We start from the raw sequence: 43083 nt of genomic DNA, 5'->3' as shown, positions 1-43083 counted from the left end.
GGGCTTTATAAAACCCTCTTAGATAACCCCCCCCCCCCCGGGGGGGGGGGCGCGCCCCCGGGGGGGGGGGGGGTGTGGGCGGGGGGGGGGGGGGGGGGGCCCCCCCCCCCAAACCCACCCCCGCGAGTACTCAGTGCGCCAGCGTGAACTCCTGGCCCGCGCCTTCCTTCTTCGCGCGCAGCTTCTCGTCCCGCGCCCGCTGAAGGCTTCCGAATGTCTCCGACCCCTGCTTCTTGAGAAGGTGCGGAATTCGATTCGCCGGGATTCCGACGAGCGGGGAATCGCTCAGGACCGACAGAAGATCCGACTCCGTCTGGTCGGTATAGTCGGCGGCGATCAGCGCCTCGACGTCTGGGAAGACATCCGCGTGCCTCTCGGTGCTCACATCGATCAGGTGATCTTCTTTCCCCCCGAGGCTGTAGCACCAGAGGAAATTATCAGGAGCATCGTTCACGACAAGCCGCTTGAAACGGCTGATTTCCTTGGTGTAGCAGTAAAAGCGAACCCCTGGTGAGCTGCGCATGATGCGCATCCAGGTGAGAAGGTACTCGTCGGAAAAAAACTCACCTGAATCATGTACACGAATCCACTTGCCGACGTACCGCTTATGCCTGAGTTCCTCCGTCATCTGCCTCTCGAACTCCTCCGGATTGTCCCGGCAGAGGAGAAGATTCCGAATGTGTGCTGCGCGAACATTCCTGAACCGGTACGTGCCGACCCGGGCATAACACAACTGGGCACACACGCCAGCCTGAGGGCAGACGTTGAAATGGCTGCCGTCAGGCATTTCGATCACAAAAGCTGGCAGAGTCCAATTGAATACGCCGATCCTCCTCAGGTCCGAGTTCTGGGTGAGGAGCCGCTTGGGGGCGGTGCGGCCAGTCGATTTCGTGCTCTCAGACATCTCGTTCCTCGTGTTTCGAAGGGGAGGGGCGGGCGGGTGAGGTGCCGGGGCATCCGACGTGCGGGCGCATGCACGCGTGGATCCCGAGCGCGGTCACGCCGCCGTCGGCTCTCGCGAGCACGGCAAGTCCCTGGGCGATGGCGGTGCGCGCGCTGCGCTGGTTGTGGCCGCCGTACTGGGCGTCGTCGCCGTGGCTGGCGATCAGGTCGGCGGCCCGCGTCGAAAGGCGCTCGATGTCGGGTCCTGAGAGGTCCCGCAATTCGGCGATGCACAGCGGGACCATGAACAGCAGCTACGTCACCCACGTCGAAGACGCCGGCGTCGGGCTGTCTTCGGGGGCGGTGACCACCCGGCCGAAGGGGCCGTGCGTGTCAGGGGTGGGCTGCACCGGCTCTTTGCCGGCATCGGAGGGGGGAGTGGCTGTCGTCATGGTGAGGTGTCGCTCCATGCAGGGCGCCCCCGGCTGTAGTCAGCCGGGGGCGCCCGTTGGGGGAGGGGGGAAGCGCGATCAGTCGCCGCGCGCGGGGCAGTCGGCGGCGTGCGCGGGGGAAGTGCGCTGGCGGGGGGACCCACCGAGCCCACGGGACTGGAGGAGGTAGTCGCCCAGGTCTCCCAGGGAATTGATCTCCTCAGTGGGCACCGGCTTGCCGCAGAGGGCGCACGGGGCGAGGAGGTCGAAGATGAGGCGACGGCGGTCGTCATAGGTCGCCAGGAAGTCCAGCGTCCTGTCCGCGAAGGAGATGGACAGCGCCACCGCGGGGAAGTGCACACCGTCTGCTACCAGCGGGTGGGTGTCGTCGTCCCTGGTGCGGATACCGATCGGGCGGCCAAGGGAGTGGAGCGAGAGGCGGTGGCGGAGTACCGCCTCCACCCAGCGGAGCTCGGCGTCATGGCTGTGGAGGGCCGGGTCCGGGCCGATCTGGCTGGCCTGACCGGTCTGTGCGCGCTCCACCGCGGCCTGGACGGCTGCGGCCTCGATGGGGTTGAAGGGCTTCCTCATGGTGCTCGGCATGGCGTCTCCGAGAAGAAGGACCGGGCCCGTGATCGGCACGCTGGCGCGCGTCATGGTCACCTGGGCTGAATTCGGAGGCCGCGAACAGCGGCTCCGGTCGGCGGAAACTCCCGCCCGACGCTGATCACACTACATATTGGAAAAGAAATACGCAACATGCGAAGTGAGGGGGTGGCCGACCAGCCACTGCTCTCCCTGGGAAGACGTACAGGAAGAGGAGCGGCCGGCCGGCTTGCCGCGGGTCTACGCCGGCGCGGCGGTGAGCTGTCCGACCTTGTCGAGCAAGAGCTGGGCCCGAGCGAAGGCGGCCGCCTTGTGACCGTACGACGGAACAACCAGGTGCATGGCCTCGTGCGCCAGGGCGCGATCGGCCTCCTCGCGCGTAGTCACCAGCTCGAGGTTGATGGCCATCAACGGCACCCGCAGCCGTGCGGTCTTCGGGCCCAGATACACCTGGGCGGCATAGTGCGAGAGGTAGGGCATGCCGCTGATCGAGGCGTATGCCGCTAGATCGGTGACGAGGTGGAAGTCGCGCCCGGACACGGTCGCGAACAGCTTGGCGCGCCGGCGCAGCCAGTTCACATCGACGGGAAGGTCACGCTCGTGTTCCAGGAGCGGGCTCCGCAGGTCAGCGTGCCGCTGTTCGGTCACCGGGTGGGCTCGGTCTGCCATGGGACTCCTCCTCTCGAGTGCGGGCCGGCTCTTCGGCCGGGTCGTTCAGCCGGCCGTCCCCGCGCGGGGGCCAGCCAGTGGTCTCCTCGGCCGTCGGCCGCGGGGACATCATGCCAACACGCCCCGCCGTCGCCCTTCGGCACCGGCGACGGGCCCGTTCACGCATAGCGTCCGTGCCAGGAGTCGGCGTCCAGCCGCCCCAGTGCGGCGTCCTCCTCCGGGGAGAGACGGTTGGTGAAGTCGTCCCAGCGGGTGAGCTGCTCGAGCTCGGGGCCGTCGGCCGGCTCGATCCGTGCCTTCTGCCCTGTGGTCAGGTCTATCTCCACGCCGTCGTCCACGACGTCAGCACGCGCCACCGGAAGGGATCGCCGCCGGGCCAGGCCGAGGTTGAACAGGTAGCCGCTCCCGGTGTCCTGGCCGCCGACCAAAGGCCTGATCCATATGACCTGGTTGCCGTCGTCCTCGAAGCGGTAATGCCGGGCGAGGGCGGCGCGGAAGACCTCCGTCCCGTCGGGGTCCGACACGACCAGGCGTGCGCCGGCGTCCACCGGGTCGCCGGTCGGGCTGTGGTTGCCCGCGACGAGGTCCGAGAAACGCTGTTGCCACTGCTGCTGTGTTGCTGTCATCGAATCGCTCCTGGTCAGATCTAGTAGTCGGCTTCCGTGCACAGGACATCCTCGACGGGTTTCCCGCCGAGCTGGGTGATGCCCCGCGAGGTGAGGGAAGCGAGGATGCTGCTGCGCTCCGCGGCGGTGTGGCACACGATTCGGCTGGGCGCCTCCGCCCCGAGCAGATCGATCCCGTTGCGGAACATGATTTCGTTGCTGCTGCCGGAGAACTTGGCGATCTTCATCGGGTCCCGCGTGATCGCCCCGGCGTTGTAGTTGTGGTGCGCGGGGTTGATGGCGCCGTAGTGGTCACCGTTGTAGGCGTAGTAGTCGCTGCGCTGCATGAGCACGCTCGGGTCGTCCCAGATCAGCCGGCCTCCACCCGGGGAGCTGGGCGTCTTCTTCACCCGCAGGAACACCGAGTTGGCGCCACCGGTCATCTTGTCGGACTGCTCGCTCATGCCGAGCCCGCCACCTATGCCCATCACTGCACGCTTCTCAGTGGAGGCCAGGACGCCCGTTCCGAGGAGACTGGCGAGATCGCCGCCGTTGAGGTTGTGGGTCAGCGACCGGCCCTTGAACGCGCCCTGGACCTCCGCCTTCTTTCCGGTCACGTCGAAGCGGGACCAGGTCAGCCACTTGCCGCCGGTCGACGGCGTCGGCTCGTAGCCCGGGCTGGCCGCGAGTTCGGCGCCGCTGGCGAATCCGGAGGCCTTCGCGACGGCGTCTCGGACGACTTCGACCTTCATCGGCAGCACCTTGTGGGATGCCTCCAGGTGGATCCTCTTCATCGCCGTCTGCAGGGCGTCGCTGTCGAGACCCATGAGGGACTCCATGCGCTGGTGAACGATCTCCTGGACCTGAAGATCCTGGAGACCCTGGGCCGTCTCCATGGCGCCCTTCATGCCGGCCGAGCCCTCCAACCCCTGGGCCCGGATGTTGTTCGCCAGGTAGGTCCACTCACCCTCTGCCGCGGTCATCGGCTTGTTCATCAGGTGCAGCTGTTCCAGCCGCTCCACGAGGTCCTTACCGTGGCCGGCGCCCGCAGGGGCGTGGACCTCGAGCTGTCCCCGCAGCGAGAACTCCGTGTTCGCCGGGTCGTTGTCCTTGTACGGGCGGTAGACGGCCTTCCAGCCGTCGCCCATGTCGATCTCGTACTCCGTGCCGTTGGCGGAAGAGCGGGTGACACCGTCCCATGACGTCTGCCCGGTCTCCGGGTCGAGGGTGGCCTTGATCCGGCTCGCCTTGCGGACCGTCGCGGCGAGCGTGCCGGGCTCCGGATCCCCGTCGGGCACCGGGATCTGCTTGGTGACCATCTTGGTCGAGGTCACTTCGTAGGCGTCCATCCACGGCATGGGCGCCCCGCCGTTGTCGATCTTGTCTTTCACGACGTTCAGCTGGTGCAGGTAGTGCAGGGCCATGGCTTTCTCGTCGTCGCTGATCGACGGGTTGTGAAGGACGTCGGCGACTGCGTCGTAGGCTGCCTGGTGCTTGGCGATCGATGCTTCCGACATCTCGGAGCCGGTCTTCAGCTTGTGCTGCACTGAGCTGATGGCGGTCTTGGTCAGCTCGGCCAGCTTCTTCTGCTTGTCGAGGTCAAGGCGCTCCTTGACCTCCTCCTCGACCTGGATCTCCTCCATGTGCGTGCCGGGGATGCTGAGCGCATCAAGCAGCTTCTCCTCTGCCTCCTCGGATATGTGCGTGAGCAGCACCTCCCGTGGACCGTCCGATGAGTCGTAGGCGACCAGGGTTGCTTCGGAGTTGATGAAGTCGTCCCCGCCCACCAGGATCGGTGTACCAGTGGGCTCGCCCACCGGAGGCGCCGCCGGCACCGGCGTCAGCGGCGGGTCCGTCTCCTCCTCCTCTTCCTCCTGGACCTCCTCGATGTCCTCGGCCTGGAGCAGCACGGCTTCCTCCGCAGACGGCTCCTCACCGCCGCTTTGCAGCTCTCCATCGGCTACGACGCCTTCGGCCTCAGCAGATACCTCCGGGGTTGTCTCCTCCGGCGGTGCGGCGGACACGACAGGCTCGGGTTCCGGTTCGGGTTCGGTGCCCACGAGCGTGTCCAGCTCCGCCAGCGGGTCGTCGCCGGCCGGAGGTTCCGCAGGGGGAGCCGGCTCGACAAGCGGCTCGGGCAGTTCCGGCACCTCGAACGCGGGGTCCCCCGCAGGTCCCACGGCCGCGCCCGCAAGGTCTGCCGCCTCGGCCGTTGCCGGCGCGCCGGTGATGTCCAACGGGGCAGCGGGGGCCTCGGCGAGCGCGGTGGGGCTGACCGCGTAGCTCTGGTGGCTCGACTTGGATCCGGTTCCCATCAGTTACCACCGCCGTGCTTGAGGGAGGCGCCGGAGGGCAGACCCAGCTGCTTGACGAAGAAGTCGGAGAAGTTCTGGCGCAAGTTGTTCTTCCTCTCTACGGCGTGGTCCAGGAACGCGGTCGCGATCTGGTCGTTGCTGACCTGGGACTGCGGGATCTTCAGTGCCTTCGCTGCCCGGCTGCGCATCTGCGGCACCCACGCCACGCCACTCTTGGCGCCCTCGTGCGCGGTGGAGTGCAGGATGGAGCGCAGTTGTGCGTCCGGCATGGACTCGAACTTCTTGATCACCGGGTGCGCGGCGGCAGGGTTGATCTTGACCCCGCTGGCGAGACCACTGCCCAGGGCCGCTTGGTAGAGCTTCTGGTGGACGGGAGTGAACCCGCCCCCGCCGCTGGGGGCGTAGTCCACCGACAGCTTGTCCGCGCCGAAGTGCTTGAAGGCCTGGCCGCGGTCGATCTGCACGAGGCCGCCGGAGGGCGTGCTCAGCCAGTTGTCCTGGTGACCGTCGTGTTCGCCGACGAGCCACGACCCCACGTGCGACCGGACGATCGCGTCGACCTGGGACTGTGTCCACTGACTCGGGCTGGACGTGAACGGCTTGGCGTCCTTGAGCAGCGGCTGGATGGAGCCGACCGTTCCGTCGGCCTTCTTGTGGTGGTACACCGGCACAGCCGGCACGCCACCCAGCGACAGGACGTGGGACGCGGCGGCTTCGGTGTGCCCCAGGGCACCGCCGTGGTTGTGGTCGGCCTTGAACATCCACTGTGAGCCGTCGGGCGCAGCGTGGATGGTCTTGGCGTACGTTCCGCCGAGGTTCGACGCTGTGGTGCCGGGGCCGAAGGCCCAGCTGGCGACCTCTTTGGCGTCCACGCGGGCCGGCATGTCCTGGTGGGTCGCCTTGGCGTGCTGGACTGCTGCCATCATGGCCTGGACGTTGGCGTTGAACGAGCCCGGCTTCGGCGCCTTCAGCGGCTTCGCCGCAGGAGTGGCCGGCTTCGCTCCGGAGCCGGTGGCATTCGCAGGCAGCTTGCTCGCCAGGGCCTGGACCGCCTCGTCCGAGGCCAAGCCGCCGTCGGGCTTCATCGAAGGCGCCGCCGCGGCCGCCGCCTTGGCGGCCTTGGCCGCCTCCTTCTTGGCGACGTCCGCAGTGACCTTGTCCTTGATCGCCTGCTGGTCGTACTTCTCGTTGAAGCTCGCGGCAATGTAGTTCTGGACCTGGGCACGCGTGGCCTTGGCGTTGTTGTCCATCCCCAGCTCGGCCGCGACGCCGCGCAGGTCGGAGAGCTTCTGCGTCGCGGCCCACGCCTTGAAGTCGTTCGTCAGATCGCCGGGGTGGAGGTACTTCCCTGGCCCGAGGGCCGGATGCTCGGCGTACGGGGTGTCGCTGGCGCCCCCTTGCTGGGTGTAGGCGTACCAGCCCTTCACGGCCATCTGCATGTCTTGGACGTCGCCGGCGTTCTTCGCCCAGGCGGCGATCGTCTGCGGTGCGCCCGGGTCGCCGGCCGACGGGAGGTTCAGGGGCTGCCCGGCCTCGGGTGCCACCGCAACGTGCGCGGCGTACCCGGCGTCGAGGTTCGACAGCTGCTCCTGTCGCTTGGCCGCCACGGCCTTCAGCGACTCCACTTCACTCTCGGGTGTGTTCGGCCGCATGAGTGTCACGAGCTGCTGGCCACTGAGGTGCGTCGCCTCGGTCTCGCTCAGCTGGCCAGTAGCGAGAGCTTCCTGCACCGAGGGCTGGACCACCTTCGGGTGCATGTACTTATGGGTGAGGACCTCGTCAACTGCCAACTTGGCCTCGGCCTTGGTCTTGGCCAGGTCCTCGCCGAGCTCAGGACAGTCGGCCGAGGCCAGCTTCTGCTCGGCCGCGAGCATCGTTTGCAGGGCCTCGGCCTGCTTTCCCTGCCACTGGGGCCCGTAGGTCTTCGACGCGTCGGTCCAGGCGTCGATCGACGCGGTTACTGCCTGGGCGGAGGCCGTGACCTCGTCCGGCGTGGCCTTCCACGCGCCGCCACTGAGGGGCGGGTCGGTGCCCTCGATCTCGTGCAGGTCGGCCAGCGTCATTCCGCCGACCGTCTTGCCGGCGAGCAGCTCGTTGTACCGGTTGAGCGCGGCAGCCTGGATCTTCGCTTTGGACGGGATGTCGCCCGGGTATGCGGGGTCGAGCCAGTGGATGAGGGGGTGCTGGCCCTTGCCGGACAGGCCCACAAGCGCGGGGTGCTCGAAGCCCTTGGCCTCGGCGATCTCGCGCAAGTCATCCTCGTCGAGCGAGTTCAGGTAGGCCAGTGTCTGCGCCTTCAGCGCCTTGGTGTGGGCTTCGATCTCCTCGTCGGAAGCGCCCGCCTCCTTCAGTTTCTCGATGGCGTCCTGAGCCTGTTCAACCTGGCCGACGAAGAGGTCGTACCGCTCGACGGGGTCCGTCGGGACCTCGTCCTCGGGATCGAGGGCGAACGGCGGGTCGGCGAGCTCCCCCATGAGGTCCATCGCGACTATGAGGTCGGCCTTGGCCTGGACCTCTTCATCGGACATCGCCTGTGCAGGCGCCTCGGCCACGACATCGTCGGTCTCAGATGCCGTGGTGGGTCCCACCGCGTAGGAAGCGTGCGAGGACTTGCTGCCGGTGCCCATCAGACATCACCGCGCGGCGGGAGCGCAGGGAAGACCTCGGCGAGCAGTCCGTCCAGAACGAGGTCGGCTGCGTGCGTGAGGTCGAGCGCGCCCTCCGGAACGTCCGCCGGTTCGAGCGAGCACGTGCCCCCGGATTGCGCGATCCAGCGCTCGATGTCCTGGCTGGTGGTGGTCTCGCCGAGGCGCTCGCGCCAGGGGGCGGCCGGCTCGTAGACGAGGGGGACCCAGCGCACGACCCGTTCGGCTGGCTGGCGGTTCTCGTCGAGGCCGAGCACGGCGACGGGGTCGACGGGGAGGCCGAGCGCGGGGTGCCAGACGAGCAGGATCCACAGTCGCCAGTCCGGAGCGGTCGGCGACGGCTCCGCCGTCTGGGTTTCAGTGGTGTCGGGTTCGGTCGTCACGGAGGCTCCTCCCAAAGGTGCTTTCACCTGCTACAGGTGTGGGAGGAGCCGCCGGTGTGACAGTGCGCGCGAAGAAGTTTTCAGCGGCCGGGCAGGAGCGAGGCCATGTACTGGACCGTAGCGGCGAAGGCGTCCTCACTCCGGGCGTGGACATCCTCGCGACCGTTGGCCGTCATGATCGCGCCATGCAGGGCGTACTGGTGCGGGTTCTGCGAGATCAGGGTCAGCCGGGGGCCGAAGATCTGCGCCATCTCGGCAATGCGGTTGGCCCGGGACAGACCGGTGAGGAAGACCGGCATGTCCTCGGGGAGGTTCTCGGCCAGGAAGTGCAGACCGGGCCGCTCCCAGCTGTCCCAGTCGGCGTTGTCGCGGACCGTCTGCACGTTGATGGCGATGGCGGCTGGCTGGGTGTCCTCGATCCAGGAGACGTAGCGCTGGAGGTCCTCGAGCCGGAACCAATAGCAGTTCGGCACGACGTTCACGCCGGCCTCGGCGAACTCCTGCGCGAGGAGGAGCGATCGGCGCATGTTGAGCAGGTGTTCCGTGCGCGGCCAGTCCCCGTAGATGCTGTAGTTGCACGAGAGGACCAGGTCCCACTCCTGCCCGGCAATCCGCTCGACGAGCCTGTCGGTGCCGCGGCGGGTCCAGAAGGCCTCGACGAGCGGGTCCTCGCCGTAGCCGACCAGCACGGCCTTCTGGTGGTCTTTGAGGGCGAGGGCCTGGCGGGCGGTCTGCTCGGTGAACCGCTTGTAGAGCGTGTGGGTGTCGGGCGAGAACACGCGCCGCAGACCGACGCCGTAGGCCGGCCAGTTCAGGCTGGCGTCGAGCTTGGTGACCGCGGAGCCGTCGGTCATGGGGATGAAGGACGGCAGGCCGTCGGGCAGCGTGCTGTCGACGTTGATGTCGTCGAAGGTCAGGGTGCCGCCGACGTCCGCCATCCATCCGGCTATGTCGGTCCGGCTCCCGCACCGGATCGGGCACTTGCGGGTCACGCACGCGTTCGCCGGTGCGTCGGCCTCGGCTGCTGAGCACCCGCAGAACCGGCAGTCCGAGTTCTGGCCGGTGCACAGGGGCTCGACGGTGGCCGGACCGCCCCGGCCGTCGGGTCCGGCGTAGAAGGCGCAGCTGTTGCAGTCGCAGCCGCGGCCCGGGAGGGGAACGCCGACGGTCGGGATGGGCAGGGAGACACTGGTCATGCTGCTTCGCTTCCTTCGGTGATTGCGTCGTCGTCCGTCGCGCCGTCGGCGGACGCGTCGTTGAGATGGGCGTGGAGCTCGCGCAGGGCGAGGCGCAGGGAGCCGCGGTCGTACCGCGCGATCTCCTTGCCGGCCCGGACCTCGGCCAGCAGCCCGCGGATGCCGTCCAGCGCGGTGCGGATCGTGTTGGACTCCACAGCCGGACGGCTCGGGGCGGCGTCGGCCAGCATCGCTTCTGGGGCGGCTTCCGGTGCCGGCGCCGCAGGCTGCAACGGCCTGTCCGGCTCCGCGATCGCTGCCACTTCGTCCACGCCGAGGGGCGAAGCAGCAGCGTCGTCGCCTTCTTCGGTTTCCTCCTGGCCCTCCGCCCGGGTGGGGACCCGGGTGAGCTTCGCCCGGCGGTCGGCGTTCGCCGCGTCCTGCCGCTCCTCGGCTTCGGTGATGATCTCTTCTGGCCCGAGCTCGGGCTCCTCCAGGCCGACGTTCACGGCCGTCGGCAGCAGGTGGAGCCGCTTGGTGGACTTCAGCGCGGCCCAGATGCCCTCGGCAGCCTGGGCCCGGCCGTTGCGAAGCTCGGCGAACCGAATCCGGGTGTTCAGGCGGACTGCGGCCTCGTCCATCTCCTCGGTGAGGTCGCGAGGCAGCGCGCGGAAGGCCCGCACGAGCTCGCCGGCCTTGCGCTCGTTGAGCTGCAGACCGAGACGGTCCAGCACCTCGCTCCAGGGGGCGGCACAGGAACTGTCGGTGCCGCGGATCTTCTCCAGGGCGAGGAACCGCTCGGCCGGGTCAGGGATCGCGTAGACCTCCTGCGGCACGGGCTTGCCGGCCTTCAGGAGCTTGCCGACGAGGATGGCGCATCGCTGGTACAGCAATGCGGCAGCCTGCTCGCCCGGGCGGAGGGGCTCGCGGGCGAAGTTTTCGACGAAGCGCCACATGTGGCGCTCCTCCTCGGACAACGGGCCCGGGCAGACCACGGCCGGCAGCGCCTGGAAGTGCGGGTTGTCCGGCCGGTTGACGGCGCCCCAGCGCATCGCGCGCAGCCGGCGCTCCCCGGTGACCAGGCGAATCGTCGGCGCCTTGCCGTCGACCACGATCTCCTCGGCCAGGACCGGCTCCAGGAGGCCGATGACGGACATGGAGGAGATGAGATCGGCGAGCTCGGACGGAGGCAGGGAGTCGGAGGGGTTGCGGGCGTGCGGCTCGGTGAAGGGCGCACCCTGCCCGCGTAGCGGCAGCATCTCGAATCGCCGCTGCCGCAGCTTGACGCTGCGGTGCAGGATCTCGGTGAGCCGGATCATGCTCCCGCCGTCCGGCGGAGCCGCGAGCGAGGTACTGGTCATGGCGCTGCTTCCTTCAGGGCCGCGGGGCGCGGCCGGTCACTTCGTGGCCAGGTAGAGGTCGGTGGGGGCGGGACGGGCAGACGGCGTGCCGCGCAGCAGCGGAGTGAAGATCGGGGCGAAGGGCCCGTGCTCCTGGAGTTGCTGCAGGGTGGTGACGCCGATGCTGATGTCACCCTTGAGCCGGCCGAGGCGGACATCCGCGCTGGCGCGCGTGTAGAGGTCTTCGGTGCGCGCGGCCAGGCGCTGCGGGCGCCGGTCGGGCTCCCCGGCCTTCGGCGGTGCCGCATCAAGGATCACCAGGACTCGGGGGAAGACCGGGTAGTTGTACATCCACGCCGGCCGGGTCGCGTTCACGGTCCGGCGCCTGCGGTCCGCGCTCTGCGGGACGTATTCGTACAGCCGGCCGTACGCCTGCAACTTTGCGGCGAGCCGTGCGGAGGTCATCGTGGCGCGGTCGTATTCGACGAAGAAGCTGAGCATCGTGCGTCGGCCACCGCGCTCCATGTGCACGTAGTTGAGGACGGCGTCGCTGATGACGTGGTCGTCCTCGAAGCGGCGCTGCCCGTCACGGATCCGGTTGGCGACCTCTGGGGTCCAGTCCAGCGGACCGCACTCGTGGCCGAGCCGGCGCGCCCACTCGACGAAGGCAACACCGACCTCGTTCACGCCGAGCGTGTGCGCCTGCCGGGCACCGGCGACCGACTCGGGCGAGACCCGGTACGGCCGGGAGGGCAGCTCTCCGGCCTCCTCCACCGACGCGGCGCCGGCGTCGGTGAGGAACCACAGGAAGGGCTGGCTCCGGACCCGCCCGCGGCCGCCGGGTCCCTGGGCCCGGATCCGGTCGACCAGCCCGGCCTGGTGCAGCTCGCCGAGCTGCCAGCGCAGGTACACGGGACGGGCCGGCCGCTTTTCGGGCAGCGTCAGCAGCACGTGCAGTTGCTGGGTGGAGAGCACCCGGTGCTGGTACAGCAGCCCCAGGACCTCACTGCCGATCGCGTGGAAGCTGCGCGTGGGTGCTGGTGCGGCAGCTTCGACAGGGGGGACAGTCATCCGAGCCTCGACTGGTTGGGGTTGATCGGGTGGACGTTGTCGGGGGCTTCACCGGCCGGGGCCGGGTCCGTGCCGCTGATGACGGGACCTTCGCTGTCGTGGACCCGCGGCTTGGCCGCCCCGCCGCCGGACGCGGCGCCGTTGGCCGGTCCGTTCGGGCCCTGGGGGGCGCGCGGTGCGGCATCGCGGAAGGCGGGCTCGTCCGGCGGCAGGTCGACGTCGGAGGGGTCGTCCGGCGGGACGTCGAGCGTGACGATGAACCGGCGCAGCCGCCAGTCCAGTCGGCGCAGGTCGGTGAGGATTTCACGGACCGAGCGCCGCTGCAGGTTCTCGTCGATGGCCCGCGCCAGCCGCTTCTCGTTCTGCGGCCGGTAGTAGTCGCCGTACAGGTCCTCCACCGAGGCGCCCCGGACGCGGAAAGGATCGGTCGTGCCGCCTTCGAGCGTCACGGACATCACGTAGTTGTACCGGTTGAGCTGGACGATCGTGTCGGAGGCGACCTTCTTGCCCCAGCGACGGGTCACCAAGGCGGCCTCGTCGACGTCGGAGGCGGTCGTCGACAGGATGGACAGGTTCTGCAGCAGGCCCTGCCTGGTGGTGGGGCTCAACCGCTGCGCCATCTGCGTCATGGCAAGCAACTTCACGTTGTACTTGCGCAACTGCTCGGTGATCTGAGCCAGGGTGCCCTTGGCCGCGCCGTCCACGCTCGTCAACTCGTCGATGAAGGCGTAGAAGTCGCGCCGCTGGTCGGGCGCGGTGTCGCGTCGCGAGAGGCCGGCGCGGAAGAGGTCGTAGACCAGCAGGGAGCTGATGATGCGGTCGACGTCGCCGGTGCCGGCAGGACAGACGAAGACAATCTTCCCTGTGTCCATGGCGTGCCGGATGTCGTACGTCGAGCGACTCGACCCCAGGAACGCCTTGACGGCGTTGGATGAGGACAGCCGTTCGATGATGCCGATGACGATCGGAATGGCTTCCTTGGAGTATCCCGGGAAGGTCTGCTCCCAGAAGTCCCGCACATCCTTTGGCAGATACGGCAGAACAGTCATGCGCCATACGTCGTCGGTGAGGATCGTGCGGATCTGGAAGACAGTGGGGGCCAGGTCCGGCCTTCCGGCCCGGCACACCTGCCACGACAGGTGCACCAGGGATTCCACTGCCCGGGTCAAGATGGTCTTGGCGCGGGCTGAGGCATCGTTCCAGCCCACTGCGGCAGAGAAGCCGGTGACGATGTACTGGACGATGTCGGGAATCTCGGCCTCCCGCCGGCGCTCCATGGACAGCGGGTTCCAGGAGCCGACCATCTTGTCGAGCTCGGGGCTCGTGAGGTCGATCTCCCAGATCCGGTCGGCCAGTTCCTTGTGCGCAAGGTACGGCCGGGCACGGGTCCAGCCGTCACCGTGGGGGTCGAGGAAGAGCACGCCGAACCCGCCATGGGCGATCGCGATCGCCTGCACGAGCGACATCTCGGTCTTTCCGAAGCCGGACTTGCCGAGGAAGAGGGCGAAGAGCAGGTACTTCAGCGGGACGCCGGCGAGGCGCTCCCCGCCGCCGGACTTGGTCACCCACCCCAGGGGCAGCAGACCGCGCTGGCCCGTCCACGTCGGGAGCGCTGCGGGCGGCGGTGGGACGACCCCGCCCGAGCGGGTGATGTTCGGGGCCATGTTGTGCTTGGTGGGCGGCTTGAGCAGCCCGGCGATCTCCTGCGCGGTCACCCAGGAGTTCCGGCGCGGCACGAAGAGCCCGGTCTCAAAGCGGCGGTCGAACTTTCCCCGATAGATCCAGTGGTCCGCACGGACGCGGGTGACACCGAGGTGGAGACCGACGGGTCGGAGGTGGTTGTCGCCGGACCACGGCTCCAGAGCGGCGAGGACCTGGTCCAACAGCATCCGGGCCCGGTACTCGTCGCGTGCGCAGGTGCGGACGAGGAGCTGCATGGAGAAGACGGGTTCGGCGCCGGGGACCAGCTTGCCCATGGCGGCCTTCATGTCCGTGACGCGGTGGGTGCGCTGCTGGTGGTGCGGGCGCTGACGGGCGCCGCCACTCTGGTTGCCCTTCATCTCGGTGGCGATTTCGGACATCACCTGCCCGAGGTCGAAGCCGAACCGGTTGGCGCGCTGCTGCGGCATGCCGGGTATCGCCGGCCCGTCGGAGGGGTTGCGGCGGGCCTGGGCCAGCAGGCGCCGGCGGCGGCTGCTGACACGGTTCGGAGTGACGGGCACGAGGTCCAGGACAACGTCGGCGCTCTCGCCGAGGTCCTCGCGGACGTCGGCTACCGCGTTGGCCAGCGCCTCGAGCGGATCCGGGGTGAGCGGCACTTCGCGCAGGGCGAGGTGGTCGGGGAGGGCAAGGGCGAGCTCGGCGCGGGCGTAGTGCATCTCCCGGGTAACCGGCTTGCCGCGGTCGTCCGCTTCCGGCTTGGCGAGATCGACGGGCGGAGCGACGGTCGTGTCAGGTGCGATGGTCATGATCTACCTGTCTGTGGTGTTAGTCGGGGTGTCAGGAGCCGAGCCGGATCTGCGGCCGTTCGCGCGCAGCACGGCCGTCGGCCTCCACGGGCCGCATCTCGACCTGGGCGTAGCCCTGGTGGCGCAGCACCGACATCGCCCGGTCCGGGCCCTCGACCCTCATGGACAGCGATCCGTTGGAGCACGTGAAGCGGACACGCAGGGCACTGGTGCGGGTCGAGGAGACGAGCCAGCGCGACACGCTCTTGTGCGCGCGGGCCATCTGGTGTCCGAAGCGGATGACCTCCTCCGGATTCGGGTCGAAGCCCGTGGTCGGCAACACCTCCAGAGCCGTTCGCTCGGACATCGGACCGCGGGAAAGGGCCCAGCGGACCGCGGCAGCGGCACCACCGACAGCAAGGCCCAGCAGCGCGACCCACCAGGCGTTGGCCACCACCGAGTCCGCCAGCCGCTCGGCATGGCCGGGTAGGTCCCCGAGGAAGCCGATCGCGCTGTCGACGAGATCGGTCGTGTTCATCGCCCGCCGCCTGAGGGCGAGGCGAGCGGCGGTGCCGCGGCGGCTGGAGCGGGCACGGGGGAAGTCGGGAGCACAGTGGCACCTCCAGAGAGCAAACGGGCCTTTCACCTGCTACAGGTGTCGGGATCCGGCTCGGTGTGACACTCCGCTGAGAATTTCTTCGCGAGGTTGCGCCGGCCGGCGGCACGACCCCTCGCAAGGGCACATGACGCCGGCCGGCGGGTCAGATCTTGACGCCGTGACCACGGAGGTAGGCCACCGGATCGATGTCCGATCCGTACTCGGGCCCGGTGCGTATCTCGAAGTGGAGGTGCGCACCGCTGACGTTGCCCGTGGCGCCGGAGTAGCCGATCCGGTCGCCGCCCTTCACCTTCTGGCCGTCGACCACGGCCAGCGAGGACTGGTGCGCGTACTGCGAGTACATGCCGTCCCCGTGCTTGATCACCACCTGATAGCCGTACGCGCTGTTCCAGCCGGCTGTGACCACCGTTCCCGGGCCCACCGCACGGATCGCGGTCCCGGTGGGCACCGGGAAGTCGATACCGGTGTGGTAGCCGCTCGACCACATCGACCCTGAGACCCGGTAGCCGGTGCCGATGTGCTTGTCGGCGACCGGGGCGACCCAACTGCCCGAGCTGCCGCCGGTGGCGGGTTCGGTGTAGTCCGGACGCTTCATGATCAGAATCCGGTCCTCCCAGTACGACAGGGGCTTGATCCTGACCTTTGCGCCGGTGTGCGGCGCGTCGATCACCTTTCCGCCGCCGATGAACATGGCGACGTGCTCCGGGCGGGAGGCGCTGCCGTCGGAGAAGATGAGGTCGCCGGGGCGCAGGTCGTTCACCGACTTCACCTTGCTGCCGATCTTCACCTGGTCGTAGGTGCTGCGGGGGAGGTTCTCGCCCACCTTGCTCCAGGCGTACTTGACCAGGCTGGAGCAGTCGCACCGGTTGGCGCCGGTGAAGTTCGGCTTGCAACTGCCGCCGAACAGGTAGGAAGTGTTGAGGGCCTCTCTGGCACCGGCAACGACCTTGTCGAGACCGCCGGAGACCTTGCCATCCATCGGCGCCGACCACCGTTCGGCCCGGTCGCGGATCTCGCGGACGTACCTTCTGGTCTCCTCGTAAGGCGGGATCCCGCCGTACTTCTTCACCTTGTACCCGCCGGCGTTGTAGGCGGCGAGCATGTTGTCGACGACGTCGCCGGGCACACTGCGGATCTCATCGGCGAGCTTGCAGTCGTAGGACACCATCGACGGGACTGCGTCCTCAGGGTCCAGCGGATCCGCGCCGCCCTTCTTGTTGGCGTCGATGCCTTCCGTTGCCCAGGTGGAAGGGATGAACTGGGCGATGCCCAGTGCGCCGGCTCCGCCGTCGGGTGGGTTCTTGCGGAAGGTGGACTCCTGGTAGAGCTGGGCGGCGATCAGGGACGGTGTGACTTCGGCGCAGCCGTAGTCCCGTACCGCGTCCAGAATGATCGGGCGCAGCCAGTCGGGAATGTCCTTGGTGTCCGACAGGCCGCCGCCGAACCCGGCGTTCTCCAGTGCGTCGCTGGTGTTGTCCTCACCGATCGCCGATGTCAGTGCCAGCACCGCGGCCATGATCAGACCGAGACCGAGCAGGCACGAGAGGAAGGCCGCTATCAGCACTCGGCGCAGGGTTTTGGGCTCGCCCTGTTCAGACATTGGGCAACCCGACGACGCGCCAGCTCCCGTCGGCGGTACGGCGGAGCTTGAGGGCCACGTGCTCTTCCGACTCGACGGCAGGGCCGCTGGCCGGCGTCTCCGTCAGCTTGTAGAGCACACGGGCGAAGCCGGAGTCCTCGGTGGGGGCGGGCGCCCCGTCCGGCAGTGAGACCCGCAGAACCGTCACGGTGACCTGGACCTGGCGGTCCTTCCAGTCCTGCCACTGCCGCCCGCCGGCGCTGCCGCTGGTGTAGCTGCGCAGGTCCTCGGCGAGATCACCGTCGGCAAAGGCGGCAGCACGTCGGGACGCGTCGCCGTACGTGGTGTCGTGACCGGGGCGGGCGTCGTGGCTGGCCCACGCCTTCGTGAAGGCCCGGGCTGCCTCCTGCATGGGCGCGGGCAGCTGACTCGGTGCCGAGGCGGCGGGAGACTCGGTCGGCTCGGCGACGGGCGACACTGTCGCCGGGTCTGCACTCGGGTCTGCACTGCCGGAGCTGCTCCCGGTGGTTGCCGAGGGCATGGCCGTATGCGAAGCGGAGTGCGGGGCCGCGGAACGATCGGGACCACCGATTCCGAGGAAGAGGGCGACACCGATAGCTGCCAGGACCGCCGCAGCGGCGAACAGCGCGATCGTTCCGCGCTGGGCGCGGACACGCGCGACATCGGTTTTGGGCATAGGGGTCCCCCGTGAGGTGGTTCCGGTGCGGTGATCTGGGCGGCCGGGGCCTGGTGGGCCCCGGCCGCAGTCCGGCTACGGCCGGGGCCTGGGCGGGCCGGGCGGCCGGGTGGCGCGCCGGATGGCCCGGGGCGGAGCCGGCGGCTTGGCCGGCGTCGACTTCTTCGCAGCCGGCGGTGTCGGCGGCGCAGGGGTGGGCGGGGTCGGCATCTTCGGCACCGCGGTTGGCCCGGCTGCCGGGGGCTTCATCGAACTTGGTGTCTTCACGCCGGCTGACTTGGACGCGGGCTTGCCGGGCGTCTTGGCTCCGGCCGCCGACGGCGCGCCCCCGGGGGTCTTCGGCGCGATGGCGCCGGCCCGGGGACCGGGAGGAGTCGCGGCACTTGGGGTCGACTGGATCTGTGCCAAGCCGAGGTTGACCTGCGCCTTCGTCCCTTGCTGCGCGACGAACCTGCCGGCCGTGGCGACGTTGCGCTTGTACTCGGCTCCGAAGTCCTTGGCCTCCTGGACCCTCTTGTCGACGGTGCGTTCCTTGACGGCCTTGAGCTGGTCGCGCACCTGCCCCGCACGGGCGGTGGCCGCGGCTGCGCCCCGCTTGGTCGCGGCGACGCCGCGCGGGACGCCCACGGGCGCGCCGACGGTGGCCATGAAGGCGAACTTCGTCGCCTTCGCCCCGTACTTGGCGGTGGCGGCGGCCGCCTTGCCGGTGGCCATGGTGGCCCTACCGCCACGGGTCTGGGACATCTTGTTCGCCGCGGCCGTGGCAAGCCGCTTCTTCAGGGTCTGCTTGGCCGCCTGCTGCGCCGCCACCTTCGCGGCCGTGCTCGCGCCGCCGGTGCCGACGGCCGCGGCGGCGTTGGTGGCGAGCCGGGCCGCGGTCCGCAGCCGGCTGGCCTTGCGATTGGCCTGCGGCGAGCCGACCCAGGTGTTCTTGGCGGCCTTCAGGCCCTGGCCGACGGGCTTGCTCACGCGCCGGGCCTCGCCGCGGGCCTCGCCCCACATCTGCTTCAGGCCAGGGGCGGTCTCGGCGTAACGGCCGGGGCTGCTGAACACGGACCGGCGGCCGGCGCCGCCGACGCGGGCGTTGGCGAGCTTGCGATTGAGGTTGACCGCGATGCTCTGGGCGGTCTGCTTGATGCGCTTGTGACCGGCCAGACCGGCGACGGCGGTGACGTCGATGACGATGAATTTCACGGCGAGGACGTCGCCGGTGTCCGCGTCGATCAGGGCCAAGATGATCAGGATGAAGATCGCCAGGAAGAGGATGGCGATGATGATGCCCAGGACTGCCTTGGTGATCGCGGAGCACCAGCGCCACAGGGTGGCGCGGCCACCGCCGGGCAGGATGCCGGCCGTGAGGGCCCAGTGGCCGCGGATCGCCTCGAAGGCCAGCCAGCCCTGCGCGGTAAGGAACGTGCCGGTGACCAGAATCATGAGGACGGCCACGATGACGGCGGCGATCGCGACAAACAGAGCGGAGAAGGCGAGATCGGCCGAGGCCCGCTTGGCCTTGGGCTTCACGTCCCCGCATGCGGCCTCGAACTTCTCCGAGTTCTCGGTGAGCTGCCCGATGAAGTTCGTGTCGTAGACCGAGTCCATCATCGCGGCTTCCCAGTAGTTCACCCCGAGCTGGTCGAGGTTGAACTCGGCGAGCTTGAACTCGCGGAACGCCTTGTCGCACGCTCCGTCGAAGGTCTGCCCGTACACCATGAGCTGGTTGGGCTTGACGATGAACGCTTCGACGAGGGCGTCGGTGATCGGCTTGGCCACGTTGTTGGGGTCTGCGCTGCCTTGGGCGCTCGCGGGGTCGTCGGCCAGCACGATGGAGGCGACCTCCAGGGTGAAGTCCTTCGACTTTCCCAGCAGACCTTCCTCCGAGAGCAGCATGGTGGAGCCCTGCGGCTGCGCCTGGTCGTGCTGACCGAGCAGCACCTGGGCCGGAGAGACCAGCACGGTGGTGGTCAGCGCCGCGACCACCAGGGAGACCCCGATCTCGGCGAAGCCGCGCGAGCGCTCCTTGAACAGGATCAGCCAGCCGCAGTAGAAGCCGGCGAACGTCAGGAACAGGCCGGGGAGCCCCAGCCTGTCGATGACCTGGCTCTTGATGGTGCTGGAGATGTCCTCGACGGGGCCGACCATGACCTTGGCCAGCCCGAAGTTCAGCGCCCACTTGATCAGCCAGCAGGTGAAGCCGATGACCCACTTCGAGACGCCGAAGAGCAGCTGGGCGACGATGTTCCAGATCTTGAGGTCGATGTCCTTCCAGCCGCCCGTGTCCGTCTTGACGGTGTAGGAGCTGATCGGGACGCCGTCCTTGTCGGTGACGTTGAACGGCTGGAGGAGGCCGTCGCTGCCGTCCTTGGGCTTCTGGTTCAAGTTCTTGCCAGCCGGGCCGGCGGCCGGCGCGGACGTGCTGGGCGACGGCGACGGGTCCGCCGTCGCCGCAGGGGCCAGCACCACGGTGAACACGGCCAGCAGAACGGCGATCAGACCAAGACGCCGCTTGATACCCCTTCCCTGTATGCGACTCATGCCAGGGCTCCGTCCGCCTTGGCGAACTCCACGGCCTCGTCGTCCTCTTCGGTGGCCTGCCCGGGTGTGGTCGTGATCGCAGCGGCCGCGTCCTCGTCCGCCGGGATCAGCACCTTGATGCCCGCGATGCGCTTGCGGAGGTCGCGGTACAGGCCTTCGCCGGCCCGCAGGGCGCGCTCGGTCTCGCTGACGTTGAGCGGACTGAGGTTCTCGGTGATGACCTTGAGCATCTCGTCGTCGGTCGGGTCGAGGTCGAGGAACTCCAGGCACCGCGCGGCCAGGGCCTTGCCGCGGTGGCGGAAGACGAAAATGTGGCTGAGCAGCGCCCGGATCTTGTCGCCGATCTCGTTCTTCGGGCCGATGTCGTAGGGGTCGTGGCTGCCGGCGAAGGCGCCCGCGTTGTGCTTGCGGCCGTCGGCGATGAGCTCGAGCATGAGGTTGGAGCCCTCGGCGGAGGAGGTGAGCCACCAGCACTCGTCGAGGAAGACGCCGGCGAACTCGTTCGGGTCGGCGAACGCGATCTCGCGGCAGAGCGCCGTCATCAGGTACATCAGCCGCCAGCCGAACCGCTTTTCGACCTCCAGGCTCGGGAGGCGGTGCTCGGAGAGCTCCTCCTTGGTGGGCAGGCCCAGGCGGTCGACGGCGAAGACGATGCTGTCGGAGTCGGTGATCCGCACGACCGGAAGCGTCGGGTCGAAGATGGTGCGGCCCAAGTCCTTCTTCGCCAGCGAGCGCAGCTTGCGGACGAGTTCGGAGGCGGCGGCGCGCACCGCGTTGTCGTTCGGCTCCTCCGGGTCGGCGGTGCGGGCCCGGTCGGCGAGCGTGTTCATCAGCGCGGTCATGCTGGGCTTGGGCCCGAGCCGGGTGGCCTCGATCGCCTCGGCGAGGGTGATGCCCTCGATGCTCATCGAGCCGATGTCCAGGAGCGGGGTGAGGAAGGACTCGGTGTAGCGGGCGGCGCGCGGGCCGCGGAAGACGCGCAGGGGGTCCAGACTGACGCCGGCGTTCTCGTCGACGTTGATGATCTGGGTCGTGCCGGGGCATGCGTTCGCGAACCGCGACCATTCCTGCTGGGGCGTGCGGTCGATGACCAGGGCGCGGCCGCGGGAGTTGCGCTGGCCGGTGCGGTGCCCGGTGGTCAGGATGCTGTACATCGCGCACTTCATCGCGACGGACTTTCCGGAGCCGAGCTCGCCGACGAACGCCGCGGACGCGGAGGCGTTGACGCGGGGGCCGTGGGAGAAGTCCACGAGAACGGGGCGGACACCGCCGCCGTTGAGCTGGAGGCCGAAGAGGCTGCCGGAGTCGTCGCCCAGTCCGGCGCCGCAGAACGGCATCGACATGGCGAAGTCGCGGGCGAGAAGGTACTGGGTGTAGTCGAGCATCGGGCCCGGGGTCTTGGTGCCCGGCAGCATGCCGTGGAAGAGCGCGACCTGGTCGCCGGTGGGCCTCACGAGCGTGTAGTCGTTGCCGCCGAAGTGGTTGGCCAGCGACGTCGCCTTCTCGTCCGCCTCCTCGGGGGTCGTGCCCCACACGCAGGTGGCGACGGTGGCGCGGATCTCTACCTCGGTGCTGGAGGCGGTGAGCCGGTCGCGGTACTCGTCCAGGGCGAAGGATGCCTTGTCGAGCGAGGCCGGCACGCCGGAGGTCTCGCCGTCGTATTCGCCGCGCTGGTGTGCGAGCTCGCGCTGCTGGCGCCGGCTCTTCGGCTCGGCCTTCGAGCCGGCCTCGACGTTCAGCCGGACGGCCCAGTCCACGGGGAAGTTGAATTCGTCCAGCGCCGCCAGGTACTCGCTGCCGGGGAACCGGAAGGCTTCCGGCATCTCAGAGAGAACGCAGAACGCCTGGTAGGAGTCTCCGTGTTCACTGGTGGCGCGCAGGTAGCGGCGCTTGAAGGGGTTGGTGGGGCCCTTGGAGGCCCGGGTGCCGCGGCCGCCCTCGTCCAGGATCACCTGGGTGTGGGCGGTCACCGTGTGGCCGCGGCCGCGCAGGGCGCGCGGTGCGCCGTCCTCGGGCAGGAGCGGCTCGGCGAGGCCGCGGCGAGCGCTGTGCCCGTAGATCCACAGGATTTCCGCCTCGGTGGCGGGACGCATCTTGATGCCGGAGGGCCAGCCGGCGGCCAGGCGGTTGGCCTGCTCCAGGCGCTGGCGTTCCTCGGCGAGGGATATCGGGGCGACCGGCAGGCCGAGGGCGCCCATGACCTCGACCTGGAGGGAGGAGAAGACGGCCTTGGTGCTCTGCTTGAAGTCGAGGTGGGGCAGGGGGACGGCGAGGAAGTCGACGCGGCCGGTGAGTTCGAGGTCCTGGAGCTGGTCGAGGACCTTGAGGGCCAGGTCGACGTACTCGGGGGAGGCGTCGAGGTCGACGCCGGCGGTCATGCGGGTGACGACCGACGCGGCGTCGACGCTCGGGCACAGGCTGAGCAGGAGGGCCTCGCCCCGCAGGGACTTGAAGAGGGACTCCAGGGCGTCCAGCCGCTCGCGCTTCGTGGACTTGCTGGCGTGGGTGTAGTTCTCGGTGTCGACGCGCCACACCGCCCACACCGTGGCGGCGGTGGTCCAGATCAGGTGGCCGCTGATGTGCCGGACGGGGAGACGCATGGGGTTCTTCCTTCTGTGCGGGTGGTGGGACGAGGCGGTTGATCAGTGCTCGTCGAGGGAGGCGAGGAGGGCCTGCAGCCCGGTCTTCGGCTCTGTCCGGACCGCCGTGGCTGCAGCTGGTGCCGGGACCGGGCGGGCATTTCGCCTGGCTGCGGGAGCGGGCTGCGGGACGGGCTTCGTGGCGGCCGCCGGGGCGGGCCGCTCGGCGGACCGGACGCGCACCGTGCAGGTGGCGGTGGCCAGTCGCGGTCGAGCGGCCCGCTGCGGCTTGCCGGCCAGGCGCCCCTGGGCCGGAGTGGAGGAGTAGATGAGCAGGCTGCGCACGGCGCGGGCCGGGTCCCGGCCGTCGAGCCGCGCGTACCGCAGCACCCAGGCCAGACCCCACGGGATCAGTGCCATGAGGATGAAGTTCATGGCGCCGAAGTGGGCCCACAGGTCCCTGGTCATGACGAGGAGCCCGAAGCTGATCACCATCGTCATGACCTGGGTGATCGTGTAGGGCCCTCCCGGGAGCCGACCGGCTCCCGGGAGCTTGCCGATGACGAGCGGGTGCCGACGGGCTCGCGTGTACGAGTGCCCGACCAGCTCCTCCTCCGAGGCGCTCACGCGACCCGCCGGCCCTCACCCGCCAGCGCGGGTGCGCCGCCGGTGATGTGGACGACGGAGGCCGAGCCTGCGGTGTCGTTGATCTCCGAGCCGACCTTGGTCTGCAGGACGTTGAGGTTGCTGATGCCCCACAGCACGAGGGCGGCCAGGACAAAGGCCACGAGGGTGCCGACGAAAGAGCGGGTCTTCCACCAGGCCATCAGCACGGCGATGATCGCCATGAGCGCGGCCACGGTGAGAACCAGCGCGCGAACCTGGCCCGTCTTGGTGTTGGCCCAGTCGAGGACGTCGCCGGCAAGGACGACGTGGTCCGGGTTGGCTGCTGCTGCCAGGGTGTGCATGAACGTTTCCTCTTTCTTCAGGAGTTCGACGGCGACGGCGAGGGAGTTGCCGCAGCTGCGTCGGGGCTAGGGGTGGTGGTGTGCAGCGCCGCCGAGGGCGGGCTGCTCGCGCGGATCGCCGGGGCGTCGTCGACGGACGCGACCTCCCAGCGGCCGGCGCGGGACTTGAGGGTGAGCGCGTAGCTCAGCGAGACCGGGCTGCCGGCCTGGTCCGTGGCATCGACCTGGACCAGCTGGTGCAGCACCGTGCCGTCGGCCGGCACCTTCTGCTGGCCGGAACCGGACGAGTCGTCCTGGACGCCGGTGACCTTCACCGCGGCGTACGGCGCAGGGCTGATCGGCTGGAGCTGCGTACCGGGCGAGGTGTACCGGTCGAGCTCGGTCGTACCGGTCAGGTAGGCGGCCAGGAACCCGCGAGAGGTCTCGACCGACGGGTCTGCACTGCTCGAGCCGCGGTCGGTCTCGTACGCCAGGCCACCCGGCTTGAGCGCGGTGGGCGCGGCCACCTGCGACGGCAGCGACGTCGCTGCGTAGCCAGCGGTGGCGCCCGGCTCGGTGCCGCCGGCACCAGCCGGGCCGGTGGCCTGGATCCCGACGCGGAAGTACTGGATGCCCAGCCGCTTGGACTTGCCTTTGTCGTCGTGGGCGGTGACGTCTGCGGCGACGGTGATGGACCAGTAGCCGGGCTGAACCTCGCGGGACGCGATCACGGTGGACTGCGTGGCCGTACGGGTCCCGGGCTTGACCGCGAGCGCGACGGAGCCGGAGTAGTACGGCGCCAGGTCCCGCTCGGTGCCCTGTCCGGCCTGCAGATAGGCGGCGACGAACAGCTCGGCGAAGCCGGCCGGCCCGACCGGTGATGCCGGAGACGCCGCGGCGACCGGCTTGGCCGCGCCCTGGGCGGGAGCGGACGAGGAGAGGAACGCGAGTGCGCCGAGAGCCGGGCCGGAGACAACGAGCACCCAGACACCGGCACGGACCAGCCGGGAGAGGCCAGCCATCTGGGCCGTGCTCGTCTTCCACCCGGTCTCATCCGGCTCGTCCGCCGACGTCTCCGGGAGCTCCTCGACCTCGACGTCCCAGGCTTCCGCCTCGACGAGCTGCTTCTTGGCCGCCTTGCGCGGCCGACGCTGCCGCTTCACGACGCCGTCCGCAGGGCCTGGACGGTCAGGACCGTTGAGATGCGCTCCTTGAGCTGGTCCGGCGTGCGCTGCAGCAGCACGTCCCACGACGCCAGAGATGCCTCCGACTCCCTGTCGAGGAAGGCACGCATCTGCTCATGCAGGTCACGGTCCATCGGCCGGCTCACCAGAGCAGCGGCGATCTTGGTCAGTTCGCGCGAAGCACGGGCCACACGGGCCTCGTCGGCGTCGAGCAGCTGTCGGCCGGTGCCGGCCGGGGACATCGTGGTCACGTCGGTTCTCCCGGAGTCGAAAGGGTGGGGCGGGGCGTTCAGGTGGGGCTGGACCGATCTGGCGGCCCTCTCGCCTGCTACAGGTGTTGAGGAAGCGCGCGGTGTGACAGTCAGGCCGAGGTTTTTTCGAGCAACTTCTGCGGCGCCCGATCCGAGGGGCGCCGGCGGCTCTCAGGCCGCAGCGCGGTACTGCGCGAGGTCCGACTTCGCGCGCAGTGTGCGAACGGCACGGCTGGCGTGCTGCCGCAGCAGGTCTCCCTCGTGGCCCATGGACCGGGTGGTCATGTGCCGCTGGTCGGGGCGCTGCGAGGTGGACAGGTAGTACCGGGCGATGCGCTGAGCCTCGAACTCCTTGAGCGCTCCGACCTCGACGGCCCACAGCAGCAGGTCGAGGACCTCCGTCCGCGTCTCGTGACGCGACAGGGCCGGCTCGTTGGCGTCGACGAGCTCCATCTGGGCGGCCCGCACCAGCAGGTCGGCGAGCTCGACCGTGCGGTGCGGGGTGTCGGGGTCTTCGCTGGAGACGACGTGCGCGTATCGGGCGTGGCACTCGGCTTCGGCCAGGGGCGCGACGCCGGCGGCGAACTCCTGGACGTCCTCCACGTCGTCGAGGCAGGCGGCCAGAGTGCGGCGGGTGAGCTGCAGGGTGTCGAGCGCGAGGTTGTTGAAGATCCGCCGCGGCCGCCGGTCGAGCGGGTAGGTGCGGACGACCTCGAATGCCGCGCCCAGCACCGTCGCGCACACGTCGTCCCACGGCAGGCCGTAGGACCTCCGCTGCGTCTTCGCCATCAAGACCGCCTTGGGCAGCAGGACCCGCACGGCCACCCGCCACGCGAGGTGGGCGTCGAAACCGATCCCGCCGGCTCGCTCGACCAGCAGGTGCATCACGCGGTCGTGGCCGTCCAGGTCCCCGCGGCGGTGGTAGGCGGAGATCTTGTCGACCACGTCCTGAGGACCGGCCGCTCCGGCAAGGTCCGGGTGCTCCTCGGCCCACGCCGTCACGCGGTCAGCCGCCCGGAGGTCGCGGCAGAGCGCGACCCAGTCGCGGTTCATCACGGTGAGCGTGTCGTAGCGGGTTGTGGACTCGGAGGAGTCGAGTGCCGGGGTGTGCTGGGTGGTGGCCACGTCCGTGTCCGTCCTTTCGCGCCATCTGGTCTCGATGGCGCTCACACTCCCGACACCCCCCTTGACCGCGGTCTGACCGCTCTCGCGGCGCGACGAGGTCAAGGGGAAACAGGCCTCGGCACCTGGGTGGCCCGGGTGGGCAAGGGGGGCCATGGTCAAGGGGTGGGCGGAGTGGTCAAGGGGGCGGTGCCCACAGGGTGGGGTGGATGGGGATGTGCATAACTCGGGTCGGAGTCGGGTGGGGGCCACTGGCAGTGGAGGGACTTCGGGGCCGACGCCGGCTCATCCACTGGATCGGGTGGAGCCCACCGAGTGGATGGATCGAGGCCTCGTTGAAGGGCTGCGTACATCCACCCACCGGCCACCTACTGGACTCGGCGCTCCCACCCATCGCCGCCGCGATGGACGCCATCGCCAATTCGGGTCGAGGCCCGCGGGCTGCCATCACTTCTGGACGTCGTTCTGTACCGCTCCGGTGCGCGCTGGGAGAGGCACTGCCCGGCCTCATTGGACCGGCCCCCCGGTGCTGGTGAAGCGCGCCAGCCTCCGCGGTGGCGGGGTGGAAGCGCCCGTGCCATTTCCCCTTGACCTGGGTCGAGGTCAAGGGGAAATGGCAGTTGCCCAGGCCCATGGTCAAGGGGTGGAAGAGAGCCCGGTCAAGGGGTGGACAGGGCAGGAGGGGCGTCACCAGAAGCCGCCTGCGTGAGCCCGCCGGGAGGCGGCACGTGCCGCCTCTCGAAGGCCCGGCCCGCTCCGGATACCTGGGTGGGCAAGGGGCCGTGGTCACAGGGTGGGCGGAGTGGTCAAGGGGGTGTCTGCAGGGGGAGGTGGTTGGGGGTGGGGCCCGCTCCGATCGGAGTGGGGTGGAGGCCGCCGGCAGTGGATGGAGCCCTCGAGTCGATAGACCGCCTCGTCGCGACGCTTGCGTACGACCACGCGCTGGCCACCCCTCGGCGCGCCCGCCCATCCACCCGTCCCACCGCGATGGACGCCATCGAAAGCTCTGGCTGGACCTCCCGAGCGCCGTCGCCTTCGCGGTGATCCGCGGGCGTCGATGAGTGCGCCGGGCCTCATCGTTCTTACGAGGAGGGAAGGCCGCCGGGCTTCCCCCTTGACCTGAGGTGGGGTCAAGGGGGAAACGGGTGTGGGCCGGTCGGTGAGCAAGGGGGGAAAGGGGGCCGGGCAAGGGGGGCGAGTTGCTCGGTGAACTTGGTCAAGGGGGCGAGAGAGCAGAGGGGCGTCGTCAGAAGACGTTTGCCGGGGCCGTCTCGGTGAGCGACACGCTCTGCTTCACCTTCCACCGACACTTCGGGCTGACGCTGCCTTCCGCCTTGGCCTCGGGGATTGAGTGGAGTCCACTGCGTGGGTGGGCCATGGCCACTGTGTCGCCCACCGGGGTTGCATGGGTCGGTGGGCGACATCCGGTGGCGTGGGCGGACTCCATCGGGTGGGCACCAGGGTGTAGCCGAGTTCCGGATGGAGCCCACCCGGTGGGTGGACTTCGACGCCGGCTGCCCGCTCCGTCCACTGGATTGGATGGAGCACATCGAGTGGGTGGACCAGGACCCATCGCGGGGCGTTCGGGCCCATCCACGCGCAGTCCCGCCGTGCACCGGCCGCCCCCCACCGCGATGGACGCCATCGCGAGGTCGGGCTGAATCCCGGGACCGCCATCACCCCTGCACGGCGTACCGCCCGCACCGGTGGGCGTGCCCAGGGGAAGCCTGTCCGTCCCGTTGCTCGTCCGTTAGTCGGCTGGCTCGTGTCGAATCGGCTGCCGCTGGCGTCGGTGGAGCGCCCCAGCCGCATCAGTTCCTGGACGGTGAGTGGCCGCCGGGTTTCCCCTTGACCTGGGCCGAGGTCAAGGGGAAATGAGGAGGGCCACGGCCCGCGGTCAAGGGGGAGGCAGAGCCGGTCAAGGGGTGGGGAGCTCGCGCGGTGAACCCGTCTGGTCAAGGAGGGAGAGAAGTGCGAGGGCACCCCCGGGCGGGCGGGATGCTGCCGTTTCTCCACGATGTTCTTTGGGCTTCGGGCAGATGCCGTCTCTCGCCTTGTCCGCCGGTTCCCATCGGTGGCGCCACCGGTGCGCTGGGACCCGGGGGCATCGAGTGGAGTCCACTGAGTGGAGGGACCGGCCGGTCCATCGGGTGTCGTCCACCGGGAGGAGTGGACGGTCGATGGGCGACACCCGATGGCGGAGGCCGGGCTCCACTCCACTCCACTCCACTCCACTGAGTGGGCTCCACCCCGCACACGGTGGAGCCCACTCAGTGCGCGGCGGCGGGCGATGGATGGTGGGTTGTGCGAGTGGACCGGGACGGAGATGGCCGTCGCATCGGGCCCAGTGGAGTCCACTCATTCTGTGGCCGCGGCCCTCGGTCCCACTCCACGCCGGTGGCTTCGAGGTGCCGCGGCGCCTGGCGATGGACGGTGGAGTCCCCCTTGCCCGGGCCGCGTGTCAAGGAGGATCCCCAGCGGGTGGGGAAGGCCGGGCCGGTCAAGGGGGGCCTCCGCGCTACGAGGAACCCTGGTCCTGAACGGTTGACCGGGCGCCGCGGTGCGGTTGAAGGGCCGAGCTCCGCCCTTCGGCACCTGCGGAACAGAACGCAATCCGTGGATGCGGCTCGGGGCCGCCTGGGAGTGTCGATCCTCCACGGGGAGGGGCGGCTCATGATGCGGCCCGCTCCATCCGGCGGGTCCGACATCGGACGCAGAGCCCGGTGGAGCCGAGGGCCGGCCGGGTGCATCCACTGCCGTCCCATCCCGCGCACACTTCGAAGTGCGTCGACGGGAACGGGCCGCTGGCCCGTCCACCCTCGTGCTCCTCTCGGCACGGCTTGCACCTGGGGGCCGGCTCGGCGCGGTTCAGCACCAGGACGGCGCAGCCGCACTCCGGGCACCGGCCTCGGGGAGCCGCAGGAGTGGACGGCTGGACGGGAACACGAGCAGGTACGGAATGGACGATGCCGAGGGCGGGCGCCTCGGGCTGCGCCGTGGCGCGGCGCCGGTCGCGGACGATCTCCTCGCACACCGAGCATCGGCGGCCGCTGCTCCACAGGACGCCGGCCTCGCAGTCGAAGATTCCGCAGCCCCAGTGGGGCAGGCCGACACCGAGGATCCACCGGCCGGGATCGCGGATCTCGTCGGTGAAGGTCTGGGCGACCCGCGTCTGGAGGCGCTGCCGCAGACGGGCGTCGTCGACGCCGGAGCGCAGCTGTTGACCGACTTCCCGGGCGATGCGCCGCTGCATGTAGACGCTGGTCTGCCGGTAGAGCCAGTGGACCGGCTCGAGGACGCCGTGCACCCGGGCACTGATGGTCAGCCGAGGCCCGCTGTAGGTGCCGGCGGGGTTGGTCAAGGGGGTGCCCGAGGGCTTGGTCAAGGGGTTGGTCAACGGGGTCTGGTGGTCATCCGCGCGAAGCGCGAGCCCGGCTTCGTCCGTGCCGCGCGGCGGTTGCGCACCGCGGTTTTCCACACCTTCACCTACCTGTACTTCGCCTACGGCGGGTGAGAAGAGGGCTCGCTCGTCATCAGGTCGGTCAGTCCTAGGTTCTTCCTTAGTCGCGAGTGATCCCTCACCAGCCGACGAACCCGATCCCTCACCAGGACCAGAGGTGGAGGAGGGCGCGACGTCCGTGGAGGACGGCTGTCCACAGCCCGGGTCCTGGGTGGCGGGCGGGATGTCGTGGGCGACGAAGTGGTGGCGGCCGCGCACGCCGGCGCGCCGCTCCACAGTGATCCACCGCGTCGCCTCCAGCTCGTCGACGATCTGCCCGGCAGCCGCGGTGGTGAGTGGCTGGCCGGACCGTCGGCCGCTGTAGTGGTGCAGCGCCCCTGCGATCTCCGACTCGGTGAGCGGGATCTTCTGGGCCTGGGCGTAGGCGATGAGTGCGTACGCGCGCAGCTGGCGCGGGGTGAGGTCCTCGGACGCCGCGACGGGGATCCACACGAACCGCTCAGCCGGGGAGAGCGGCCGGGTACGGCGCACCGCCGAGGTGCCGCATCCGCCGGGCAGGGAACGGCGGGTCGAGGACAGCTCGACGACGCCGTCAGGACCGGGGCGCATCAGCTGCGTCATGCCGCGTTCGACGGAGGCCTTGGACAGGCCGACGTACTCCGCGATGGTCACGGTCGCCGCCGTGCAACCCTCCGGACGCAACGCCAGCGCGGCGATCTTCACGTACGCGGTCACCGCGACGTCGGCGTAGTGCGGATTGACGACGAGGCGCAGGGGCACCTTGACCCGCTGGCGGCGCTGCGGGCGCGCCTGATCGCCCGCCGGCGGCGGGCTGCTCGGTACTGCTGCTGTGCGGAGCACACTTCTCCTGGCGCACCGGCGCCGCGGGGCGGCGACTCGGGTGCGCTGGGTCTCGACGGCGTCCGGCAAGGACGCGGTCTGGGGGTCTGGCCAGGGGCACTCGGGCGGAAGCTGAAGAAACGGGTCCTTCAGCTGCTACGGGTGTCGAAAAAGCCGACGGTGTGACAGTCCGGCCGAGAAAATCCCTGACGAGCCTGTGACCTGCGGGTCAAGGGGGCATTTGGGGTGGCGGCAGACCCCCTTGACCACCCCCTTGACCAGGGCAGTGAAGGTCCGACGGCCTGGCACAGGGAGCGAGGCGCCGACCTTGCTGGTCAAGGGGGCCTGACCGGGACTGGTCGAGGGCAGATCGCCAAACCGCTCTGCGCCGCGGCCGATCCCGGCCGGGACCCCGATCCCGAGAGTGGGCACGCAGCGTGGCGCTGGCGTCACGGATGGGCGAATAACCGCCGTGAACGACCTGCTTCGGTGGCGTTCGAGCTGACAAAGGGCATGGGTGTACTGCAAGATGGACCCCGTTCTCCCGGGTCGCCCCGGGAAACGACGAACCCCTTCGAGGGGATTGCTGCTGGAGGGCAGTGATTGCCGGACCATTCGGTCTGGCCCTCGCTCAACTGGGCCGCTAACCCAGGACTGAGCGGTGACGGCCGGCAGAGGAGCTGCTAACTCCGAAGCCGGCGGAGAGGGGCGAGGAGCTGCCTTTGCTAGAGGCGCCCGCCCGGAAGACTTACGACATCCGCAACTCCCCCTTCCAGGGGGTTTTCGCGTTTTTGGGCCCGGCTGCGCCAGGCAGCGCCCACGGCAGCGCCGCGCCCGGCGCGGCGGAACCGCTCGGGGTCTGTGCGGTGCTGGTCATGGAAGAACCGCCTTCTCGGTTCACCGGACTCCTCCTCGGCGCTGTGCGCCGGGGGCCCGAGGTGAGGCGTATTGGATCAAGCGGAAGTCACCCTATCCCCTGACCACCGCCGCGCACATGCTCTCGGCGCGTTGTCCACGCGACGTCGAAGAGTGCAGCCAAAAGGGAGCAGTTGCCCAATTTGTGGGCTAACTGCCGCTCTCTGTGCGGATGGTCACTCGATCTGCCCGTACTACCGTCAACAGGTATGAATTCGGGCGTTCCTGGACGTAGCCCACTCTGCGGATCTCCAAGACCGTGAGACCGTGCCCCCGTAGCTGCCGGTTCTCCTCGACGGTTGCCGGCCGCGCGCTCCAGCGACTGCGGTGCTCGGATTCCTGTTGCGCCGCGCCAGTAACGAAGGGTGCCACGGTGACAGCGTGGGTGCCGTTGCCCGTGTCGGGTTTGGCCGCGGTGAGCAGCGTCTGCGTCGCCCAGGGCGTCCCTGCGTGAAGCAGGACGGCCTGGTTCTCGAAGAGCCGCGCGCCGGGGGGGAGAAGAAGTGCTTCGGCGGCCTGCTGGTTCGTGACTCTGGTGCCGGCGCGGAGGTCGGCGTGTCCGAGGTTCTCGGTGTCGACCGGCTGGAGGTGGCCGGTGCCGGAGACCCGCACCTCCAGGTGCGGGAACGCCTGCAGCACACGGGTGCGGCGGCGGGGTGCCATCTCGACCAGGCCCTCGGCCTCGAGCAGACGCAGTGCCTGTCCCATCGTGTTCTGCGCGACGCCGTACTTCTCGGCGAGCTCCCGCTGCCCCGGCAGTTCCGCGCCGGCGGCGTACGTTCCCGCCGTGATGTCGGCGCGTAGTGCTGCCGCGGCGCGTTCGTGCGGGTGATGGGACGTCATGCCCACATCTTGCCGTACCAGCCATTGCTCCTTGGTCATGTGATCAAACGCCCTCTCCTTGACGTGATCGGCATCCCCGTGCATGATCTGACGCATCTGACGCAGTCAGTTAAGTCAGATGGGGCGTGAAAAAGCAAGCGACCCCCGGGGCTGGTCCCCCCGGAGGCCGCGAACGCGCCTCACCACCCACCAGAGCGTCACAGGAGATGAGAACACGTGAACACCATGATGACAGCCCGCCCGCCAGCACCCGTCCGCCACCGCGGAATCGCCGAGGACGGCATCGCCGCCTACATCGCCGAGACCGTCCCGGTCGACTCCCTCGTCGCCGACGGATACCTGGCCGGCCACGACGGCCGCCTCATCGCACACCAGCTGCGCGCCCCACAGCTGCGCCAGGCCATGAACCGCTCGGTGTGCCACGCGGTTCAGCCGGACGTCGACAGCTTCTTCCAGGAGGACGGCGAGCCGGACGCCGACTGGAAGCAGCGCCGCACCCGCACGGTCCGCGACCACTGCACCGTCTGCCCGGTGCGGGCCGCGTGCGCCGAGCTCGCCCTCCGCGACGGTGACACCGCCGGAGTCCGCGGCGGCCTGGACCCGCAGAAACTCGACCGCCGGCTGGCGGCCGAGAGCAGCAGGCTCGAGCGTGCCCGCGCGGCCGACGAACAGACCGGCGAACAGCAGCGCGCCCGCTTCGCCGCCGGCGCCGAGCTCCTGCGGCTCACCGGCCAGTACCTCGGCACCGGGCAGCCCCAGAAGCGCAGGGAGAACGTCGAGAAGATGCGCGAGGCCGCCCGCCGGCGCGACGAGCTCGTCGCCGCCCACCGCCTCACCGCCGGCTGGACAGCCGCCGCATGAACTCCGCCGGCGACGTCTACGCCCTCAACCGCGCCCTGGTCAGCGCCCTCGCCCGCCGCGACGACGTCCGCTTACTTCCCGTCCTCGTACCGGCCGGCGCCGACATACCGCCCGTCAACCCGCTCACCCTGCTGCTCCTGGTCCTGCTCGGCCAGGCCAGGGCCGAGCGCGACGCCTACAGGGACTGGATCACCCAGGACCCGACCCCGCCCAACGACGACCCGCTGCGCGCCCAGGCCGCTGAAGCGGCCAGCAACCTCGCCCGGAGGGACTCCCCGTGACACCCGACCTCGCTCCCCACGGCGCGGCCCTGGCCGAACTCCTCGGCAGCTGGCAGTTCGTCCTCGGCGCGCTCGTCCTCACCCTCGGCCCGGCGATCGCCCTACGCCGGCGCCGCATGGCCCTGGCCGCGCTCACCGACAACGAACGCGCCGCAGCCGCCGACCGCCGCGGGCGCCGAGTCGAGGACCTCCTCACCGTCGTCATCGCCGCAGCCGCGGCCGCCCTGTCGGCCACCGGTCTGCGCCGGGTCGGCCACCACCAGATGGGCCTGGAAGCCCCGTTCGATCTCCTGCCCTTCGTCGCACTCGACGTCGCGGCGATGGTCTGCGGCCGCCGCGCCCGCCGCCGCGCCCGCGACGGCGAGGGACCGGGCCTGTCCGGAGCTCTGTTCTGGATCCTCGCCGGCATCAGCTCGGTCTTCTCCGCGTCCGAAGCCGACTCCCTCCTCGGCGGCGCCGTCCGCGCGGTCTGGCCGGTCCTGGCCGCCGTGCTCTGGGAGATCGGCTCGCTCGAGGAACGCCGCGCCGCCCGCACCAAGGGCGGACGCCCCGACCGCCGCATCGCCCTGGTGCGCCTGCTCCACCCCGTCGAGGCCTTCCGCGTCGCGCTGCTGCTCGCCGCCCGCCAGGACCTGGCCCAGGAGGAAGCCACCGCCGAGGTCCGCATCTCCCGGGCCGCCTACCGCTGGTACCGGCTGCGCCGTGCCCAGGACGCGGTCAAGCAGGCCGGCAGGATGACCCGCTGGGTATACCGCCTCGCCGAGATGCATGCCGACGGCCGTGCCCAGGATGCCAGCGAACGAGCGGGATGCTCCGACCCCGTCATCCTGAAGCGCGTCGTCGCCCGGCTGCAGCTGCGCGTACGCCAGTCCGACATCGCCGGGATGAACCTGCGCAATCCCGTCGCGTTCGAGGGCATCCTCAACACCCTGATCGGCACCATCCCGACCATCCCATCCCAGGCGGCCGGCCCCCATCCCGTTCCCTCTTCCCGCTCGGACGATGAGGAAGAACAGCAGGTCAAGGCCGGGATGGGCGAGAGGGACAAGTCCGGGAAGGACACCGGCGACGAGGACGTCGCATCGCCGGGCGCGGACGTCGACGCCGAGCAGGATGAGGACACGGCCGCCGGGCGCAAGACCGACGAGGAAGTCATGGCCGCCTTCGTCCAGACCGTCCCGCTCAAGGATGACGGCAAGTTCGCCTGGGGCATCAACAGGATCGCTGCCGCTCTCGGCATCGGGAACCCGCGGGCCAAGAGGTTCGTGGACACACGGGCCGAGTGGCTGCCCAAGGCGCTGGCCGCTCATCCCGCCGCGCGCGTCGTCGACGGCGAGGAGCCCGACCACTTCGACCAGGCCCTCGCCCTCGCGAATGAGCCATCGCCGTCGGCCGCGGCCCCTCAAGACCTCCAGCCCGCCCCGGCACCGGCCGGCCCGCAGTCGCCTCTCGACGAGCTCTTCCAGCTCGACCCGACCGTGGGCGACCACTTCGAGCAGCACGACAGCGGCCTCCTCGTCCCCGCCGCTGGCAGCCGACCCTGACGCCCCGCTCCGCAGGGCGCCCGGGAGGGCTGCCCGCGAGCACGACCGTGAGGACCACAGATGCCCGCCACCACCTTCGACCAGCACGTCAACGAGGCCCTCGCCCTCATCGCCCCGGCCCGCCGCCCGGCCACAGCCGCCCGGCCGGCCCGATCCGCCGCCCCGCAGCACGGTCGGCCCCGCCTCGCCCTCGTGCGACGCCCCGCCTCCCACGAAGGGAGCGAGCAGTGAGCACGACCCCTTCCACCCGCGGCCGGACCAACCGGGCCCACTCCCGCACCCCCGACAACGAACCGCCCCAGACCCCGGAGACGGACAGCGGCACGCCGGACGACGAGACGCAACTGCGCCGCCTGCTGTCCCGCATCGGTGTCCGGCCGCTCGGCCACGCCGAGCAGCCTGTCGAGGAGGAGCCCGAGCCAGGCGCTGCACGCCCCGACAACGTCCTGGACTCCGCCGGTGCCACCCGCCGGATCTCGATGTCGCCCGGCGGACGACTGCCCGTTCCCGGGCAGACCATCGACCTGACGGACCTCCAGCAGCAGGCCCCGGCCGACGGGCCGATGCCCGCCGAGAACCAGGACGCCACACCTGACCCGGCCGAGCCATCGGAGTCGCAGTCCACGGGCGAGCAGGCGAAAAGCGCCTGGCCGCCTCGCATCTCTCGGCGCCGGCGCAAGGGCGACGACCAGGCCGAAGACCCGGCCGCCGCGGATGCGGAGGGCGACGGGCCCGACTGGTTCCGCGTACGGAAGAGCGCCGATCCGCAGGCACCGGACCCGGACACCTACGAGGTGCACAACCACTACTACGGCACTGGCCAGGAGCCGTCGGCATCTGCAGGGGAGAGGACCGGTCCGGGCCGCAACCGCAGCTCTCTCACCGCCTGGTGGACGTCGCTCACACCGCTGCAGCGGTTCATCCTCCACAACGGATCCGCCGCAACCGCCGGTGCCTGGGGCTGGGGCGTGTTCACCGCCCAGTGGGACGCCGGGCTGCCTCAGTGGACGCTCGCCGTCATGCACGACGCTGCCGCCAGCAGCAACGAGCCGTCCACCCCGTTCATCGTCGGTGGCGGCGTGATCCTGCTCGCCGCAGTCGTGGGCGGCGGCATCTCCGCCTTCGTGGAGAAGTGGCTGTACCGGCTGCCCTCGTTCTGCGCCGCGGTCCGCTTCCTCACTCATATCCCGGTCGCCTCCGCCGGCATCGCCGTCCTGCTGTTCTTGCCCTCCACCTTTTAAGGATTCTCGTGACCAGCCTGCTCGCCGCCGGGGCCGGAACCAGCGCCCTCGGCCCGATGTCCGCTACCGCCGTCAGCATCATCTTGATCGTCACGCTCATCTACGGCATCTGGGGCAAGGGCAAGAAGAAGCTGGCCCGGGGACCGGCCCAGGCCATCGGCTTCTTCGCCGAGCTCGCCTTCCTGCGTGCCGACTCCTGGCCCCACGACCTCGGCACCGCTGTCCAGGACATCCCGCGCCAGATCGCCGCGAACCCCGACCTAGGACCCATCGGCATGACTGCCGTGGTGATCATCCTGCTCGTGCTGTCCGCCTTCGCCCCCATCGTGCCGTTCACCGGCGCCCTGTGGGGGATGCTCACCGCAGCCGCCATGGCCGCTGCGCAGGGCTCCATCTGGCGGGCGGTCGTTGCCGTCGCCACCGCCGGACTGTCCCTGGTGGGCGCATGACCGGGAAGTCGGACACGACGAACACCGCCAAGCAGAAGCGGCGGACGATCAGGGTGGAGCACATCCCGTTCGTACGCGAGGTGCCTGTCGTCGCCAGCGCCACCATGGTCGCCCTGCGCTACGTCGGCGCCTGGTTGCGCGCCGGCGACCAAGAGCGAGGCGGGTTCCTCGTCCGCCTCGGTGCACTCGGCCTTGGCGGCTACATCGCTCTCTACTTCACTGAAAAGCATCCCGGCCTCTGGTACGTCTACGGCGCAGCCGGTCTTGTCGTCGTCACGACCGTCGCCGTTCGCACCGGTCTGTCGGCCGGCCGCACGGTGAAGGACCTGGAAGTCGCACACACCACCGCCGCGGGGGAAGAGCCGCAGGGGACCGCCACCTCAAACGATCATGAAACGCCGGGGGAGCAGGACCCCGAGACGACGCCGGCGCAGGTCGCTTCAGCCGAAGCCGATGCCGCCTTCGCAGTGTTCATCGAGCACAGCGTCGCCTTCGCCGTCCGCCAGGGCCGCAAGGGCGTCCACACCGACACCCTCCTCAAGCGGATCCACCAGGAGGGAATCCTGGCCGACTGGACGGAACCCATGATCAGGCAGAAGTGCAAGTCCCTCGGCATCCCCGTCCGGACCCAGATGGGCATCCAGGGGAGGAACTACTTCGGGGTGCACGTCGAGAACCTCGAACAGGCCCTCGGCAGGGCCCTACGGATCCCCGCCCAGCTCGTCCCCGACCTCACCCCGAACGCCCCCGCCGCGCCCCCTGTCGGGGCGCCCGCCCCACCCCCCGAAGTCGCCTTCCTCGCGGCCCCTGCGGACGCCGACTGAACCCCTCCACCCGGGAGCTCCCTCGCCGCCGCCCAGAGGGAGCTCCCGGGCACCCGAAACCTCCTTCGGCCAGCTGCCGCTCCCCTCCCCCGCAAGGGCCCCGCCGGCCATCTATCGGCCACATCTACGACCGTCTGACCTGCGGATCTATCCCAACGGTAGAAGCATCTACCGCCCTCATCTACCGGGCACTGTCGGCTTGTTCCCCTCCCGCAGCGCGCGGCCGCCCGGTACCGTCGAACCACATCCAGGACCGGTGGAGGGGGAGCCCGCGGTGGCATGGCGGTATGAGTGCGGCCCGTGCGGGGTCACGACCGGGTGGCTGTCGAAAGAGCAGGCGTCCGCCAAGCGCGACGAGCACCGCGACACCGACCATCCCGGCATGATCCCGACAGCCGAGGTGTTCGAGTCCAACGCCAAGCCAGTCGCCAAGGATCCGGCCGCCCTGCGCATGTGGGCGGTCATCGCCGCCGTCTGCCTGCTCGCCTGGATCATCCAGTCCATGCGCTGACACGCGCGATCGCCCGCTCAGCGCTCAGGCGCGCTCGTAACGGGCAGTCCCAACGTCTCACGGTGAAGAGCGGCCCCACATTCTGAACGTTGCCTATTTATGTTTCAGTGTGTATTGTTCTCTTCGCGGAGAAAGTTCCGCCTCTGTGTCACACGCCGCTCGCGCACAACACCTGTAGCAGATGAGCGCACCCACACCCCCTTCTTGGAGTCCACCGTGACCACGCCCCGCACCCTGACGCTCGGCACCGCCATAGCGGCCGCCGCGCTCCTCGCCCTCACCGGCTGCGCCAACGAGCCTGTCGAGCACGGCGAAGTCATCGACAAGCGCGGCTACGCCGGTCGCTGGACCCCCGAGTACAAGGACGTGTACCGCCAGGACTGCTCGACCATCCGCACCAGCTCGTTCACCACCGCCGCCTTCGCGGGCCGCATCGGCGGCTCCAGCGGCGGCAAGTCCAGCGGCGGCAAGTCCAGCTCGTCGGGCAGCACCGGCAAGAAGAACAACGACACCACCCCCGACGGCTCCGGCGGTTCGTCCGGCGGCACCCCGCCCGGCAAGTCGCTCACGAACGGGGGCACCTCCGGCACCGCCAGGCCCGGCTCCTCCGGCTCGACCACAGACGGCAGCAGCCAGCCCACCAAGCAGTGCCAGCGCCACCACGTCGGCCGGAAGCAGACCGGCCAGCGCTGGCAACCGGGCAAGTGGGAGCTCCAGCTCCGCGACGGCGACCGAACCGGCTGGGTCACGGTCTCCGAGACCACCTACAACGACACCGATCTCCACGACCACATCTGACCGACCCCGGAGACCTCGACCCCTATCAGGAGGACTCGTCATGCCCCGTGTACCGGAGTACACGTCGTTCAGCATCTACATGCTGGAGCCACACGCTGATCATGCGACGGCCGAGAACGGCTACATCCCGATCGAAGCCATCGCCGAGCGCGTCTACGGCAAGCCCTACAGCTCGCTGCGCGGATGCCAGCGGGACGACGAGCACATCGGTAATGACAGCGTGAAGCTGTACGAACTCGCCTCCGACGGGGACTACGAGGAGGCCCTTGAACAGTTCGACGACGCCGAGCTGTACTTGGGCTGGGACTCCAGCATCGGTGAGAGCGTCATCAAGACCGGCATGACCGAGCTGGACTACTGGCTGAGTATCCGCGTCGCTGACGAGCACACGCCAGCCACTGTCGAGGCGAACCCGCCTGAAACGCAAGACCTTGAGAACGCCGTGTTCGAGAGCCGATTCTTCGCCGATCGCGCCTTCTCCCCGTCGCTGAAGCTGATCCTCGCCGATCTCATCCGACGCGGCGAACTCCCGCGCAGTGACTACCTGTTCCGGCACTGGTGGTGATCGAAGCGGAACGGGGACCGACGCCACGGAGCCCCGGTGAGTCACGACTGACCCTCTTCCCTGGCGATCCGCTGCCACGCGACCAGTTACCGACCCCCAGCACACCCGCCCCGACGACCTTCGATGCGGGGCCACCGTCCGGTGGCCCCGCATCATCCGTGGGAGACACCAGATTCACCCCTTCGTTCTCGGAACCGTCCTCGGAGCCGCCGTCACCCTGCTCGCTCTTGCCGTCGGCCGGCGCCTGACCCGGCGACCGCACTGCCCCTGGTGCGTCACAGCCTCGGCCTGGCCCACCTCCCAGCACAACCCCCTGCACTGCCGCGGCTCAGGAACGGCGCCGCGAGCGCCTCCGCGACATCGCACACGGACGCCCGGTTCCGGAACCGAACCCCTGGGGACACGCGCACCTCCTCGACGAAGAGCGGCGCTAGCCGCCATCCTCCCCAGCCCTCCATCCCACAGCCACTTCACCCAGCCCACCAGATGAGGACCGATGTCCCGCTGCCCCGCCGCACTCCCGACGGATCACACCCCCTGCGCCGGCCCCGCTACCGTCACCGTGCTCGACGCGGACAACGCCGGCGCCGACGGATGCGAACACCACGCCGCACGCCTCCTCGCCGTCCTCGACCGCGGCCGCGTCTTCGCACTGCCCCACGCCCCCGCCGGAGCCGCGCACCGCGTCTTCAAGACCGCAGCTCCGCAGGACGAACGCCTTCACCGCCTGACCGACGCCATCCTGCCCTCGCCTGCAACGCCCTGCTGAAGCGTGGGCCGACGAGGCCCCGCTCACCCGCCGGCAATCACCCTGAAGGGAATCCTCGTGCCCATTAGCCACTACCCCGAACACGCCGTGAAGGCGTACCAGGACGAACGACCGTCCGTCACCCGACTCATCCTCGAAGCGCGGTGGGCGCACTACCGCCTCACCGACACTCTCGAACACGACCCCGACAGCAACACCGTCCCTGCCCTGCGCCGCCTCAAGCTCCTGCACGCCGGCGCTCTCATCGACGTCCTAGCCCTGCGCACCCGAGACCCCGACCTCTACGAAGCCGCCCGGGACCACGGCGCCGCCCTCCGCGAGGTCGACGGCCTGGCCCTCGACGACCACCCCCACAACGGTCTCGACCACCTGCGAGCCCAGTACGCCCGGCTCCATCACCACACCCACGGCGACGTATGCCGAGCACCCCATCCCGCTGACGAGTCTCGGCCGATCAAGCGCCCCTTCCGCCGATCCGGCCCGCGGATGGTGCGCCACATGCTCGACGCCTACGCCTGGGCCCACCTCGGCCTCTCTTCCCGCTTCCACGCCGTCGACGTGGCCAGCGAGCAACGGCGGCACGTCATGACCCGCGGACTCCTTCTCGACTGGGCCGCCTCCGCGGCACCGGCCGACAGCGCCACAGCGGCGGCCGCCGCCAACGCCGGCCACACCCTGCGGACCTTCGACCGCCGGGCCGCCCTGACTGACCTCCCTCCCCGCGCTTACCTCCGCGACGCCTTCCGCGACCTCGACGACCAGGAGGAGGACGACGACCCGCACCCCCGTGACTGCGCAGGAGACTGCTACGGCACCGGTGAAGTCCTCACCGTGCTCACCTGGGAGCACCACGGCGACGACATCTACACCCCGGTCCACCAGGAACCGGTCCTCTGCTTCGGCACTCCCACCGCCCACGCCCCGGACTGCGCCACCTGCGAGGGCCATGGCTTCACCTACCCGCCCGGCTACCGCGAACTCTGCCTCGACGGGCGCTCCCCCGACAGCACGCCAGCCACCGCCCTGACGCCGCAGGAAGCATGACCCTACCGCGTCCAAGACCGCACAACCGCCGGTGCTGAGTGGCACGCCCGACCTGCGCCGGCGCCCCGCCCCGGGCACGCACCAAGGGACTGTGATTTCTCCCCCCAAGGCCAAGTGGGGGAGAAATCTCCCCCACCACGGCAACAGAGAAATCTCCCCCCTGACGGAGGGAGATTTCTCCCCCCCCTTCCTGTAGAACTCACTAGCCAGAGGGGGGTGATTTCTCTCCCCCACGTAGATGCCACAGGGGGAGAGAAATCACCCCCCCCAACGGTGCGACTCAACCCCACTAAGGGCTCCAAAAGGCCAACCTGCCCTACAACGTGCCCTACAACATGCGCCACAACTTGCCCTACAGCTTGCCCTTCGACTTGCCCCACAACTTGCCCCCACGCTGCGCACTCGACAGGGAAAACTGCACTTCAGCGGGACGGTCAAGGGGGCCGGTGCGCGCCGACTACTTCTCTATAAGACCCATAAGGGAACTGAGGACACCAGCGAAGAGCTACAGACGAACGACAGGAAGGAGGAAGCCGGCAGAGGAGTGAGGAGGAAGCGAGACGGACGAGAGAGCAGCAGGACGGAAGGAGCGAGGGAAGGAGGAGTAGCGAACAACGGGAGCAACCAGAACCACAACAGCAAGCGAGAGGAAGGAGCCGAGGAGCACAAGAGCCGAAGAGGTAGAGGAACAGCCGAAGCAGACAACGACAGACGAGACACAGATAGACCACGAAGCACTGAGGCAGACAGGGAGAACGGAAGCGGGAAGCCCCAGGGACCGTGAGTACGAGGTAGAGAGCCGAGACGGGTTCGAGAGGGCCGGTGAGTTGAGCAGATCGCCGAGGGCTGCGGAACGCAAGCGGCCCCGCCCAGCGAAACGCTGAGCGGGGGCGCGCAAGGGCCGGGGGCGCGCCGGGTGAGGCGCGGCACGCGAGACTACGAAGCTCGCCGCAGCATCCGCCGTGCAGCCGCCCGGCCGCTGGCGCTGACGTGTCCCGCCGCGTAGAGGCGGAGTGCTCGCGCTCGCACGAACGCGGCGGCGGCATCAGGGTCGCCACTCGCTGCGCGGGCAAGCAACTCCGTGATCTTGCTGTCGGTCATCAGGGGATCCTCTCGGTGGGCAACGGCTGTAAGCCGTTACCGGCAACGGGGCACGGCGTGAGCTTCGGCGGCGGGGTTCGAGAGCGCGCGGGAAGCATCCATGGAGATCTTGAAGCTGAACACAGTGAGGACGATTGCGGAGATACCCAGCAGGACACCCAGGAACATCCCGGCTCGGCGGTTGATCCTGCGGTTCATCATCGGTCCCACTTTCCTAGCTTGTGAGGGTGGCGCGGAGATGCGCGGTGGGGGCGGCCCGGCCCCAGTGGGGTGAGGGGGCTGGGGCCGGGCCTGTGGCGGGCGCGGGCGGCCCTTGGAGGGCAGGGCCGCCCGGCCCTGGTCTTGGGGTCTGCCGCTGTCTCGCAGCAGCTCTACAGGGGGATCCGGGGGGACTGCGCGTCCAGCCGCGCCATGTAGCAGTCCGGGCAGAGGTCGGCTCCACTCTGCGTCTCGTTGCCGCACTCCTCGCCCCATCCTGGGCAGGCGGCGGGTACTTCAGGCTGGCCTGTGCGCTGTGTCATCCTCGGCTCATCTCTGCTGGTGTGGCGGGGCGCGTTCGGCTGGTGTGGGCCGGGTGGCCGGGGCCGGGAGGCGGGAAGGGCGCTAACAGCCCTCGAAGCTCACGGAAAGAACGGTGAACTTGCGACCGAAGAGTTTCACCCACACACGGAGGGTGGCGCGCTGGCCGGGTTCGAGTTCCTTGATCTTGGCGAACATGCTGTCCTTCCAAGGCCGGGTGGCCGGGTACTGGCCCCTGGGGGTTGGGGGTCGCCCTGTCCCGGTCTGGTGTCTCCCAGGGCCGTGGGCGGGCCTTTGGGGGCCCTTGGAGGGGGTGTGGGGGGCGGGGCGGCCCTTGGTGGGGTTTGGGGGCCGCCCCGTGGGTTGTTGGGGGGTTAGGCGGCGTTGTAGCCGTTCAGCTTCTCGACGAGTTCGGCGCGCATGAAGGCGAGTGCCTGTG

General features: G+C 69.7%; 36 protein-coding genes. 12 read left to right on the top strand and 24 right to left on the bottom strand.

Going from position 1 to position 43083, the window contains the following annotated elements:
- Positions 1-130: 130 nt before the first annotated feature.
- From ACIQR3_RS37140 to ACIQR3_RS37025, 24 genes are all read right to left on the bottom strand, one after another.
- Positions 131-904 (bottom strand): hypothetical protein, encoded by a 774-nt coding sequence (locus tag ACIQR3_RS37140; RefSeq protein WP_403545846.1) that lies wholly within the window; start codon positions 902-904, stop codon positions 131-133.
- Positions 897-1187, bottom strand: a complete 291-nt coding sequence (locus tag ACIQR3_RS37135) for a hypothetical protein (RefSeq protein WP_403545844.1) — start codon at positions 1185-1187, stop codon at positions 897-899. Before ACIQR3_RS37135 ends, ACIQR3_RS37140 begins: the two co-directional genes overlap by 8 nt.
- A gap of 225 nt (positions 1188-1412) precedes the next feature.
- On the bottom strand, positions 1413-1916 hold the full coding sequence (locus tag ACIQR3_RS37130; protein ID WP_403545842.1) for a hypothetical protein: 504 nt from the start codon (positions 1914-1916) through the stop codon (positions 1413-1415).
- A gap of 243 nt (positions 1917-2159) precedes the next feature.
- Positions 2160-2588, bottom strand: a complete 429-nt coding sequence (locus ACIQR3_RS37125; protein ID WP_403545841.1) for a hypothetical protein — start codon at positions 2586-2588, stop codon at positions 2160-2162.
- A 158-nt stretch (positions 2589-2746) separates the two neighbouring features.
- On the bottom strand, positions 2747-3214 hold the full coding sequence (locus ACIQR3_RS37120; protein ID WP_403545840.1) for a hypothetical protein: 468 nt from the start codon (positions 3212-3214) through the stop codon (positions 2747-2749).
- Positions 3215-3234: 20 nt separating this feature from the next.
- Positions 3235-5508: a hypothetical protein gene (locus tag ACIQR3_RS37115; RefSeq protein ID WP_403545838.1), complete on the bottom strand. Its 2274-nt coding sequence runs from the start codon at positions 5506-5508 to the stop codon at positions 3235-3237.
- Positions 5508-8135 (bottom strand): hypothetical protein, encoded by a 2628-nt coding sequence (locus tag ACIQR3_RS37110; protein ID WP_403545836.1) that lies wholly within the window; start codon positions 8133-8135, stop codon positions 5508-5510. The genes ACIQR3_RS37115 and ACIQR3_RS37110 overlap by 1 nt, the downstream gene beginning before the upstream one ends.
- Positions 8135-8536 (bottom strand): hypothetical protein, encoded by a 402-nt coding sequence (locus ACIQR3_RS37105; protein WP_403545835.1) that lies wholly within the window; start codon positions 8534-8536, stop codon positions 8135-8137. Before ACIQR3_RS37105 ends, ACIQR3_RS37110 begins: the two co-directional genes overlap by 1 nt.
- Before the next feature lie 80 nt (positions 8537-8616).
- Complete coding sequence (locus tag ACIQR3_RS37100; RefSeq protein WP_403545833.1) at positions 8617-9732, bottom strand: hypothetical protein; 1116 nt, start codon at positions 9730-9732, stop codon at positions 8617-8619.
- Positions 9729-11072, bottom strand: coding sequence for a ParB N-terminal domain-containing protein (locus ACIQR3_RS37095; RefSeq protein ID WP_398018790.1), 1344 nt, complete (start codon positions 11070-11072; stop codon positions 9729-9731). The genes ACIQR3_RS37100 and ACIQR3_RS37095 overlap by 4 nt, the downstream gene beginning before the upstream one ends.
- 36 nt (positions 11073-11108) lie before the next feature.
- Positions 11109-12122 carry a replication-relaxation family protein gene (locus ACIQR3_RS37090; RefSeq protein WP_403545831.1) on the bottom strand — a complete coding sequence of 338 codons (1014 nt, stop codon included), beginning with the start codon at positions 12120-12122 and terminating at the stop codon, positions 11109-11111.
- A complete protein-coding gene (locus ACIQR3_RS37085; protein ID WP_403545829.1) occupies positions 12119-14590 on the bottom strand; it encodes an ATP/GTP-binding protein in 2472 nt (823 codons plus the stop codon). The genes ACIQR3_RS37090 and ACIQR3_RS37085 overlap by 4 nt, the downstream gene beginning before the upstream one ends.
- Before the next feature lie 31 nt (positions 14591-14621).
- Entirely contained in the window at positions 14622-15107 is a 486-nt protein-coding gene (locus ACIQR3_RS37080) for a hypothetical protein (protein ID WP_403545827.1), read from the bottom strand.
- A gap of 223 nt (positions 15108-15330) precedes the next feature.
- Positions 15331-16788 (bottom strand): peptidoglycan DD-metalloendopeptidase family protein, encoded by a 1458-nt coding sequence (locus ACIQR3_RS37075; RefSeq protein WP_403545825.1) that lies wholly within the window; start codon positions 16786-16788, stop codon positions 15331-15333.
- Positions 16781-17179, bottom strand: coding sequence for a hypothetical protein (locus ACIQR3_RS37070; protein WP_403545823.1), 399 nt, complete (start codon positions 17177-17179; stop codon positions 16781-16783). The genes ACIQR3_RS37075 and ACIQR3_RS37070 overlap by 8 nt, the downstream gene beginning before the upstream one ends.
- A gap of 360 nt (positions 17180-17539) precedes the next feature.
- Positions 17540-19996 carry a hypothetical protein gene (locus ACIQR3_RS37065; RefSeq protein ID WP_403545821.1) on the bottom strand — a complete coding sequence of 819 codons (2457 nt, stop codon included), beginning with the start codon at positions 19994-19996 and terminating at the stop codon, positions 17540-17542.
- Entirely contained in the window at positions 19993-22596 is a 2604-nt protein-coding gene (locus ACIQR3_RS37060; RefSeq protein WP_403545820.1) for an ATP-binding protein, read from the bottom strand. Before ACIQR3_RS37060 ends, ACIQR3_RS37065 begins: the two co-directional genes overlap by 4 nt.
- A gap of 42 nt (positions 22597-22638) precedes the next feature.
- Entirely contained in the window at positions 22639-23202 is a 564-nt protein-coding gene (locus ACIQR3_RS37055) for a hypothetical protein (RefSeq protein WP_403545818.1), read from the bottom strand.
- Positions 23199-23543: a hypothetical protein gene (locus ACIQR3_RS37050; protein ID WP_403545816.1), complete on the bottom strand. Its 345-nt coding sequence runs from the start codon at positions 23541-23543 to the stop codon at positions 23199-23201. Before ACIQR3_RS37050 ends, ACIQR3_RS37055 begins: the two co-directional genes overlap by 4 nt.
- 17 nt (positions 23544-23560) lie before the next feature.
- A complete protein-coding gene (locus ACIQR3_RS37045; RefSeq protein WP_403545814.1) occupies positions 23561-24685 on the bottom strand; it encodes a conjugal transfer protein in 1125 nt (374 codons plus the stop codon).
- A complete protein-coding gene (locus tag ACIQR3_RS37040) occupies positions 24682-24948 on the bottom strand; it encodes a hypothetical protein (RefSeq protein ID WP_310876251.1) in 267 nt (88 codons plus the stop codon). The genes ACIQR3_RS37045 and ACIQR3_RS37040 overlap by 4 nt, the downstream gene beginning before the upstream one ends.
- Positions 24949-25128: 180 nt before the next feature.
- Positions 25129-26082: a hypothetical protein gene (locus tag ACIQR3_RS37035; protein WP_403545813.1), complete on the bottom strand. Its 954-nt coding sequence runs from the start codon at positions 26080-26082 to the stop codon at positions 25129-25131.
- A gap of 2668 nt (positions 26083-28750) precedes the next feature.
- On the bottom strand, positions 28751-30400 hold the full coding sequence (locus tag ACIQR3_RS37030; protein WP_403545811.1) for a hypothetical protein: 1650 nt from the start codon (positions 30398-30400) through the stop codon (positions 28751-28753).
- Positions 30401-31444: 1044 nt separating this feature from the next.
- Positions 31445-32233 (bottom strand): GntR family transcriptional regulator, encoded by a 789-nt coding sequence (locus ACIQR3_RS37025; RefSeq protein ID WP_403545810.1) that lies wholly within the window; start codon positions 32231-32233, stop codon positions 31445-31447.
- 129 nt (positions 32234-32362) lie between these two features.
- On the opposite strand from ACIQR3_RS37025, the gene ACIQR3_RS37020 reads away from it, so the two are divergent.
- The 12 genes from ACIQR3_RS37020 to ACIQR3_RS36965 all read left to right on the top strand — a co-directional run bounded on the left by ACIQR3_RS37020 (position 32363) and on the right by ACIQR3_RS36965 (position 41024).
- Positions 32363-32998, top strand: coding sequence for a WhiB family transcriptional regulator (locus ACIQR3_RS37020; protein WP_403545848.1), 636 nt, complete (start codon positions 32363-32365; stop codon positions 32996-32998).
- Positions 32995-33279 carry a hypothetical protein gene (locus ACIQR3_RS37015; protein ID WP_403545807.1) on the top strand — a complete coding sequence of 95 codons (285 nt, stop codon included), beginning with the start codon at positions 32995-32997 and terminating at the stop codon, positions 33277-33279. Before ACIQR3_RS37020 ends, ACIQR3_RS37015 begins: the two co-directional genes overlap by 4 nt.
- A complete protein-coding gene (locus tag ACIQR3_RS37010; RefSeq protein WP_403545805.1) occupies positions 33276-34823 on the top strand; it encodes a DUF2637 domain-containing protein in 1548 nt (515 codons plus the stop codon). Before ACIQR3_RS37015 ends, ACIQR3_RS37010 begins: the two co-directional genes overlap by 4 nt.
- Before the next feature lie 60 nt (positions 34824-34883).
- Entirely contained in the window at positions 34884-35054 is a 171-nt protein-coding gene (locus ACIQR3_RS37005) for a hypothetical protein (RefSeq protein ID WP_403545803.1), read from the top strand.
- Positions 35051-36064 (top strand): hypothetical protein, encoded by a 1014-nt coding sequence (locus tag ACIQR3_RS37000; RefSeq protein WP_403545801.1) that lies wholly within the window; start codon positions 35051-35053, stop codon positions 36062-36064. Before ACIQR3_RS37005 ends, ACIQR3_RS37000 begins: the two co-directional genes overlap by 4 nt.
- Before the next feature lie 8 nt (positions 36065-36072).
- Positions 36073-36513: a hypothetical protein gene (locus ACIQR3_RS36995; protein ID WP_047181660.1), complete on the top strand. Its 441-nt coding sequence runs from the start codon at positions 36073-36075 to the stop codon at positions 36511-36513.
- The gene (locus tag ACIQR3_RS36990; RefSeq protein ID WP_403545799.1) at positions 36510-37337 is read left to right on the top strand and encodes a hypothetical protein; all 828 of its coding nucleotides are present in this window, start codon (positions 36510-36512) and stop codon (positions 37335-37337) included. Before ACIQR3_RS36995 ends, ACIQR3_RS36990 begins: the two co-directional genes overlap by 4 nt.
- 274 nt (positions 37338-37611) lie before the next feature.
- The gene (locus tag ACIQR3_RS36985) at positions 37612-37848 is read left to right on the top strand and encodes a hypothetical protein (protein WP_403545798.1); all 237 of its coding nucleotides are present in this window, start codon (positions 37612-37614) and stop codon (positions 37846-37848) included.
- 216 nt (positions 37849-38064) lie between these two features.
- A complete protein-coding gene (locus ACIQR3_RS36980) occupies positions 38065-38646 on the top strand; it encodes a hypothetical protein (RefSeq protein ID WP_403545796.1) in 582 nt (193 codons plus the stop codon).
- 40 nt (positions 38647-38686) lie between these two features.
- The gene (locus ACIQR3_RS36975; RefSeq protein ID WP_403545794.1) at positions 38687-39211 is read left to right on the top strand and encodes a hypothetical protein; all 525 of its coding nucleotides are present in this window, start codon (positions 38687-38689) and stop codon (positions 39209-39211) included.
- 562 nt (positions 39212-39773) lie between these two features.
- On the top strand, positions 39774-39980 hold the full coding sequence (locus tag ACIQR3_RS36970; protein ID WP_403545792.1) for a hypothetical protein: 207 nt from the start codon (positions 39774-39776) through the stop codon (positions 39978-39980).
- A 57-nt stretch (positions 39981-40037) separates the two neighbouring features.
- Positions 40038-41024, top strand: coding sequence for a hypothetical protein (locus ACIQR3_RS36965; protein WP_403545790.1), 987 nt, complete (start codon positions 40038-40040; stop codon positions 41022-41024).
- Positions 41025-43083: the final 2059 nt, after the last annotated feature.

The organism is Streptomyces sp. NPDC090994, from assembly GCF_044768905.1.
Classification (GTDB): domain Bacteria; phylum Actinomycetota; class Actinomycetes; order Streptomycetales; family Streptomycetaceae; genus Streptomyces.
Note: the sequence above shows the minus strand (reverse complement) of the source record. Positions and strands in the feature narration are given on the sequence as shown.

What these genes read in the sequence shown, in the direction of transcription:
- ACIQR3_RS37140 (WP_403545846.1), bottom strand. Translation starts at nt 904, where the DNA reads ATGTCTGAGAGCACGAAATCGACTGGCCGCACCGCCCCCAAGCGGCTC.
- ACIQR3_RS37135 (WP_403545844.1), bottom strand. Translation starts at nt 1,187, where the DNA reads ATGGTCCCGCTGTGCATCGCCGAATTGCGGGACCTCTCAGGACCCGAC.
- ACIQR3_RS37130 (WP_403545842.1), bottom strand. Translation starts at nt 1,916, where the DNA reads ATGCCGAGCACCATGAGGAAGCCCTTCAACCCCATCGAGGCCGCAGCC.
- ACIQR3_RS37125 (WP_403545841.1), bottom strand. Translation starts at nt 2,588, where the DNA reads ATGGCAGACCGAGCCCACCCGGTGACCGAACAGCGGCACGCTGACCTG.
- ACIQR3_RS37120 (WP_403545840.1), bottom strand. Translation starts at nt 3,214, where the DNA reads ATGACAGCAACACAGCAGCAGTGGCAACAGCGTTTCTCGGACCTCGTC.
- ACIQR3_RS37115 (WP_403545838.1), bottom strand. Translation starts at nt 5,508, where the DNA reads ATGGGAACCGGATCCAAGTCGAGCCACCAGAGCTACGCGGTCAGCCCC.
- ACIQR3_RS37110 (WP_403545836.1), bottom strand. Translation starts at nt 8,135, where the DNA reads ATGGGCACCGGCAGCAAGTCCTCGCACGCTTCCTACGCGGTGGGACCC.
- ACIQR3_RS37100 (WP_403545833.1), bottom strand. Translation starts at nt 9,732, where the DNA reads ATGACCAGTGTCTCCCTGCCCATCCCGACCGTCGGCGTTCCCCTCCCG.
- ACIQR3_RS37095 (WP_398018790.1), bottom strand. Translation starts at nt 11,072, where the DNA reads ATGACCAGTACCTCGCTCGCGGCTCCGCCGGACGGCGGGAGCATGATC.
- ACIQR3_RS37090 (WP_403545831.1), bottom strand. Translation starts at nt 12,122, where the DNA reads ATGACTGTCCCCCCTGTCGAAGCTGCCGCACCAGCACCCACGCGCAGC.
- ACIQR3_RS37085 (WP_403545829.1), bottom strand. Translation starts at nt 14,590, where the DNA reads ATGACCATCGCACCTGACACGACCGTCGCTCCGCCCGTCGATCTCGCC.
- ACIQR3_RS37080 (WP_403545827.1), bottom strand. Translation starts at nt 15,107, where the DNA reads ATGAACACGACCGATCTCGTCGACAGCGCGATCGGCTTCCTCGGGGAC.
- ACIQR3_RS37075 (WP_403545825.1), bottom strand. Translation starts at nt 16,788, where the DNA reads ATGTCTGAACAGGGCGAGCCCAAAACCCTGCGCCGAGTGCTGATAGCG.
- ACIQR3_RS37070 (WP_403545823.1), bottom strand. Translation starts at nt 17,179, where the DNA reads ATGCAGGAGGCAGCCCGGGCCTTCACGAAGGCGTGGGCCAGCCACGAC.
- ACIQR3_RS37065 (WP_403545821.1), bottom strand. Translation starts at nt 19,996, where the DNA reads ATGAGTCGCATACAGGGAAGGGGTATCAAGCGGCGTCTTGGTCTGATC.
- ACIQR3_RS37060 (WP_403545820.1), bottom strand. Translation starts at nt 22,596, where the DNA reads ATGCGTCTCCCCGTCCGGCACATCAGCGGCCACCTGATCTGGACCACC.
- ACIQR3_RS37050 (WP_403545816.1), bottom strand. Translation starts at nt 23,543, where the DNA reads ATGCACACCCTGGCAGCAGCAGCCAACCCGGACCACGTCGTCCTTGCC.
- ACIQR3_RS37040 (WP_310876251.1), bottom strand. Translation starts at nt 24,948, where the DNA reads ATGTCCCCGGCCGGCACCGGCCGACAGCTGCTCGACGCCGACGAGGCC.
- ACIQR3_RS37025 (WP_403545810.1), bottom strand. Translation starts at nt 32,233, where the DNA reads ATGCGTCAGATCATGCACGGGGATGCCGATCACGTCAAGGAGAGGGCG.
- ACIQR3_RS37020 (WP_403545848.1), top strand. Translation starts at nt 32,363, where the DNA reads ATGATGACAGCCCGCCCGCCAGCACCCGTCCGCCACCGCGGAATCGCC.
- ACIQR3_RS37015 (WP_403545807.1), top strand. Translation starts at nt 32,995, where the DNA reads ATGAACTCCGCCGGCGACGTCTACGCCCTCAACCGCGCCCTGGTCAGC.
- ACIQR3_RS37005 (WP_403545803.1), top strand. Translation starts at nt 34,884, where the DNA reads ATGCCCGCCACCACCTTCGACCAGCACGTCAACGAGGCCCTCGCCCTC.
- ACIQR3_RS36990 (WP_403545799.1), top strand. Translation starts at nt 36,510, where the DNA reads ATGACCGGGAAGTCGGACACGACGAACACCGCCAAGCAGAAGCGGCGG.
- ACIQR3_RS36975 (WP_403545794.1), top strand. Translation starts at nt 38,687, where the DNA reads ATGCCCCGTGTACCGGAGTACACGTCGTTCAGCATCTACATGCTGGAG.